The organism is Acetobacterium sp. UBA5834 (assembly GCF_002435675.1).
Lineage (GTDB): Bacteria > Bacillota > Clostridia > Eubacteriales > Eubacteriaceae > Acetobacterium > Acetobacterium wieringae.
This window is the reverse complement of record NZ_DJGY01000020.1, coordinates 1-51,213: the sequence shown is the minus strand read 5'-3', so window position 1 is coordinate 51,213 and position 51,213 is coordinate 1. Positions and strand designations below refer to the sequence as shown.

Here is a 51,213-nt window from a genome sequence, read left to right as displayed (position 1 = left end):
GTAGTTTATCGACAACCTCAAAGAGCGATAGCTCTTTTTTTAGTGGTTGATAATTTCATGGATGTAGAAAATAGTTATCATGGAGAGGGCAATATCCGGCGAAAATTTGCTCAAAAAGGTCGACATCCGCTCGGGACTGAGATCACCCCGGATGCTTAAAAAGACGATATAAAAGGTGATGAAATTGTAGCGGAGATAACTGCCATTAGAAGGGGTTAAAAAAGTTCCGATAATTTTGGGGTTATCCAATAGGGTGAGGTTTTCATCCAGAAGGCGATTCAATTCTTTGAGAATAGCCTGGATGAAAAAATCAATGGAATAATTTTCCAGACGGGGTACCCCCATGCTTTTTGCGGTAATTTCCAGCATCCCAAGGCTAAGCGGTTGATTTTTAAACGATGTTTTCTTTAACAAATTTTCCAGTGCGTCCAAAACGTCACGTTGGCTGGCGGCACCGGGTAAGTTAAGTAAGACCAGCATTTTTTGCAACTGTTTTTTATTTGAAAGCGGCTGTCCCAAAGTATCGATAAATTTTCTGAAAAAGGTATTGCTTTTCTGTGTATTCAGATAATAGTGCTTACCATTGAGTGCCCCAAACACTTTCATGGCATCCAGATAGCCGAGTTGGATATTCTGTTCAATCTGACGGGTATCAAAATTCAAGATCCCGCCAAGAAATTCGGAGTTATTAACCGTAATGATCTCAGCATTATTATCCCGCACCCATTTGCGCATCCCGGGAGCCGGGAATTCTACTGAAATTATCTGAGAAAAATTCTGTTCCAGCATAAAATTAATTGGGACATTATCAAAGAATCCCCCATCGAGATAGGTTTTACCATCGATTTCTTGTTTTTGAAAAATCGGCAGGGCAGCACTGGCCAGCAGGTAGTCAATCAGCTGGCCCTGGGGAATATCGTCAATCATCAACTGCCGTGGTTTCAGACTGGTAATGTCAACCGTGACCAGTCCGAAACGAATCGGTGAGTTTCGGATGGCATCTTCACAGATTAATCGGGTCAGATTGTGGCGCAGTGGCGAAATATCCAAACCGTCTGAAAATAGCGCTGTTAAAAAACCATTGCGAAAAACATCAAAGCTTTCTTTTGACCACTGATCAACGTAGGTATTGGTCATTTTTTCATTTAAATCAAGCACCTGGTTAATGGTGAGATTGGACCAGAATTCCATGGCAATGTCATAATCATCCTGGGCAATCATAGCAGCATTCAGGGCCCCGACCGAGGTTCCGATGACAGCCCCCAGAGAATAATCACATTCTTTAAGGGCTTTCCAGACGCCCATTTCAAAGGCGCCTTTGGCACCGCCACCACTGAGAACCAGACCATACTGTTGTTGCGACATTGAATATTCACCTCGCTGTAATAAAGAAATGAAAGTTAACGAACCGTTTTGATTAGTAATACATCCCGTTCATCAGACCACCCAGCATGCCCATGCCGCCGAGTCCCACACAGGCAATGCAGGCAAAGATCATCAGCACCGTAAAGGCCATACCGATGATGGAGCAAATCAAACCAGCCATCGCCATGCCGGTGGGCAGACCCTGCAGTTTTCGTTCTTTCATGGCGATCATTCCAAAAATCAGGCCCACAGCACCGGTGAGCAGACCGCTGCCCATCAGGGTGATAAAGCTGACAATTGAGAAGATCCCCAGGGTCAGAGCCAGGATTGACTTGGAATCGTAAGTTTCAGCAATAACTCCTTCGGGATGACGTTCATCGTAGGCATCCCGATTGCGGATAATAAAAACAAAAATCGGTCCCAGGAAAGGGAAAATGATGCTGAGAACCAGATAAAGCACCCGGTGATCCTTATCATAGATGCTGTAAAGCCAGAATTGAGCAGCATAATAGTAAAAACTCAAAGCCAGGGATAATAAAATCCCCATAAAGGCCCCTAAATAGGGAATAAATCCCAGAATGGTCATGACCACGGTTAGAGCCAACCCCATCAGCGGAAGAAAGAGCTTGGCATAAGGAATGTGCCAGGTACTGATGGAAACATCATCGTTGATCAATTCGCCCATCAGGTAGTTGCTGGCTAAGGGAATCCAGGCCAGCCAGGGGTTATCAAGATTTCGGTTTTTGGCCATGGTATAAAGACCAAGGGAATTAAAAACGTAGCAGATCAGGCCGATCACCAGACTGACGACTAAAATAATACCAAGAACGGACATAATAACTGGCATAATTGCCATAAAACTGTCAGGCTGGGAAGAAATATCTCCCAGATAATCGTCATACATATGCATAACAAAACCTCCTTAAAAATCTAATATCCTCATTATACCCTAAAGTCATTTAAATAACTATTGTTTGATCTGTTTTTCATAAAGTTGCTGGGGGATCTTCATTACAAATAAGAAGCCCAAACCAATAACGAGCAGGCTGATAAATTGAGAAGTTGAGAGAAATCCGATGGCCCCTCGGGGATCGGCCCGAAAAAATTCATTGATAAAACGAAACAGTCCTGAGGCGAGCAAGTAAACACCAGTGGTCAGACCAGGAACCTTGCTTTTCCACAGCACGGTGATAAGAACCAGCGTCAGAATAAATAGAAAGACTGATTCTGACAATTGGGCTGGGAACAGACCGATTCCCGATGGCGGATAAGCCCCCACTGGATAGTAAACGGCTCCGATCCCCTCGTAGGGAATCCCATAGCAGCAGCCATTGAAAAAACAGCCGATCCGGCCAAAGGCCTGGGCCAGCGCCAGGCAGGGAACGGCGATGTCGAAAAATTGAATGGTATGCAGATGATAAATACGGGTATAAAAATAGCCTCCCAGAATGCCGCCGATCAGTCCCCCATAAAACACCGCACCACCGGTAGCAAGGCGAATCAGGGCGGTTTCGGGGTTGGCGAGCAGGTTGGGTAAATCGACAATAATGTAGAGTATTTTGGCCCCGGAGATGCCGCCGATGATCCCAAAGAGACCGAAAAACATCGCATCCATGGTGGTGATGCCATATTTTCGGGCGGTGTAGACGCCCAATAAAAACGCAGCGCCGGTTCCCAGCAAAAATAAAACGCCAAAGGTAGGGATGGCAACGTTAAAGAAATGAATAATTGGATGCATAATCGTCCCTCATGATATAAAAAAAGGACGAATGCTCGTCCTTTTAGAAAATTAATGCTCAGGAATAAAGACCCGCCGTACCGATGATGCCGACACAGGCCACACAGGCAATAAAGGCCAGTGCACACAAGCCCAGACCGATGATGTTGAGGACTAAACCGGCAGTGGCCATGCCATTTGGTTTAAAACCTTCCAGCTCTCCGGCTTTGCGAATTTGGATGGCAAAGATCAAACCGATAATGGCACAGACAATACCAATAATGGTAAAGTAGCCCAAAAAGATACAAACCAGGGATACGATTCCCAAAACCATGGATGCGATGGCCTTATTATTATACTGTTCCATATAAGCCTCCTAAAGTAAAAATAGTACTCTCTTTAGGATACTCCTATTAGGAAGAAATGTCAAGAATTATGAATCTCTTTTAACTTATCCACCAGATCAAAGGCGACGTGATTGATGGTTTGGGAACCGGCCACCAGCACCAGATCATTCGGGCAGAGGTGGTCAGTCAGGTGCTTGACGATATCCTCAAAAGCCGAAATGGTAACAGTCGGAATGCCATATTTTGCTTCAATGGCTTTTTGCAGATCTTCGGAATAGATGTTCCAGTCATTGCCTTCCCGGTCGGAATAAATATCGTTGAGAATGACATAGTCGGCTTTGGCAAAAGCATCGACAAACTCATCAAAGAAAAAGAAGGTTCGTGAATAGGTATGCGGTTGAAAAACAACCCACAGTTTGTTGTGCTGATAATTGAGACAGGCATCCACAACCACCTTTAGTTCAGTTGGGTGATGGGCGTAGTCTTCATAAACGTTGATGCCGTTGACTTCCCCCCGGAATTCGAAACGGCGCTTGGCACCGCTGAATTTTGCCATAGCAGCAACAGATGTTTCCAACGGAATGGTGAGGAAATCCCCGCAAATAATGGCAGAAAGGGCGTTAAGAACATTATGCTCACCGGGAATAATGAGTTGATAGTGACCATAATATTCACCCTTTTTATAGACATCGAAACTGGGCTTACCGACCTTATCATAAACAATATTGGCAGGGTACCAGTCGTTGGTTTTATTTAAACCGTAGGTAACCACCGGACAGGCTAAATCAGCCACCACGTCCAGCACATCCTGAGAATCGCCGTAGGCAATCATCAGACCATCAGCTGGCAGGATTTTACCGAATTTAGTAAAGGACTCCTTGATTTGTTTGATGCCGTCCTTAAAGTAATCCAGATGGTCTTCTTCAATATTAGTAATGATGCCAATGGAATGAGACGTTGTCAGGAAGCTGTCCACATATTCACAGGCCTCCACTACAAAAAAATCTTTGCCATCAATGACGGCATTGCCGCCGAATTCATCAAGTTTGCCGCCAATGCTCAGGCTGGGCCGCAGACCGGCGTGATGGAGTAGACAGGCAACCATTGAGGAAGTTGTTGTTTTGCCATGGGTTCCGGAAACCGCAATGGTTTTATCAAAGATATGGGAAAAGAGTCCCAGGAAACTTGAACGTTCAATTTTGGGAAGATTCAAATCGGTGGCTTTGACCATATCCGGGTTGTCATCATGGATGGCCGCAGAATAAACAACACAGTCGGTGTCAGCGGGGATATTATCATAACTGTGTCCGATATGGACCTTGATGCCCAGACCTTCTAGTTTTTCAGTATAGGAGGAAGCAATCATATCCGAACCCTCAATGGAAAAACCTTGGGACAAAGCCATCGTAGCCAGGCCACTCATGCTGCTCCCGCCAATTCCAATGAAGAATAATTTATTGATGGGTCGGTTGAATTTGTTTTCTAGTTGTGATTTCAAATAATCAGCTCCTTTATTTGGTGATAAAATCTTAAACATTTCTTAATGAATTAGTTGTAAGTGTTCGCTTGTTGGTTAAGGACGGGAACGAAATAATCGAAATATCATCCAAAATCAGGAAAAACACTTTAAATCGAATTATAACATAGGTGTTTCCGCTGAGTAAAGATTAAAAAAAACTTGCACTTTTGCGGAAATATGAATAATATTATAGATATTGAGAATAATGTTCGGATTTTAATCGAATCCTTCATAGGTGGAAAATGAAAAAAAATGAAAGAATCAGTGTTATCACAAAAATATTGTCAGACCATCCCAACGAGGTATTCAGCTATAATTATTTTACCGACTTGCTGGAGGCTGGTAAATCCAGTGTTTGCGAAGATGTGGCGATTGTCAAAAATGCCATTGAACTGACTGGTACCGGTTATGTCGAAACCTATTCCGGAGCATCTGGCGGGGTGGTTTATCATCCTCAGGTCACCAGCGAAGAGGAGGTCAGCATCCTCAAAGAAATAGCTGACCAGCTTCAGTCGCCAGCCCGAAAAATTCAGGGGGGGTTTGTTTATTACAGCGACATTCTCTCAAATCCCCGCTATTCTAAAAATATTGGCCGGATCATTGCCTCAAAATATGGTCAAATGGGGATTGAGTATGTTGTCACCACCGAAACTAAAGGTATTCCGGCAGCCATGGAAACGGCCCATTATCTCAATGTGCCGATGGGGCTGATCCGTCGTTCCAACCGGGTAACTGAAGGGGCAACCACCAGTGTTAATTATATTTCCGGCTCCTCCAATAAAATCAAAACCATGTATCTCAGCCGCCGGATTGATCTGCAGGGTAAGAAAGTATTGGTTATTGACGATTTTATGAAAGGCGGCGGAACCGCCAAAGGGATGATGAACCTGATGGAAGAGGTGGGTGCTGAAGTAATGGGAATCTGTGTTATTTTTGTGACCCGATCCCCGGCGGAAAAACTGGTTGAACAGTTCACGCCACTGATTTGGATGGATGATGAAAACCTGGAATCGGGGTTGCGGGTTTCGCTGCATTTAGAAAGCTGAAAATTGAAATAAATATGATGTCACATTTTATAATTCAATCGATTGGCAGTACCTGAAATTAAAGAAATTATTTGTTTTTTTACCCTTTTAGAAAATAAGTAAGAATGGAAAAATTTCAAGGTTTTTGTTTTAATATAGTTGAATTTGTGTTAGTATATACCTAGACATGTGACTTTATTTCAAAGGGGAGGCTTACGAGATGGAAATAACAGACGTAAGAGTACGGAAAACGTATCCAGAGGGTAAAATGAGAGCGATTGTCTCAGTTACTTTTGATGACCAATTTGTTGTTCATGATATTAAGGTAATTGAGGGTCAAAGCGGATTTTTTATCGCAATGCCCAGTCGAAAAACGCCGGACGGCGAATTCAAGGATATTGCACATCCCATTAACATGGGTACCCGTCGTGAAATGCAGGAAAGTGTCCTGCGCGCTTACGAAAAGGCCATAGAAGAGGATAATCAAGTAACCAATGAAGAAGAAGCAGCAGTTGAATTAGAAGTAGATTACGAAGAAGAATAAAAATTAAACAAAAAAAGTTAAAAAGGGGGAAGCGTTTCCCTTTTTTTGTTGTTAATTATTATAAATGTTTGGAGAATAATATGAACCATTCACGAGTTATTATCTTGGCAGCCGGAGAAGGATCCCGGATGCGCTCCCAGAAGCCCAAGGTACTTCATCAGGTTTGTGGGGAGAATATTCTGGATTATGTGATAGCGGTCAGCAAGGCTTCAGGAATTTCAGAAATTGGCGTAATTATTGGGTTTCAAGCCGAACAGGTTAAAGCAAGCCTGTCACCGGAGATTGCCACCTATTTCCAGCAGGAACAATTGGGTACGGGACATGCAGTGATTCAGGCGTTGCCTTTTTTTGAAGAACTGCAGGGAAATCTGATTGTGCTGGTCGGCGATGCGCCACTGATTCAAGCAGAAACCCTGACCGGTCTGATTGCTGCCCATGAAAACGGTGGCTATGCCGCCACGGTGTTGACGGCAGAATTTGCAGAGCCCAGCGGCTATGGCCGGATGATCAAAAACAGTGCCGGGGAGCTGCTTAAAATTGTAGAAGAAAAAGATGCGACTCCGGTTGAAAAACAGATTAAAGAAATCAATTCCGGGATGTATTGTTTTGATGCCCAGAGTTTGATTCTGGCGCTTAAAGAACTAAAAACCGACAATGCTCAGGATGAGTATTATCTCACCGATGTTATTGAAATCCTGCGGAGAATGGGAAAAACCACCGGCACCTATGTGACGCCGGATCCCGAAGACATCCAGGCCATTAATTCCCGGGTACAGCTGGCTGAAGCCGAAGCAGTGATGCGAAAACGGATCAATAATAAACTGATGGAGACGGGCGTGACCTTTATCGATCCGGTCACCACCTATGTTGGCGCTCGGGTTATTGTTGATCAGGACACGGTGCTCTATCCCGGGGTCATACTGGAAGGTCAGACGAAAATTGGAAAAGATTGTGTTATTGGTGCAAATAGTCGGTTAGTTGACGCAAAAATTGGGAATAATGTTACTATTCAGAATTCCACAATACTGGATAGTAGCGTTGACGAGTACACCAGCGTTGGACCATATGCATATATTCGGCCGGGAAGCCAGATTGGTAAGCATTGCAAGGTTGGTGATTTTGTGGAAGTTAAGAATTCCACCATGGCAGATGGCGCCAAAGCCTCTCACCTGACCTATATTGGGGACGGGGATGTTGGTGAGAATGTCAACCTCGGCTGCGGGACGGTGTTTGTCAATTATGATGGCAAGAAAAAATACCGAACCGTTGTCGAAAAAGATGCCTTTGTTGGCTGTAACACGAATCTGATTGCCCCGGTTACGGTAAAAGAGGGGGCCTATATCGCCGCCGGATCGACCATCACTGACGATGTTCCGGAAGATAGTCTGGCGATTGCCAGAGCCCGACAGGTCAACAAGGTAGGCTATTTAAAAAAATAGCCGTTCACATCATTTATAATAGAAAAATTGAGAAAATTAAGAAGAGGTAAGAAACGCATGGATGGAAAGTATAGTGGAATTAAGATTATTGCTGGGAACTCAAATATTGCTTTGGCACAGGAAATTGCCGAATATTTAGAAGTTCAGCTGTGTAACGCTGAGGTGGTTTCCTTTAGTGACGGGGAAATCGGCGTTAATGTCTTTGAATCGGTTCGGGGGGCCGATGTTTTTGTGATTCAGTCGACTGGAACCCCAGTAAATGAAAATCTGATGGAATTACTGATTCTCATTGATTCCATGAAACGTGCTTCGGCCGGACGAATTAATGCTGTAATTCCTTATTATGGTTATGCCCGACAGGATCGGAAGGCTAAATCCCGGGATCCCATCACAGCTAAACTGGTGGCAAACCTGTTAACCACCGCTGGAGCCGACCGGGTTATCACCATGGATCTTCACTCCAACCAGATTCAGGGTTTCTTTGATATTCCCCTGGATCACTTGTCCGGTAGCGCTTTGATTACAGAGTATTACCGTGAAAAGAAACTGGAAAACATGGTTGTGGTTTCCCCGGATGTGGGCAGCGTCAAGCGTTCCAGAAAGCTGGCCAGAAGTTTGAATTGCCCGTTTGCGATCATCGACAAGGAACGTCCCCGTCCCAATGAAACCGCAGTTATGAATGTTATTGGGGATGTTAAAGGGAAAAACTGTATCATGATTGATGATATGATTGATACAGCGGGAACGATCACCTCCGGTGCTAATGCGCTGATTGATTTGGGCGCCAGTTCGGTCTTTGCGGCCTGCAGCCATGGGGTGTTTTCCGGTCCGGCGATTCAGCGGATTCAGGATTCGGCTATTGAAGAACTGGTTACCCTCAATACCCTGATTATTCCCAAGGAAAAACAGATCGACAAGATAAAGATTTTATCCACTGGAACTCTTTTTGGTCGGGCGATTGACTATGTCCATTTTGGTCGATCACTGAGTAAGCTTTTTGTGGGAAGATACGTTTAGGGTTTGCAATGCATCTGATTGTTGGATTGGGAAACATTGGCAAAGAGTACGATGGAACCCGGCATAATATCGGCTTTGAAACCCTTGATTATCTCAGTGATAAAAAAGGGATTGCCATCACCAAGAAAGAACAGCATGGCTTAACCGGGGTCTATCGTGAAGCAGGGCATAAAATTATGCTGGCCAAGCCGACTACCTACATGAATAACAGTGGACTTTGCGTGGCTGGGCTGATGAATTTTTATCAGATTCCGCTGGAGAATCTGCTGGTGATCTATGATGATATCGACCTGGCGATTGGGGATGTACGGATTCGCCAGCGGGGTAGCGCCGGAACCCATAACGGGATGCGATCGATTATCCAGCATCTGGGCAATCCCGATTTTCCCCGCATCCGGATTGGCATCGGCCGCCCCCGACTGGGTTCGGAGTTGGTGCACTATGTGTTGGGACGTTTTCCTAAAAGCGAATTTCCAGCCATGGAAAACGCCGTGTTGGAAGCGGCCAAAGGGGTGGATATTTTTGTCAAGCAGGGTGTTGATCTGGCGATGAACCAGATCAATGTGCGAAAAAAGACTGAAAGATCTAAAGAAGATAAGACTAAAGAATCCAATGTACCGGAAATATCAGAGTAAAAGACGATAAAAGAGCAGGACTTAGACGTGCGAAAAAGAATACAAAACAGGGGCCCGGGTTTAAAACCCGGGCTATCCGTGTTTTAAAATGAAAGAAGAGAGTATGGAATTACTTTATCAAAACCTGTTAAAGGGTGAAACGATCCAAACCATTTTGAATAACCTGACCCCGGGAGAAATCATTAATCTTTCTAATGTTAACAACAGCTTTAAAGAAGTGCTGACCGGGCTGATTGTAAGCCAGCAGTCAAGGCGAGTTCTTTATGTTACGGCAACCGATTATCAGGCCCAGAAGACAGCTGAGAATCTGGAGAGACTACTCGGGGATCAGGTGCTTTATTTCCCGGCCGAGCCAATTCATGATTATTTTGCTGATGTCCACAGTCAGGAAATTAATCATCAGCGTTTGCGGGTATTCGAAAAGTTATTATCTGATGACCATTTTGTGGTGGTGATGGGCGCAGAAACATTGTTAAAAAAACAAATGCCCCGAGAGAGATTTAAAGAGCTGAGTTTTTCCCTGGCAGTGGAGGACAGCTGGGATCCGGTTGAATTGACGAAGCGCCTCTATGAATTGGGGTATGAGTCAGTATCCCAGGTCGAGGCCCGGGGCCAGTTTGCTCGCCGGGGCGGGATCATTGATGTGTTCTCCACGACCGGTGGGGAAGCCTACCGGATTGATTTTTTTGGTGATACCATTGAATCGCTTAGAACCTTTGATCCCCAAACCCAGTTATCAACCGACTCGCGTAATCAGGTGACGATTTTTCCGGGGCGGGAAATTATTCTGGCGGATGATGAGCGCGTAAAAGCCCAAAAGCAGATTAAAAAAAATTATGGTGATATTCCCGGTTATCAGACGCTGGTTGAACGGCTCAACGAAGATCCGGGAAGCCACGACGAAACGCTCTTTGCCTTTATCAAGTCTGAGGGAATGCTCACCGATTATCTGGGAGCTGCGCTGGTGATCTGGGATGAGCCGCCCCGCATTAAGGAAGCCCAGACCGTTTTTGTCAATAAGTTGCACAGTGATTTTCAGACCCTGATGGACGAACAGTTGATGTTTTCGGAAGAAAAAAACAAATTTAATTCTTTTTCAAAAATTGAGAAAGTGCTGGAGATCCAGGCGCAGTTAAAGCTCCATTTATTTACGTCCCGGGGCAAAAAAGGAATAAGCCTGGATTTAGCGGTCAAAGAAAACGATGCGTTTTTAGGTCAAATGCCGCTATTTATTGAATTTGTTCAAAAAAAGCTCAAACAGGATGCGATCATTCATTTACGGGCCCAGGATGAAGCGGGTATCGAAAAGCTAAAAAAAATATTGACGGATGCGGATATTCACCGCTTTACCAATCAGGCCCTGCCGGGAGTTCAGCTGGTCACTGGCGAAATCAGTGGCGGGTTTGAATTGACAAATGAAAAGCTGATTTGTATCAATCAAAGTGAAATCATCAAAGAATCGACCCAGCGGAAAAAGCGCCGCCGTCAAAAGGGGCGTAAGATCGATTCCTTTACCCAATTGAATCAAGGGGACTTTGTAGTTCATGATACCCACGGCATCGGGGTCTACCGGGGGATTGAACAATTAAAAATCGATGAGACGATTAAAGATTTATTGGTCATTGAATATGCCAATGAAGCCAAATTTTACTGTCCGGTGGATCAGCTCGATGCCATCCAGGTTTATGTGGGAACCGGCGAGAAAAAGCCGAAGATCAACCAGTTGGGGACGAATGACTGGAGCAAGTCTAAATCCCGGGTCAAAGCGGCTGTTGAAGAAATGGCCGATGAGCTGATTGCATTATATGCCAAACGCCAGAATTTAAAGGGCTATGCCTTTGGTCCGGATTCCAGCTGGCAGCAGGAGTTTGAAGATTCATTTCCCCATGAGGAAACCAACGACCAGCTTCAGGCGGTGGATGAAATCAAGGAAGATATGGAATCTCCCCGACCGATGGATCGGCTGCTCTGCGGGGATGTCGGTTATGGTAAAACCGAGGTCGCTTTGCGGGCGATCTTTAAGGCGGTGATGGAGGGCAAGCAGGTAGCTTTTCTGGTGCCCACCACTATTTTAGCGCAGCAGCATTACCAGACGGCGCTGGAGCGCTTTAATAAATATCCAGTCAGCATTGGCCTGCTCAGCCGCTTCCGGTCAAAATCTGATCAGGATAAAACCTTAAAACAACTGGCTGCCGGTCAGGTGGATCTGATCATCGGTACACACCGGCTTTTATCAAAAGACGTGATCTTTAAAGATCTGGGCTTACTGGTTGTTGATGAGGAACAACGCTTTGGGGTTGGTCATAAGGAGCGGATCAAGCAACTCAAAGAAAATGTCGACGTCCTTACCCTCAGTGCCACCCCGATTCCCAGGACCCTGCACATGTCAATGATCGGGGTTCGGGATATGAGCGTTATCGACGAGCCCCCGGCGGGCCGTCGACCAGTTCTGACCTACGTGATGGAATACAACGAAGCCATTATCAAAGATGCGATTGAACGGGAACTGGCCAGGCGGGGTCAGGTCTATTTTGTTCACAACCGGATTCATGATATCTTTGAAGTGTCCAGAAAAATTCAAAAACTGGTTCCGGAAGCCCGAATTGTCGTGGCCCATGGTCGGATGACTGGTCAGGAACTGGAAGACATTATGGTTGATTTCTTAGAACAGGAATTTGATGTTCTGGTGACCACCACCATTATTGAATCGGGACTGGATATAAAAAATGCCAATACCCTGATTATTGACAATGGTGATTATATGGGGCTGTCCCAATTATATCAGCTCCGGGGACGGGTCGGGCGATCGGATGTTCAGGGTTATACCTATGTGACCCATCGGCCCAAGGTGCTCTCGGAAATTTCCCAGAAACGCTTAAAAGCCATCAAAGACTTTACCGCTTTTGGTTCGGGCTTTAAAATCGCCCTTCGGGATCTGGAAATCAGAGGCGCCGGCAATATTCTGGGAGCAGCCCAGTCCGGTAATCTGGCCACCATCGGTTATGAACTCTATTGTCGGATTTTGGATCAGGCCATCCACGAACGGTTGGGAAAAGAAATGGATTTCTCAGCCAGCGAACTGTTAATCAACCTCAATGTCAGCAGCTATATTCCTGAAAAATATATTGCGGATGAGGAATTAAAATATGATATCTACAAGAAGCTGTCATATGTCAAATCCCAGGCAGATTATGACGAACTGGAAGATGAACTGTTGGATCGCTTTGGGGAAATTCCGGATGGGGTTTATAACTTGATGTCACTGGCAATGATTAAACACCTGGGCCGAATGCTGGGAATGACTGAAATCCGGGAGCGCGGCAATTCAGTGTTATTCACCTTTGACAGTGCCAGAGAAATACCCATTCCTGATCCGGAACTGATGAAGGAACTGTTTAATCGCTATAATATTAAGTTTAATGCCGGTAAAGGCGATCAGATCCGTTGGCGGATCGTATTAAAACATGAGCGGGACCAGACCTATCTCAAAGCCCTGGGTGAATTTCTGGGCCAACTGGTTCCGGCAAAGAATTAAGGTAAAGTCCAGTTGTCGTGTGTTAAACTGGGCAAGGTCTTAATGATATGATATTAATAAAAGAAGAGGAGAACAACAAAAATGAAGAAATCTCGTATTCTGGCTTTGTTGCTGACTGGTGTTATCAGTGTCAGTCTTTTTGCCGGAGGTTGCAGTTTGGTTAAGGTAAATCCTGAACAGGATAAGAAGGTGGAGATCGCCGTTATTGATGGTACCCCCTTGTTAAAAGAGAATTTTAACAACTACATGGCATATTACCAGATGTATTTTGATGCCAGTGGTATGACATTCCCCACCGATAAAGAGCTGACCCAGTTGAAAAAAGATATCCTGGACGATTTGGTACGGGTTGAAACCCTCACCGCCAAAGCCAAAAAAGATGGGGTGACCGTCGATGAAACCGGGATCGCGGCCAATGCAACCAGTATGCTGGAATCACTAAAAACAACCCTGGGCGAAGAAAAATATGCCGCTGTTTTAGAAACGTATAACACGGATGCCGCTTCTTTCGAGGCATTTTTAAATAAATTCCTGTTGGATTACAGCTATGCCAACACCATGGAAACCAATTATAACAACACCTTAAAGGCGGACCCCAGTAAAGAGCTAAATACAGTTGTTGGAACCGTTGGTAAGGATGAAGTAAAAAAAGATGTTTATAATTATCGGTTGGCCAACGAGGAATTACTGACCTATTATCAGACGCAACAGGCCCTTAAAACTGATGATGAAACCATGAAAACAACCAATGAAACCATCTTTAACACCATTGCCGAACAAAAAGCGCTGGCTCAGTATGCCGAAGAAAAGAAACTGACAACGGATCAGACAAATATTGATAGCTATGTGACTACCCAGGAAGCGTTTATCAATTATCTGTTGCCAGGGGACGAAGCACTGCAACAGTTTCTCGATACAAAATTCTTGACCATTGCTCAATTTAAAGAATTTATGAAACAGGATGCCACGGCATCAGCCGTTTCTAAAGCAGTACAGGCAGATCTGGAAAGTACTGTAAAAGTGACGGATGGCGAAATCAAAAAATACTACGATGAAAACAAAGCTTCCTACGATACCAGCACCGTTTCCGCCAAACATATTTTAGCCAGCGAGCAAGCCTTGGCGGATCAGGTTTACGCTGAAGCCAAAAATGCTAAAACGGTCGAAGAATTTGATGCGATTATGGCTAAATACCAGACCACCGAGGGAATTCAGGAAGCTGCCGATCTGGGGGCGTTTACCAAGTCAACCATGGTATCTGAGTTCTCAGATGCCGCCTTTGGTATGGATGTCAATACCGTCAGCGAGCCAGTTAAAACCGACTATGGTTACCATGTCATTTATGTCTATGATAAAAAAGATGGAGAAACTCCGAGTCTGGAAGATAAAAAAGAAGAAATAACCGAAACATTAAAAAGCGAAAAAGTTACGGAAGAATTTGATAAGCTTAAAACCAAGTTGATGAACAAATTCAAAGTAAAAATTAACGACATTGTTACTCCGGCTGACGCTTATCTGGAAGAGTTAAAAACTGAATTAAATGTCAAAGTATATGAAAATAAAATCTAGTATCATCTAAGCATAACCCACAAAAAGCACTGAGTTTCAGTGCTTTTTGGTTGTGTATGAATAGTTGATAAGATATAATAAAAAACAATCTGCAAAACGCCATTGGGTGTTTGCAACACTGTAAAAAAAGAGGTTTATCTATGTCTGAGCGAACATCAAATTACTTAAAGGGTGCCAGTATCCTGGTTGCGGCAGGGATCTTATCGCGGCTGCTGGGCCTCTTTTTTAAGATTCCCCTGTACCAGATGGTAGGTAGCTATGGAAATGGGATTTACGGAAATGTCACCAGTATCTATAACCTGCTGTTGATGGTTTCGACGGTGGGCTTTCCGGTGGCCATCTCTAAAATGGTGTCTGAGAGCATTGCTCAAAATGAATATGCCACCGCCCATCGGGTATTTAAGCTGTCGATCCTGATTCTGACAGTTTTGGGGACGTTATCGAGTTTATTTTTATTTTTTGGAGCGGAATGGATTATCGAAACGGCAAACTGGACGGCAGAAAGCTATCCGGCTTTAGTGGCCATTGCTCTGGCGCCTTTGTTTATCGCTTTTGTATCGGCCTTTCGAGGCTTTTTTCAGGGATTCCAGATCATGACTCCGACCGCTGTTTCCCAGATTCTTGAGCAGATTGTCCGGGTTTTTCTGGGTGTTTTGCTATGTTGGGTTTTTGTGGGTCAATTTGGCATTGGCCTTGGCGTCGGTGGAGCGGTTTTTGGGGCGACTGCCGGTGGTCTGGTGGCGGCTATTTTTTTAGCGTATCTGTACTACAATTTTGCAACAAAAAATAAACGGCTGCTTAAAACAAGAACCAAAAAACGGCAGCGTTCCAACCGGGCCCTGCTGAAACGGCTGGTGATCATCTCGATTCCGGTGACCTTGACATCGGCCCTGGTCGCGATGTTTTCGACGGTTGATTCGTTTATCTACGTATCCCGCTTGGCGGTTGCTGGTATTGATGAGGTTACCGCCACAATGATGTTTGGTGATTTTACCAATGCTGAAATATTGATTACCATTCCGCTGATTATTAGCGGTAATCTGGCAGTAGCAATGATCCCGGCGATTTCGGAATCCTTTGCGATGCGGGACCGCAAAGCCATGAATCAAAAAATTGTGTTGGCGATCCGGGTCATTCTGTTGGTCGCTTTTCCCTCCTGTATTGGTTTGTCGGTGCTATCCTACGGCATTTTTGATCTGCTTTTTCCGGGATCACCTTATGGGGGCTTTATTTTATGCACCTTTTCCTATGCAACGATTTTTATGATGCTTTCCAATACCTTTCAGAGCATCCTTCAATCCATCGACCGGTTTCGCATTCCGCTGATCAATCTGGGGGTGGCCATTATTATCCGCTTTATCACCGGCTGGATATTTTTGTCGATTCCCTTTTTCAATATTCAGGGGATTGTCATCAGCAGCATGATTACCTTTATTTATCTGACAGCGGCCAACTACGCCTCGGTTAAGCGTTACACCCATATCAAGGTGGATTTTATCCACACTGCCTTAAAACCATTGGTTGCTGCCATCGTGATGGGAATTGCCGTGTTTTTTGTCTACAAGGGAATTGCAGCCCTGCTGGGTGGATTTATGGGGATTATCATTGCGGTATCCATTGGTGTCTTTATTTACTCCTTTGTGCTGGTTTTAATCAAAGGTATAACGGCAGACGAAATCAGTGTATTGCCGGGAAGTCGCACCCTGCTTCGCTTTTTTCATTGGCTCGAGCGATTGGTGCCCGGTCGTAAAAAAAGGCGGATCAGACATCAATAACCGATCAAGAAAGGAAACAAACACATGCATCATATTGATATTGTTGGATTAGGCCCGGGTAGTCCCGGCCAGATCACCCTGGAAACATTAACGTTATTAAAAGACGCAAGTCCTAATTTTTTTAGAACAACGATCCATCCGGTGATGGATTTTATTCGGCAGGAAGCCATCACTTACCAAAGTTTTGACTGTTATTATGAGCAGGAAAACTCGTTTGAAGCGGTTTATGATCAAATCGTTGCGACTCTGATTGAGACTGCCAAGACAAATGAAAAATTGGTTTATGCAGTTCCCGGAAACCCGCTGTTTGGTGAAAAAACCGTTGAGAAATTGATCGTTGCAGCCAAAGCTGCTGGCATTAGTTATCGGATTTATCCCGGGGTGAGTTTTGTCGACGTGACGCTCAACAGTCTGGAAGCGGATCCGATCAATGGGCTAAAAATCATTGATGCCTTTGATTTATTCAAAAATCCTCCTGATCCTCGAATTGGCACCTTAGTGACCCAGGTGTACGATCGACATATGGCTTCAGAGTTGAAACTTCAATTAATGGAAATCTATGACCCGGAAAAAAGGGTAGTTTTGTTGATTAACTCCGGGATTCCCGGGGCTGAAAAATCAATGGAAGTTTACCTTTATGAACTTGATCGCATCGATGACATCAATCATTTGACCAGCCTGTTCATTCCTGCCGAAATTGATGTCTATCAGGGATTTCAGGGCACCGTCGAGCTGATGAAAGCACTGCGGGCAAAGGAAGGCTGTTCATGGGATCGCAGCCAGACGCATGAAAGCTTGAGAAGCTATCTGCTGGAAGAGAGTTATGAGGTACTGGAAGCCATCGATAATCAGGACTGGGATAATCTGGCGGAAGAGTTGGGCGATGTTTTGTTTCAGATTGTCTTCCATGCTGAAATTGCCAGTGAGGCCGGTCGTTTTAACATCAACCAGGTGATTTCTGGAATCAATGAAAAAATGATCCGGCGCCATCCCCATGTTTTTATCGACAAGGCCAGCTTTAATCCGGATCAGGTCGAAACCAACTGGGATGCCATTAAACGGCTGGAAAAGGGCGAGTCGATAGCTGCGCAGGAAAATCCCGGACTGGCATCCGAAATGAAAAAAATTCCCAAAGCTCTGCCGGCTTTAATGGAGGCCTATAAGGTTCAGAAGAAGGCGGCTAAAGTCGGCTTCGATTGGCCGGAGCCAACGGCTGCCCTGGAAAAAATCGATGAGGAAACACTTGAACTAAGAGCAGCAATGGCGGAAAATGATCCCCAAAAGGTTGCTGAAGAACTGGGAGATCTGCTTTTTTCAGTGGTTAATGTATCCCGATTACTCAAATTACAGCCCGAACTGGTATTAAGAAAGGCGACAGAAAAATTCATTGCGCGCTTTGGAAAAATGGAAGAAGTTGCCAGTCAAGAGAATAAATCACTAAATGACTATACTTTTGAGGAATTAGATGAGGCCTGGAATCGGTCAAAAGGGCTTTAATAGTGGAAAAAGCCGAAAAAAGCAAAAAAAACTTGTAATTTGCTGGTGAACACGCTTATAATATTACAATAGAATACTGGAAACTATCAGATGGAGGAAAAAATGAACAAATCAGAATTAATTGCCCAAATGGCAGAAAAGTCGGGTTTATCAAAAAAAGATTCAGAAAAAGCATTAGGTGCTTTTTTGGACACAGTGGTAGATACCTTGAAAAATGGAGACAAGGTGTCATTAGTAGGTTTTGGAACCTTTGAGGTTAGAGAACGTGCAGCACGTACAGGTCTTAACCCACGAACAAAAGAGCCCATCGAAATAGCAGCCTCTAAAGCCCCTGGCTTTAAAGCGGGTAAAGGCTTTAAGGATGAAGTAAATAAGTAAGCAAAGTTACAGAAGCCGGGGCGATGCTCTGGCTTTTTGTTTTATCAGTGGTTTTAGTTTTAAGCTTTTTGATTTAGAATAATGAGGACTACATGAGAATTGATAAATATTTAAAAAACGCCAGAATTATTAAACGTCGAACCGTGGGAAAAGACGCCTGTGACGGCGGGCGGATATCCATTAACGACAAGGTGGCTAAACCGGGTGACCAGGTGAAACCCGGAGATATTATTACCATCCGTTATGGTGACGGAGAACAAAAGGTGGAGGTTCTTGAATGCCTGGAACATGCTCCTAAAGATAAAGCAGGAGATATGTATCGGGAATTGTAGGGCAGGCCTGCCGGAAATGAAGAAGCGAAGATGAATGAAAAAACGAGAAACCTGATCAGACGTCGAATCATCATTGCCCTGGCAATTATCGGGACAATTTTGTTTACCGTCTACATCTATCTGGCCAATGCCATAAAAATCTATGAGTTGGATCAGCAAAAGATCCAAATTAGCCAAGAAATCGAAAATGAAAAAATAAGAAGTAATCAATTAGATGAACAGGTTAAACAGATGGGCAGCAAGAATTATGTGGAGAATTTTGCACGGCGATATCTAGGTTTATATTATCCGGATGAAACCATCGTCATTGTGGAAACCCAGAAAGATGCTGCAGAAAGCGATGGGCAAACAGTTGAACAATAAATGCAACAGTAATTTAGATGGTAGTGAACTTGATTTGATTGAACGAAAAGAAAAAAAACGCCATCTGGCGGTGATTGATATAGGTACCAATTCCACCCGGATGTTGATTTTTCGAAATGACCAGGGAAAACTGGTGCGGGTCAACAAATCGGTTCGTTATACCCGGATGGGCCAGGGAGTCAATCAAACCGGACGGCTTCATCCCGATGCCGAAAAAAGAAATATGGAAGCCCTGGAAGAGTACAAAAATATCGCCGCCGATTATGGGGTGGAAGCGTTTTATTTGTTTGGTACCAGTGCCATGCGGGACGCCGATAATACAGCGGCCTATCTTGAGGCAGTTAAAGAAAAACTGGGATTCGAAATTGAGGTGATTTCTGGTGAAGCTGAAGCAGAGCTTGGTTTTGTTGGGGTGTCTCAGTGCTTTGAAGAAAAAATTCTGATTTTTGACATTGGTGGCGGTAGTACCGAATTTATTTATGGCGAAGATAATGAAATAAAAAGAATGATGAGTATTAATCTGGGCTGTGTTCGCTGTACCGAAGAATTTATTTTTTCTGATCCACCAACCTTTCAGGAATTGGAGCGGATGAATGAGAAAATTTATGCCGAGTTTGAAAAAAAGACACATGGATTTTTGCCGACCAAACCCTATAAACTCATTGGTATTGGTGGAACGGCCACCAGTTTATCAACGATCAAACAGGAACTGAAGACCTATTGCAGTGAAATGGTTCATCAGAGTACCATTACTAAAGATGAGCTGGAACGTATGATTGATAGTTTAGCCAGTAAAACCATCAAGGAGCGACAAAATATGGTGGGGCTGGAAGCCAAACGGGCTGATATTATTTTAGCCGGGGCTTTTTTACTTTTGAATATTTTTAAAATCACTGGGGAAACTGTTTTTACCGTCTGTGATTATGATAACCTCGAAGGCGCAGCATACCGCCATTTTGTCATGGAAAATAAATAGAAATATTTTTTTTAAAAAAGCTTGACATTGTCTATGGATGGGCGTATAATAACACTTGTCCCTTGAGCAAGGGGACGGACGAAAAAGTGCCGGGGTGGCGGAACTGGCAGACGCACAGGACTTAAAATCCTGCGGTCCTTTCGACCGTACCGGTTCGATTCCGGTCCTCGGCACCACTTTTTAAAATGGTCACTTGATAAACTTGCTCAATTACTCACATCGCGGGATGGAGCAGCTTGGTAGCTCGTCGGGCTCATAACCCGGAGGTCGTAGGTTCAAATCCTGCTCCCGCAACCAAATATACAAATCCTTTTTTTCATGGCGGCGTAGCTCAGTTGGCTAGAGCATACGGTTCATACCCGTAGTGTCAGCGGTTCGACTCCGTTCGCCGCTACCATAAAAAAAATAAATCAGTGGCCCCTTGGTCAAGCGGTTAAGACACCGCCCTTTCACGGCGGTAACAGGGGTTCGAGTCCCCTAGGGGTCACCAATTAATTTGTATCATCACAACCGAATAGTTTCCAGATTATTTCGTGGTCGCATAGCTCAGCTGGGAGAGCACCTGCCTTACAAGCAGGGGGTCACAGGTTCGAGCCCTGTTGCGACCACCATTTTTTTTATCTATTTTTGTTAAAAAATTAGAAACGAGAATTTTATTGAAGTGGTGAAACCATGGAGAAAAAAGTAATTCAATACATTGAAGAACAGGGAATTTTAGAGGCTGGCGATCATGTTCTCATCGGCGTATCCGGTGGAGCAGATTCGCTGGCTTTATTGTATTTTTTGGACAAATATGCCAACCAATTTGAAATAACCCTCGGTGTGGCGCATCTTCACCACGGTCTTCGGGGAGCCGCCGCTGATGCCGACGAGGAGTTTGTAAAAGAATTTTGTCGAGCGCGGAACATCCCCTTCTTTTCGCGACAACGAAATATCCGGCAAATATCCCAGATCGAGAAAATATCAGTAGAAGAAGCGGGGCGGAAAGAACGTTACGGCTTTTTTAGTGTCATCGCTGCAGAGCATGGTTATAATCGGATCGCGATGGGCCATCATATCAACGATCAGGCGGAAACAATGCTGATGCGGTTGATTCGCGGTACTGGAGTCAAGGGCGTTTCAGGCATAAAGTCCAGTCGGGACAATTTATATATCCGGCCATTTCTGTGTCTGGAGAAAAAAGAAATTCTGGAGTATTGCAAAACCCATAAACTGGCTTTTCGAACTGATGCCACTAACTTTCAGCGTGACTATACCCGCAATAAAATCCGTTTGGATATTATGCCGATGGTTTTAGAAATCAATCCCCGGGCGGAAGTCCATTTTAATGAATTTACAAAAATTGCCTATGAATATGAAGCGTTTTTTGAGAAATATGTGGATCTGATTGAAGATCGGATTTTGGGTTCTGAAATAAACCGGGTAGTTATTAATCGTGACGTGTGGTTGGGTGAGGAACCGGTGGTTCAGAAAGAAATTTTACGGCGGGCTATTTTTAGATTTAAGGGTAGTTTAAAGGAAATTGAGTACAATCATATCACTGCATTTTATAGTTTATTAAAGAGCGACAAAACGATCTGGGAAATCCACTTCCCGCATGACATTCACGTTAGCCGCCGTTATGATCGAGTAATGGTGTCTGAAAAAGAAGTGCAATTAGATGTCATGATAACACCCAAACGGATTCTGGTAAACAAAACCTACCTCTTTGCTAAAGAGCATCTGATCGTCGAGACGAAACTGGTTACTCCGGCTGAATTTAAAAATAAAAGGTGTTTTTTTTCGAAAGAAGTGGAAAATCATTGTGAAAAATATTTTGATTATGATAAAATAAAAGGCATATTGGTTTTGCGTAGCCGTCAGTCAGGAGACTATTTTTATCCTCCCGGTTTACTGGGGAAAAAATCCATTAAGAAGTATTTTATTGACAAAAAAATCGATCGCAATCGCAGAAATGAGATTCCGCTATTGGTGGTAGATAACGAGGTCTTATGGATTTTGGGCTATGCCATCAATCAACGATTTTTGGCCAATGATGATACAAAAAAAATAATTAGGGTAACATACCTTATGTTAGGAGAAAAATGTGATAGCCGATATTCAGGAAATTTTGGTTGATGAAAAGGCATTGGAAAAGCGTGTCGCAGAACTTGGAGAAAAGATTACCGCAGATTACCGGGGGAAGTATCCCATCTTGATTGGCATTTTAAAAGGATCATCGGTTTTTATGGCCGATTTGATTAGAAAGATCCCGATTCCATTGGAGATTGATTTTTTAAAGGCCTCCAGCTATGGCGCTGAAGCCCGGAGCTCTGGAGTCGTTGAACTGGAAGCGGACCTATCGATGGATGTCAAAGGCCGGAGTATTTTGTTGGTTGAAGATATCGTTGATACCGGCAATACCCTGAAATATTTATTAAATCGCTTTGAAAGTCTGGGGGCCGCGGATGTGAAGGTCTGTTCGCTACTGGATAAGCCGGAGCGTCGGGAACAGCGGGTTATTGCTGATTATATCGGCTTTGAAATACCCAACGAATTTGTAGTTGGATACGGATTGGATTATGCTCAAAAATACCGGAATCTTCCCTTTATCGGGATTTTAAAACGAGAAGTATATGAATAAGCATAGCGGAAAAAAGTACAATTTGAACGTGAGAGGAGTGATGTTTTTTGAATAAATACCTTAAGATGATTGGGTTTTATTTAGTAATTCTATTGATCATTATTGTCGCTGTAACCTTTTTAAACCCCATGAAAGAAGAGGTTAAAACGATTGTTTATAGTGAACTGCTGACTGAATTGGAGAATAATCAGGTAGCAGAACTGGAAATAAACAACTCAAATGTCACCGGCATTCTAAGAAGTGGCGAAGAATTTGAGGCAGTGGTACCGCAATATGTAATAGACGAACAGGTAACACCGTATATTTTAGAAAACGATGTGAAGGTAACCATTACCAAGCAGCAGGATTCCTGGTGGATTTCGTTAATTCCATCAGTGGTGTTGATTGTTTTAATGGTGGTATTTTTTCTTGTCTTCAGCCAACAGGCTGGTGGTGGTGGCGGGAAGGTAATGTCCTTTGGTAAAAGTCGGGCAAAACTTCACGTTGAAGGGGAAACCAAGGTGACCTTTAAAAACGTCGCCGGTGCCGATGAGGAAAAAGAAGAGTTGGAAGAAGTTGTTGATTTCTTGAAAGCTCCGGATCGCTACCGGAAATTGGGCGCCCGGATTCCCAAAGGGATTTTATTAGTTGGACCTCCGGGTACCGGGAAAACCCTTCTGGCCAGAGCGGTGGCCGGTGAAGCGGCAGTGCCGTTTTTCACCATCAGTGGTTCGGATTTTGTCGAGATGTTTGTTGGGGTCGGAGCGTCCCGAGTTCGGGATCTTTTTGAAAATGCCAAGAAAAACGCCCCCTGTATCATTTTTATTGATGAAATTGATGCGGTTGGTCGACATCGTGGCGCTGGTCTGGGTGGCGGACATGACGAACGGGAGCAAACCCTGAACCAATTGCTGGTCGAAATGGATGGTTTTGGTATCAACGAAGGCATTATCATTATTGCCGCTACAAACCGTCCGGATATTCTTGACCCAGCCTTACTGAGACCAGGGCGTTTTGACCGCCAGGTAACTGTTGGTGTACCGGATGTAAAAGGTCGGGAAGAAATTCTCAATGTCCATAAAAAAGATAAACCCCTGGCACCTGAGGTCGATCTGGCTACCATTGCCAAAGGGACACCGGGCTTCACCGGGGCAGATCTGGAAAACCTGATGAATGAGGCTGCTCTTCTGACAGCCAGACATAGTGGTAAATTGATTACCATGGTCGAGTTGGAAGAAGCCATCAAACGGGTGATCGCCGGTCCTGAAAAGAAAAGCAAAGTGATCAACGAGGATGATTTACACATCACAGCTTATCACGAAGCCGGACATGCGATCGTGATGCATCTTTTACCCAATTGTGACTCGGTACATGAAATATCGATTATTCCCCGGGGTATGGCAGCTGGTTATACCTTGTCACTGCCGGATGATGATCGACAGCATATGAGTAAAAGTAAGTTGCTGGAAAATATCTGCGGTCTGCTGGGTGGACGGGCGGCTGAAAAAATCGCTCTGGATGATATTTGCACCGGCGCCAGCAATGATATTGAACGAGCGACCAAGATTGCCAGAAGCATGGTAACAGAATGGGGAATGAGTGAGCATCTGGGGCCAATGACTTTTGGACATTCTGACAGCGGCGAAGTCTTTCTGGGTCGGGATCTGGGACGTTCCCGCAATTACAGCGAGGAAGTTGCGGCGGTCATTGATAAGGAAATCCGTACGATTGTGGAAAATGCTTTTGAACGGGCCTGCTCGATTCTGGAAACACATCAGGAAAAGCTCGAAGAGATTGCCACTCGCCTGCTGAGAGATAAAACCGTCACTGGTGAAGAATTCAAAGCGCTGTTTGAAGAACAGCCGGAATCAGAAAAAATGGTAGAAGTTGAGATCGAAGCTGAAATTGAATAATTAACACGTAGAAAAGCCGTTCATATGACGGCTTTTTTTAAGATAAGATGCTTAAAATATGAACGATGAAATCAGTTGAATTTGACAAAAAGACATGGAGGATGAAATGGAAGAACTGAAAGTTGGAACCAGTTTTGAAAAGAAATTTTTTGTAAATAAAGAAGATACTGCCCTGGCCTTAGGCAGCGGCGGTGAAGCGGTGCTGGCTACGCCCCGACTGGTAGCCTGGATGGAAAATACGGCCTTTGAAGGGGTGGAAGCAAGTCAACCCGATAACAGCACCACCGTGGGAACCCTCATCGAATTAAAACATCTGGCAGCTTCACCAGTGGGAGTCGAAATTCGGATTAAGGCGACGCTGGTATCGGTTGAAAAACGGGCCTTGAATTTTGATATCGATGCATGGGATAACGTGGAAAAAATTGGAGAAGCGATTCATCAGCGTTTTATTGTCGATAAAGCCCGCTTCAACGAGAAGGTTGCAAAAAAACTGGAAACCAATCTTTAGGAGGAAACATGATTTTAGGTATTGATGTCGGAAATACAAATACAGAACTGGCGGTTCTGATCGGCGATGAAATCCCCTATTCCTGGCGCTTTGTCACCAAAACACCGCGAACCTCGGATGAGTATGGAGTGCTGATCAAATCCTTCTTCAGAAATTCAGAAATATCGGTGGACAAAATTAGCAGTGTCATTATTGCGTCAGTAGTGCCAAACATCATGTACTCACTGATCAATGGCATAAAAAAATATATCGGGGTGGAACCGATGGTGGTGGGGCCGGGTATCAAAACCGGAATGCCCATTAATACCTCGGATCCATCGGAAGTTGGAGCTGACCGGATTGTCGATGCGGTAGCTGCCTATAGCATTTATGGCGGACCATTAATCGTCACCGACTTTGGAACGGCCACTACCTTTGATTATGTTACCAGGGAAGGGGCTTTTGCGGCGGCGGTGACCACCCCGGGGATTCAGATTTCCATTGATGCGCTGTGGAAAAATGCCGCCAAGCTGCCCAATATCGAAATTAAAAAACCGTCGTCAATATTGGCCCGAGATACGGTAACCAGTATGCAGGCGGGTTTAGTTTATGGTTATATCGGTCAGGTAGAGTATATCATTGAACAGATTAAAAAAGAGACTGGCGTTAAGGATATGAAGGTGGTGGCAACCGGCGGGTATGGCCGTCTGTTTTACCAGGAAACAAAATCCATCAATGTTTATGATCCGCAATTGTCCCTTAAAGGGCTAAAGATTATCCATGATAAGAATTTCCGGTAAACAGGATTAACGATGAAAACAAAATCTGCATGTGAACAAAAAAATAGCGTTCTGAAAATTGGGGATGTTTCAATTGAAACCCCTCTTTTTTTGGGGCCAATGGCTGGCTACACCAACCTGCCGTTTCGGCTGATGGCCAAAGAGTTTGGGGCTGGAGTGGTATTTTCAGAAATGATCAGCGGCAAGGGTCTATACTATAAGGATCACAAGACGGCTGATTTAATGCTGACCTGTGAGCAGGAAGCACCGGCGGGAATCCAACTGTTTGGCTCCGATCCGGATATTCTGGCACAGGTCGTCAGGGATTATATTAATGCCACCGATTATGCCTTTTTGGATTTTAACGCCGGTTGCCCGGCCCCCAAGATTACCAAAAATGGCGAAGGCTCAGCCCTGTTAAAAACACCGGAGTTGTTTTTTGCGGTAGTTAGTGCATTGGCAGAGGCCTCCCAGAAGCCGCTGATTGTCAAAACCCGTATTGGCTGGGATGATCAGAGCATCAATATCCGGGCAATCGCCGAGGGGGTGGAAGCTGCTGGGGCGGCGGCCCTAACGATCCATGGCCGCACCCGGGAAGCCTATTACTCCGGTTTGGCCAATTGGGAGATTATTGCTGAGGTCAAAAAAAATGCCGGGATTCCGATCATCTTAAACGGCGATATCAACAGTGGTGAAGCGGCCCAAAAGGCCATTGAATTAACCGGGGTCGATGGGCTGATGGTTGGTCGGGCAGCCATTGGTAACCCCTTTGTTTTTCGGGAAATTAAGCATTATTTAGATACCGGCGAAGTGCTCGCCAAACCGACGCCTGAAGAACGGGTCCAGGTCGCCATTAAACACATTGATTTGTTGGGGCTGCTAAAAAACGAGGAGGCTGGACTCCGGGAAATGCGTAAACATCTGGCGGCCTATACCAAAGGTCTTCCCCATGCCACGGTGATTCGCAATGAGCTCTTTCATGCTCCCGATAAAGCAGCGGTGATTCGATTGCTAACTTGCGCACTGAAATAATAAAATAAGAGTGACCGTATAAAAAATTGTAGGGGCGATCCGTGATCGCCAGTTACGTATGGCATAACCACCCACGTTTACTGGCGATCTCGGATCGCCCCTACTTTTTAATTAATGTTGTGAAAATTTTAAACTTAGTTTGATAGTAAATTTTTCCGGATCAGGGTGCGGGCTTCACCAATCATATAAAGGGAACCCACAAATACATTGACTTCGTTTGTTTTGGTCAGGTTAATGCTGTTAACGGCGTCATCCATATTGTCGTAGAAATCGACGCTTTTGCCATAGCTAGTGCTGATTAATGCGGCCATTTTATCGGCTGGCATGGCCCGGTCACTGTTAGGCGTCAGGGTGTGAATGGTGCTGGCGATGGGCACCAGATAAGATAAGGATTCTTCGATGTCCTTATCTTCCAGCATTCCGAAAAACAGGTTGATCGTACGGTTGGGAAAATATTGCTTCATATTATTGACAAAGGCCTGGATCCCATTACTGTTGTGGGCACCATCGATGAGGATCACCGGATTTTCCCGAAAAATTTCAAAACGCCCCGGAAAAACAACATTAGCCAGCGCTTTTTTTATCTGACTGGAGTTGATTGAATAGCCTTTGCGAATCAGTAGGGCAATGACTTCCAGCGCGGTCAGGCAGTTCAGGGATTGATGATCACCCAGCAGTTTTAAGGAGAAGCCATCCAGATAGAGATGATCACCCCGATATTTCAGGGTCTGATTGTGGGTGGTATGGCTTAGAATTGAAATGTCATCGGGGTTAACCAAAACCGTATTGGCATTTTTGGACTCCGCAAAGTCAAGAATGACTTTTAGGGCTTCGGGATCCTGAGGATAGACAACGACATCAGAGCCCTCTTTGATAATGGCAGCTTTTTCATAGGCAATTTCAGCCAGGGTGTTTCCCAGGTAGTCGGTGTGATCATTGCTGATCCCCATGATCACTACCGCCAATGGATCTTTGATGATGTTGGTGGCATCAAGCCTTCCACCCATTCCAACTTCAAGCACAACAAAGTCCACCTGTTTTTCATAAAAGTATTGAAGACCAACGGCGGTCACCATTTCAAATTCGGTCGGGTGGGGTTCGCCTTGCTCCAGTAGCACTTCGATCCGTTCCTTGACAAAGGTAGTGGCGGCGACCAGACTGTCATCATCAATCGGTTCATTGTTTAACTGGATCCGTTCATTAAAGGCTTCCAGAAAGGGAGAGGTAAACAGACCGGTAGTGTATCCGGCGGTTTTTAAGACGGTGGCGATCATGGTGGAAGTGGATCCTTTGCCGTTGGTACCGGCAATGTGTATAAATTTAAGTTTATCCTGGGGGTTGTCCATGGCATTCAGTAGGAGTCTCATGCTGTCCAGCCCTAACCGGGTGCCAAACTTATGGGTTGCTTCAATGTAGCTGATGGCTTCGGTAACGTTCATGTTAAATTAGGCCTCCTGAATTGGACAACAATTGACACATTTTTCGGTAACCATGAATTGAACGCTTTTGTCATGTTCTTCCATGGGAATTTTGTCAAAAATAAAGTCTTCACGAATCAGCGCAACGGTGATACAATCGTCACTGACAGTTTCCAGAAAACGGTCATAATAGCCGCCGCCAAAGCCCATCCGGTGGCCAGAAGGTGAGAAGGCACAACCGGGAACCATCACCAGATCAATTTTTTTAGGATCGACAATTCGCATACATTCGGCACGAACTTCGAGGATTCCATAGTGGCCCTCTTCCAGATCTTCGGGAAAATTAATCAACTCTGACAGGGTAACGGTATGATCTTCGATGTTACAGATGGGAACCACGATGTGCTTACCATCGGCCAGGGCTTTTTTGATAAAATCATGGGTATAGATTTCGGTGCCGAAGCTGACATAGGCCATAATCCAGTCGGCGTTTTTATAAAGATCACTATCCAGGAATTGTTCGATAATTTTTGCATCGGTATCGGCACAATAAATTTCTTTGCGGCGTGCCAGAACTTCTTTTCGGAACATACTTTTATCCATTTTCTTCTCCTAATATTAAGATTAATTAACGATGCTATTATAACATAAAGTCGGTTGTCGACAAAAAATTATCGAGGGGAAATTTTATCTGAATTTTTTCTTGAAAAACAGGGATTCTTGGTTATACTGGAAATAGTGCAGAAAAATAGTCCATAAATAATACGCTTGAAAGCGTGAACAGAAAAAAGGTGTAAAAAATAAATGAAGCGATTATTAATTGCCTGTGAAACCATCAAGGATGAGGTTGAACTGGCATTGAAAAAAAACGGCGTAGAATTGGAGACTGTCTGGATGTCCAATCTGCTCCATGACTCTCCGGAACGATTGAAAAATGCCCTTCAGGAAGAAATAGACAAAGCTGAAGAGGAATATGATCAGCTCTTGTTTGCCTATGGCAATTGCGGCAATGGCTTGTTGGGGTTAAAAAGCAACACGGCCACGTTGATTATTCCCCGTTATGGGGATTGCATTGATATCCTGCTTTCAGAAAAAGATAATCTGGAGCGGATTCGAACATCGACTTACTTTCTGACTGAGGGCTGGTTGCGGGGGGAAAAGTCCCTGGATAAAGAGTTTGCCCATAACCGGGAAAAATACGGCGAAAGTCGGGCCAGGAAAGTTATGGACATTATGTTTCGGAACTATAAAAACCTGATGCTGATCGATACCGGCGCCTACTCAGTCGATAATTCGCTGCCCCGGGTGAATGATATTGGTGAACTCATCGGACTGGAAGTGGTGGTCGATCAGGGGAGCATATCACCACTGGAAAAGTTGGTAACCGGCCAGTGGCAGGAGGGCTTTTGTATTATTCCGCCCGGTCAAATGACCACTCACGATGACTTTGATGAGGTAACGGTTCGAAACAGGTAGGATAATAGTATTTTGGTTGGATAAACACCTGTTTTGATCTTTGCATGATTGAAATAGGTGTTTTTGTGGTGTGAGACCTGATTTCACAAAGTTTTAAAAGTATGGTATAGTGATAAAAGCGAATGATTGAGTAACAGAAAGGACAAAATATGAATCAGTTTAGAGAACCGATGAATGCATTAACCCATTTAATTGGTGCAATATTATCCGTCTTTGGCATTATTGCGATGTTGATTTTAATTGTTGCAAAGGATAATCTGACCCCATTGACACTCATTTCGGTACTGGCTTTTGGAGTGGGACTGATCTGCCTCTATGGCACCAGCTTTAGATACCATGCATCATATGGCAGTAAGGAAGAAATTCTGCATCTGAAAAAACTGGATCATGCCATGATCTTTATTCTGATTGCGGGAACCTATACCCCATTTTGTCTGCTTTGCTTAACGGGAACCATGCGGGTAGCGATGATGGTGGCAATCTGGGGGGTGGCTCTAGTCGGGATTATTCTTAAAGTGGCCTGGATCAATATGCCCCGGTGGCTGGGCACCGGTCTCTATATTTTTCTGGGGTGGTTTGCGCTATTTGTGTTAGGGCCGCTGTATCAGGCTTTGCCTCGGCCGGGTTTTGTGCTGCTGGTTGGCGGTGGGGTCATGTATACCATCGGCGGGGTGATTTACGCCGTCAAAAAGCCAAACTTCGGCAAAAACTTCGGCTTTCACGAATTATTTCACATTTTTGTAATATTGGGTTCGCTGTGTCATTTTATTTGTGTTTTTTTCTTTATTCTTTAAGAAAAAAATGGTATCATAAAAAAATTGATAGTTAAAACAAAATTATTATTGTATTTTATAAAAAAACTGTTAAACTAGTAGTATTGTTAATTGCATCACTGCAAAAAAAAAACTCATTTTTTGCAGTGATTTTTTTGTTGAAATAATACGAAAATGTAAAAGAAAAAGGAGTCGGTAAATTAATGCAAACAAAGTATATTTTTGTCACTGGTGGTGTAGTATCTTCTTTAGGAAAGGGCATTACGAGTGCTTCATTGGGACGGCTGCTTAAGTCCAGAGGGCTTAAAGTGTCGATTCAGAAATTTGATCCTTATTTAAATTTTGATCCTGGAACGATGAGTCCTTATCAGCATGGGGAAGTTTTTGTGACTGATGATGGCGCCGAAACCGATTTGGATCTGGGTCACTACGAGCGATTCACCGACGAAAACCTGTCCAAGTACAGCAATGTCACCACCGGAAAAGTATATTGGAATGTTATCTCAAAAGAACGTCGCGGCGATTACCTGGGCGGAACGGTTCAGGTTATTCCCCACATTACCGACGAAATTAAAGATGGTATCCTGCGGGTCACGGAGTATAGCCATCCCGATGTCGTCATTACTGAAATCGGCGGAACCGTGGGGGATATTGAAAGTCTGCCCTATCTGGAAGCGATCAGACAATTCAAGGGCGATCTGGGGGCTGAAAATGTTTTGTACATCCATGTAACCCTGCTGCCTTTTTTGGGAAAAGCTGGTGAACTGAAAACAAAACCAACCCAGCATTCGGTAAAAGAACTCCGCAGTATCGGGATTCAGCCGGATATTATTGTGCTTCGTTCCGAAAAAGAGGTGGAAGAAGGCCTTAAGGGGAAAATTTCACTGTTCTGTAATGTCGATAAAAAAGCGGTGGTTGTTAATATGGATGCCGCTGAACTTTATGAAGTACCCTTAATGCTGGAAAAAGAAGGCCTGGCCGAATTAGTTTGCGAAAAACTCCATATCGAGTGCAAAGAACCGGATTTGACCGAATGGAAAGACCTGGTCAAAAAGGCTAAAAGTCTGGAAAACAAGGTAACCATCGGCTTAGTTGGAAAATATGTGGAACTTCACGACGCCTATTTATCGGTAGCCGAAGCCCTGCGGCACGGTGGGATCGGTAATAATTCTGAAGTTGTCATCAAGTGGATTCACTCCGAAGACATCAATGAAGAAAATGTTGACCGGGTGCTCAAAGATCTGGATGGCATCATTGTTCCTGGCGGTTTTGGTCACCGCGGGGTGGAAGGCAAGATCCACGCCATTCAGTATGCCCGGGAAAATAAGGTGCCTTTTTTAGGGCTATGTTTGGGTCTGCAGTTAGCCGTCATCGAGTTTGCCCGTAATGTAGCCGGACTTACCGGAGCTCACAGCATTGAACTGGATCCGGAAACGCCTTATCCGGTGATTAACCTGATGGAAGAGCAGAAAAAAATTATTGATATGGGCGGCACCATGCGTTTGGGATTATACCCCTGCGAATTGTTGGAAGGCTCCAAAGCTATGGAAGCCTATGGCGAGAAAAATATCAGTGAACGGCATCGTCATCGCTATGAAGTGAATGATGATTTCATTTCCCAACTTGAAGAAAAAGGGCTGGTTTTCTCAGGGATGTCACCTGACCGGGTGCTTGTTGAGATGATTGAAATCAAGGATCATCCCTGGTTTGTGGCCACTCAGGCTCATCCAGAGTTTAAATCCCGACCAAACAAACCGCATCCCCTGTTTCAGAGTTTCGTCAAAGCTGCTTTAGCCACAAAAAAATAGTGGATAAAAAAATCAAGATCCCAGATCTTGATTTTTTTTATGGGTGAAGACACAAGATATATTAACAGAAAAACTGTGGATAACTTACAAAATGTGGATAGGATTCGGATAAAGCTGTGGAGAACATTGGTTTTACCTGTGGACAATGTGGATAACCTTGTTGACTATTGGGAGAACCCCCCAATAGCGCCAATGTAATGGGAAAACAATGAACAGGTCAATTGTTAATAAAAAATAGTTGATTAGACACAGGCTGTGGAAAATAAAATATGATTGTTTTGGAGCTGAAATGGGGATATAATGAAGGTCATTCAAACAGTTACGTTGAAAATTAAAAAGATACAAGGTGAATTAAATGCATAAATATGGTTTTTTTAGAACAGCCTGCGCTGTTCCCAAACTTAAATTGGCAGACTGCCAATATAACCTCAGGCAAATGATTAGTCTGGCAGAAAAGGCCTGGGATCAGGGCGTGGAAGTGCTGTTGTTTCCGGAGTTAGGGATTACCGGCTATACCTGCGGTGATCTGTTTTTTCAGCGGGAGCTACAGAAAAACGCCGTCAAGGCTCTGGACAGCCTGTGCCAATGGTCAGACGGAAAAAAAATGCTGCTGGTGGTGGGTCTGCCCCTGGCCATTAATGGCAGTTTGTACAATTGTTCAGCGCTGCTAAACGATGGTAAAATTCTGGGGATTGTGCCCAAAACCTATATTCCCAATCATCAGGAGTTTTATGAAAAACGTTGGTTTGCTTCGGCAAAATCATTGAATCAGACAGAAATTCCAATCGGTTCCCAAGCGGTTCCGATTGGGACGGATTTGCTGTTTAAGCATGTTCATCGGGAAGAATTTGTGGTGGCCGTCGAAATTTGTGAAGACCTATGGGTGCCGATCTCACCGGGCAGCTTTCACGCTCTGGCTGGTGCCACGGTGATTCTTAATCCCTCTGCCAGCAATGAGGTGGTGGGCAAAAGTGATTATCGCAGGGAACTGATCCGCTCCCAATCCGGACGCTGCAATGCAGCTTATCTCTATGCCTCAGCAGGGTTTGGGGAATCCACCAGTGATCTGGTTTTCGGTGGTAATGCGATGATCTGTGAACGGGGGATACTACTTAAAGAACTGCCCAAATTTAACCTGGGTAATGAATTGCTGATTTGCGATATTGATGTGGAATCACTCAATCATGACCGCCAAATGCAGCATGGCTTTGGCGATTCGGTGGATCTGCTTAATAACCGTTTTTACCGAACCATTACCTTTGAAACTTCGGGCACCAATGATTTTGATCGGGAGGTCAACCCGCAGCCCTTTGTTCCGGCAGATCCCAACCGTCGCAGTGAACGATGTGAAGAAATCTTTAATATTCAAACCATTGGTTTGGCGACCCGCCTGGCTCATATCGGTAACGCCCCGATGGTGGTGGGGATCTCCGGGGGACTGGACTCCACCATGGCGCTGCTGGTCTGTGTCTCTGTTTGTGACCGCTTTGGTATTCCCCGGGAAAAAATTCATGCCGTCACCATGCCGGGCTTTGGCACCACTGACCGCACCTACGACAATGCCGTAGCCCTGATTAAGGGTCTCGGTGCCAGTTTCCATGAAATTTCGATTGTGGCGGCCTGTACCGCTCACTTTAAGGATATCGGCCACCCCATTGATCTTCACAACGTCACCTACGAAAATTCCCAGGCTCGGGAACGCACCCAGATTCTGATGGATCTTTCCAATAAACTGGGGGGAATTGTTATTGGGACCGGGGATCTTTCGGAACTGGCACTGGGTTGGGCCACCTATAATGGCGACCATATGTCGATGTACAGTGTCAATGCCAGTGTGCCAAAAACCCTGATCCGCTACCTGGTGGAGTGGGTGGCCGACCATTCGCCCGAAGCAGACATTCGCAAAATTCTTTATGATGTTCTGGCGACCCCGGTTTCTCCGGAACTGCTGCCGCCGGATGCTGATGGAAAAATTGCCCAGAAAACTGAAGAAACCGTGGGACCATACGAACTTCACGATTTCTTCATGTATCAAATGGTGCGTCATGGTTTTTCACCGGAAAAAGTCTATTTTCTGGCCTGCAAGGCCTTTGACGGCGTCTATCAAAAGGCAGTCATTTTTAAGTGGCTGAAAAACTTTTATCACCGTTTCTTTGGCCAGCAGTTTAAACGAAACTGTCTCCCCGATGGACCCAAGGTCGGGTCGGTCTCCTTTTCGCCACGGGGTGACTGGCGGATGCCCTCGGATGCTCATGCAACCCAATGGCTTAAGAGCCTGGAAAAAATGGAACCAATCGGTTAAGTTGATAAAAAAAGAAGCTGTCCGAAAACAGCTTCTTTTTTAGGATTCTTTTTTGGCGTAATGTTGGAGCAAAACTTCGTGTTTGAAGTTAATAAAATCGAGAATTTCCCGCTTGCCTTCTTCGCTGGTCATGGCGTATCCGAACAGCCCCAGCAGGTCTTTCATATCCAATGGTTTAACTAATTGTTCAGCTGAGTTTAATGAACCCTCAGATTTGAGTTTAGCATCATTGAGAGATGTGGCATTGTCAGTCCGACAAAGCAGATAATCAACCGATACATCAAAATAATCGGCAATTTCAACCAGCAACTGGTTTTCAGGAAGGTTTTTATCCTTCTCATACTTGGAAATTGAGCTCTTGTTTAAATCAAAATGCTCAGCAAAATCTTGCTGGGTCATGTCCTTATTAATGCGTAGTCGTTTTAATCGGGTACCAAAAGTAGACATCGTGTTTCCTCCAAAAAATATTCATAAACTCAGTATGAACGAATAAGATAAACACATGATATGTGTATGACCATATTATACACTATTCGTATACTTGATGGCCAGAAATTTTATACAAAGGTGCAAAACCGGAAATAATTCAAATACCACATGAAACAGAAGCATCATTTCTTAATTGATCTAAAACAAACTTGCTTTATTCTTTCGTTTGGTTTAAAATAAGATGTTATATATTCGAGAAAGGATACTAAATGAAATTTACAGAATTAGAAATTAATGAACAACTACTGCAAGGCATCGAAGAAATGGGCTTTGTAGAAATGACCGAAATCCAGGAGCGAGCGATACCACAATTGATGATGGGAGGAGACCTCATTGGAAAATCGCAAACCGGAACAGGAAAAACTGTTGCCTTTGCAATTCCAGCCATTACAAAGCTTGACCCTTCCATAAAGAAAGTACAAGTTTTAGTTCTATGCCCAACCCGTGAGTTGGCAGTACAGGTCTCAGACGAGTTTAGAAAAGTAATAAAATACCAGAAAGGCGTAAAAGTTCTGCCGATTTTCGGCGGGGCGTCCATTGAAGGTCAAATCAGAGACCTTAAATCCGGGGTTCAGATCGTTGTTGGCACCCCCGGCCGGGTAATGGATCATATGCGTCGAAAAACACTGAAACTGAGTGATGTTTCGATGGTGGTACTGGACGAAGCGGATGAAATGTTAAACATGGGATTCCGGGAAGATATCGAACTGATTCTCGATGAAATTGACCATGATATTCAGACGGTGTTATTCTCAGCAACGATGCCAAAACCGATTTTAAAAATTGCTGAAACTTACCAGAAAGATCCGGTAATGATCGAAATTTCGCCGAAAACCATGGTCGCAACCAGCATTGAGCAGAAATACTTCAATATCAGCGATCACCATAAGTTTGAAGCGTTAACCCGTTTACTGGATGTTTACAAACCTCAGCGTTCACTTATTTTTTGTAACACCAAAAAATATGTCGATGAAATCACCGATGATCTGAAAAAATTGGGTTATTCAGTCGACAAGATTCATGGTGACATGCGCCAGATGTCCCGAATGGCGGTATTAAAAGATTTCAGTCGCGGTAAACTAAATATCCTGGTGGCAACCGATGTGGCGGCCCGGGGTATTGATGTGGATGACGTTGATATCGTCTTTAATTACGATGTACCGGATAATGAAGAATACTATGTGCACCGAATTGGTCGAACCGGCCGGGCTGGAAAAAGCGGAATTTCCCTGACCCTGGCACGATCAAGAGATCAGTTCAGACTCAAGAAGATTACCGATTACACTAAAAAAAGTATCGAACGGGATCTGATTCCTACCAGTGAAGTCATCAATGATATTAAAATTGCCCATTTCCACGAACGTTTTAAGATTCGGGCCGATAAAGGTACTGAAAAGGGCAGTCTGGATACCTATTTAAAAATTATTGACGAACTGGTTGAAAAAGGATATACGGCCGAAACCATTGCTGCTGTGTTGTTGCAGGCCCAGTTACCGCTGTCAGAAGCTGAAGATCTTAATACTGTCGAACGACGTCCCAGACGGAATGATGGTGGTCCTCGCCGGGATGGTCGGGATGGACGCAGCCGTCGTGATGGCGGATCCAGAGATGGTGGTTCTCGTCGGGCTGGCCCAGAAAAAACCAAACGGTTGTTTATCAGTGTCGGTGAAAAGGATCATGCCCAAAAACGGGATATTCTGGGAGCGATCTGCGGTGAATGCGGAATTCCATCGTCAGCAGTGGGTAACATTGACATGTATGACAAGTTTACCTTTGTCGATGTGGATGAAGAGCAAGCTAAAAAAGTCGAAAAGAAACTAAACGGCAAAATAATCAAAGAACGTAAAGTAAAAGTAGAAATTTCTAAAAAGAAGAAGTAATTAGATCTTAAATGGAACCTGGGTGTGAGGCTGACATTGTCCTTGGATCCGGGTTTTTTGATACAATAGTTAGAAAAAATCAGAGGAGGTGCCCTATGAAAGACACAAAAACAGAAAAAAGGAACAAATTGGGCGTCGTTCCCATTCCCAAGCTACTTTTTTCAATGTCCATACCAGCAATTATTTCGATGATGATTCAGGCTTTATATAATATTGTCGACAGTATCTTTGTGGCACAAATCGGGGAAGAAGCGCTAACGGCGGTTTCTCTGGCGTTTCCGATTCAGATGATTATTATCTCCTGCTTTGTGGGCCTGGGAGTTGGGATTAATTCAGCCATATCCAGGCGGCTGGGTCAAAATAAAAACAGCGAGGCGGCCAACGTGGCTGAGCATGGTTTCCTATTGGCGGTTTCAATCGCCGCCGTGTTGGGAATCCTGGGATTCTTTACGGCGGAAGCGTTTATCAGTCTGTTCACCGATAACGCCAACATCATTGCTCAGGGTCGCGCTTATTTGATGATTGTTACGGTGTTTTGTTTTGGTAGTTTTATTACTCAGGCTGCTTTTTCAACCTTACAGGGAACCGGTGAAATGATCCAACCGATGGTGGGCCAGATTATTGGTGCGGTGACCAATATTATTCTGGATCCGATTATGATTTTCGGGTGGTTTGGTTTCCCTGCCCTGGGGGTAGCCGGTGCGGCCATTGCCACGGTCATCGGTCAGCTTTTGGGGATGGTTTATATGCTGTTGATTGTCTTTAAAAGCGGAAAGTCATATCTCAAACTGGACTATCAGGTGTTTCACTATGAAACAGAAATCGTCAAGGACATCTTTAAAGTCGGCTTGCCAGCGGCGATTATGCAGGGATTGGCCTCGTTGATGATTACCGGATACAATCTGATCCTGGCCGGATTTGGGATGTCAGCGGTGGCAGTTTTCGGTGTTTACTTTAAAATTCAATCGATCATCTTTATGCCCATCTTTGGATTGGGACAGGGGGCCATGCCCATCTTCGGCTTTAATTTTGGGGCCAGAAACCGGGAACGGTTCAATGAAACCCTAAAGGTCGCAATTACTGCTGCCCTCTCGATCATGATCATAGGCACAGTACTGTTCTGGATTTTCCCGGCTCAGATTATGATGGCTTTTAATCCGTCATCCGAAATGATGGAAATCGGGGTGAACTGTCTGCGCAGCATCAGTCTGGCTTTTCCGTTGGCGGGAATTTCGATTATGCTCAGTGTCAGTTTTCAGGCTATCGGGAAAGCTTATGTCAGTATGATTGCTTCCTTTATCCGCCAGATGGTGGTGCTCTTGCCGGTTACTTACCTGCTGGCTCAGGCTGGCGGTCTGGACTGGCTCTGGTATGGATTCTTCATCTCGGAAATCGTTTGTCTGGCTTACGAACTGTTTATGTTCCGGTGGTATCAGCGAACCATCTTTGATACCTGGGAGGCGGCTCCGGTCACCGTACAAAACTAATCCAGGTAAAAACGAAAAGATCTGCATCAGGCATTGGCCTGATGCAGATCTTTTGTTAGTTGAGGCTTTGATTGATGATCGCAATGCTCTGAACAATCAGGGCATTCATCCGCTCCGTCTCACCGCAAAGAAAAAGGTAGCCAATCAGGGTTTCAAACCCGGTGGCATAGCGGTAGTCAGACGGGTTGGCATTCTTGGGAACCTGAGAGGCGGTATTACGGCCCCGTTTAAAGATCCGCTGCTCGGCTTCGGTAAGCTCTGGCAGCAGTTCCCGGATGATTTGGGCCTGGGCACTGGCCCGGACATAGTGGATGGAGGTTTTGGTCATGAAGTTGGCGTTCTGGTGACCACAGCCAAGCAGATATTTTCGAATCATATCGGAATATATCCCATCGCCGAGATAGGCCAAAGCCAGGGGATTCATGGCAGCGGCCTGTTCGATGGTATAGCTTTTTTCGATGGTGGCCTTTATAGTTTTGAGATTTTCGGTGGGTTCGGGGGTAAGGGTCAGGCTTTTTTCCATTTAACACCTTCCCGGGTATCCTCCAATACAATGCCTTTTGCCAGCAGTTCATCGCGGATTTCGTCAGCCCGCTTAAAATCCTTGGCTTTACGGGCGGCCTGGCGCTGGGCGATCAGATCTTCTACCGCCTCATCCAGATTGGTTTCTTTTTCTTTTACCGCCAGCCCTAAAACACCGGTGAGTTCGGCAAAAGTATTCTGGCCAGCCATGATTGCCGGTTGGGAAGAAGTGGCATCAAGGTTGGAATTTAAATCCCGAACCAGCTCAAAAATTACGGCAATGGCATCGGCGGTGTTGATATCGTCGTCCATGGCAGCAATAAAATCGTTTTTGTATTTGGCCAGGGAATCAATCCAAACCTGCTCGGCTTCGGTGGCTGCCTTAGCAGTGGCATTTTCAAGCAGGAAGTCCATCTGGAATTTGGCGGTATATAAACGCTCCAGGGCACTGGCGGCCTGTTTTAGCAGCGGTTCGCTGAAGTTGACCGGGCTGCGGTAATGGGCCATCAGTAAAAACATCCGAACCGCTTCCAGATCGAAGGTTTTGGCAATATCCCGGACGGTGAAGAAGTTGCCCTTGGACTTGGACATTTTCTCGTTGTCGATATTAATGTAGCCATTGTGGACCCAATAGTTGGCAAAGGGTTTGCCGCAGCAGCCTTCCGATTGGGCAATTTCATTTTCGTGGTGGGGGAAGATCAGATCCTGGCCGCCGCCGTGAATATCAATGGTTTCACCGAGATGTTTTTTGGACATCGCCGAACATTCAATGTGCCAGCCTGGTCGTCCCTGACCCCAGGGACTTTCCCAATAGGGTTCGCCGTCTTTTTTCTTTTTCCAGAGGGCAAAATCAAGAGGACTTTCTTTTTCGTCATTGACGTCAATTCGGGCACCGGATTTTAAATCATCAATGGATTGTTTGGACAATTTACCATAATCGTTAAAGGCATCGACACGGTAGTAGACATTGCCATCGACGTTATAGGCCAGTCCCTTTTCTTCCAGGGTTTTGATCATGTCAATGATTTCCGGCATGTGCTCGCTAACCTTGGGATGGACCGAGGCCCGTTTGATGCCCAGGGCATCGGCATCGGTGAAGTATTCCTGGATGTATTTTTCAGAAACATCGCCCGGCGAAATCCCTTCTTCGTGGCTGCGATTGATGATTTTGTCATCGACGTCGGTAAAATTCTGGATAAAGGTGACCTCATAGCCGGTATATTCCAAAAATCGGCGGAGCACGTCAAAAACAATGAAGGGACGGGCGTTGCCGATATGAAAATAGTTGTAAACAGTCGGTCCGCAGGAATACATACGCACCTTGCCCGCTTCAATCGGGACAAAGGTTTCTTTCTGCTGGGTCAAGGTATTATATAATTTCATAAAGTTCAACCTTTCAATTTATTTATTTACAGCAATGTGTTATGATAACATATTATACACTAAAGATAAGATTAAGTGTCAATGGATAAAATTTTTTAGGAAGAAAATTTCTTTATCATCCCAGATGAATAACAAGAAATGAAAGAGGAATCTCCATGGAAGCAAATGCAAAAAGAAAAGTCCTGGCCCAGGCGATTTTAGCCCTTGAAACCGAAGAGGATTGTAATCTGTTACTGGAAGACCTGTGTACCATCAAAGAAATCGAAGACATGGCTCACCGCTTTGAAATTGCCTACTTGCTGTCCCAGGGAAAAACCTTTATTGATGTCGAAAAACTGACCGGAGCCAGTTCGGCCACCATCAGCCGGGTCAACCGCTGCCTCAAACACGGCAAAGGCTACCGCAACATCATCGAAAAAATGAAAAAGGACCATACATTGGAATAGTCTTGAGACTGTAAACAAACTCAGAAGCAGTACCGACAATTTTATATCATGTTGTACGCATCGGAGCGGACACGGCGATAGCCTGTCCGATTCCGCAGCGAACAACAGATTAACAATTGGTCGGTACGGTAGTCTGCAGGATCCTGAATCTTATCTAAAATTTAATATTAAAGGAGTTGAGTGTAGTGATGAAAGCTGTGAAAAAGTCGAAGAAGTTGGACAACGTTTGTTATGATATTAGAGGACCGGTGGTCGAAGAGGCGGATCGCATGGAGCGGGACGGCATTGACATTATTATGCTCAATACGGGCAATACAGCCCCCTTTAATTTAAATGCCCCGGATGAAATTATTCAGGATATTAAATATAACATGAAAACCGCTGAAGGATACTGTAATTCCCAGGGCATTTTTTCGGCCCGAAAGGCCGTGGTTCAGCATTATCAGACCAAGGGACTGATGGATCTGAAGGTCGATGATGTTTTTCTGGGTAATGGGGTCAGCGAACTGATTCTTTTTTGTATGCAGGCGCTCTTGGACAACGGGGACGAAATTCTGGTGCCAGCACCGGATTACCCGCTGTGGTCGGCTGCCGTCAACCTGTCGGGTGGCAATGCGGTCTATTATACTTGTGATGAAGAAGACGACTGGAATCCCAACCTTTCGGATATTGCCAGTAAGATTACCCCCAATACCAAGGGGATTGTCGTCATCAATCCCAATAATCCCACTGGCGCCCTTTATCCCCGGGAAATTTTAGAGGGAATCGTTGATCTGGCGGTGGAAAATGATCTGATTATCTTTGCCGATGAAATTTATGACCGGATTCTCTATGATGATAATGTTCATATCCCGATGTCAACGCTCACCGAAGATGTATTGGTGGTAACCCTCAACGGCTTGTCCAAATCCCATCGGATTCCTGGCTATCGGGTCGGTTGGATGATTTTAACCGGCAATAAGGAGGGGGCAAAGGACTATATCGAAGGCATCAAGATGCTTTCCAATATGCGAATGTGCTCCAATGTTCCGGGACAGCATGCGATCCAGACCTCACTCGGTGGCTATCAGAGCATGAATGACCTGCTCAAGCCCGGCGGACGGCTCTATGAACAGCGGGAGATTGTCTGTAAGCGGATCAATGCGATTCCGGGCTTGTCCTGTGTCAAACCCAAGGCCGGATTTTATGTCTTTCCTAAAATTGATACCGAAATGTTTAATATCACCAGTGATGTCCAGTTTGCCCTGGATTTTCTAAAAGAAGAACATGTCCTGATGGTTCAGGGTACCGGTTTTAACTGGCCTCACCCGGATCATTTCAGAATCGTCTTTTTACCACACCCTGAAGATCTGATTGAAACCATGGATCGGCTGGAACGGTTTATGGCAACCTACCGTCAAGAGTAACGTTTAAGAATGGAATAATAATGAAAAAACAATTAGTGAAAAGTAAAAAAAGGGCCATTCTGGCCGGTGTCTGTGCTGGTCTTGGCGAATACTGCAACATTTCACCCTGGGTCTTCAGAGGGCTTTTCCTGTTGCCCTTTGTGCTCCGATTCGTGCCGGGAATCCTCAGCATCATTGTCTATATTCTCCTGGCAGTGGTTCTCCCCGGGAATAAGCGGATTGAGAATCAGGATGTCGTTGAAGTGGATTATGAAATTATTGATGACAACAGCGACGAAGAGATCATTGATTTTAGCAACGAAAAGACGGGATCCGAAGAAAAGGTTGATTAAGATGTTGGAGAAACGAATTATTTCAAAATCAAGTCAGGATACGTATGATTTTGCTAAACAGTTGGGGGAAGCGATACGCTTCCCCCTGATTATTTTTTTACAGGGTGGAATGGGCGCTGGAAAAACCCTGTTTTCAAAAGGTTTTGTAGCTGGTATGGGTCTTTTGGATGAGGTGACCAGTCCTACCTATACCATTGTCAATGAATACGGCAACCCGCCCCGGGTTTTTCATTTTGATTTATACCGGCTTCAGGATCCCGATGAGCTTTATGAGATGGGCTTTGATGACTATCTCAGTCAGGGGTGTACGCTGTTGCTGGAGTGGCCGGATCTGGTCTTGGACGAAGCGTTTGAACCCAGGTTGGAAATCAGCCTGGAATCAAGTCTGGAGACGCCTGAGCAACGGGAAATAATTTTGAGAACCGATAATCAGAAAGTGGCGCAGGTATTAAATGCACTGTAGAAAAATTACAAAGCATCAGTCGGCAAAAACGCAGGCATAACCGGGAGGTTGTCAGTGACTAAACGTGTTAAGTGAATAATGAATGATAAGGTGGCAAATATGGAAAACGTGTTAACCAGTGTGATCATCCCTGCTGCTGGATTGGGTCGGCGGATGAAGGCATCTGTCAGCAAACAGTATCTGCAGTTAAACGGAAAACCGGTTTTAGCCCATACCCTGGATGTTTTTGAAAAATGTTCGCTGATCGACGAAATTGTGCTGGTCATCAATCCCGAAGAACAGCAGCTGTGTCAGGATCAGGTCATCGGGGTTTATTCCTATAGCAAGATCAAATTAGTGGCTGGCGGCGAGACCCGGCAGGAGTCGGTTTATGCCGGACTAAAGGCGGTGAATCAGCAGACCCGGATTGTCCTGATCCACGATGGCGCCAGGCCACTGATCAGCGAGTCGGTCATTTGCAAGAGCATTGAAGAAACTATTAAGTATCGAGCGACGGTGGTGGGGGTGCCAGCCAAAAACACCATCAAGGTGATAAGTGACGATGGCTTTGTCGAAGCGACCCCGGATCGAAATTATCTGGTGGAAATCCAAACCCCCCAAACCTTTGACTACGATCTGATCAAAGAGGCCCATCAAAAAGCGCTTGAATCGGGCGTATCCGGGACAGATGATGCCTTTCTGGTGGAATGGCTGAAGGTTCCGGTTAAAATCGTGGTTGGTGACTATACCAATATCAAAATCACCACCCCGGAGGATTTAACCATCGCTGAATCGATCATTAAACGAATGGCCGAAAACCAATGATCAGGCAAAAAAATTAAAAGTTTATTAATAGAAATAAAGAATGAGGTGAAAAATGCTGTTATTTTATGCAGTTTTTCGCTTCATTCTTTATTTATTGGGGAATAAAAGATATAATGGAAAAGTATGAAACAAAATGCTAAGGGTTATTCACCTTTTTAAAAATAAATAGTGAAAATGTGGAGGAAACCATGATTGAATTATCAGAAGAACTTCTATTAAGAATGTATTATAAAATGAATCAGGCCCGATTTTTTGAAGAAAAGCTGGGGGAACTGGAGGAAAAAGGTCAGGTTCATGGTACGGTTCATCTGGCTATGGGTCAGGAAGCTGCTGGGGTGATGGCCTGTCTGGCGTTGGAAGAAGGCGATCTGGTGTCGCTGAGTCATCGGGGTCACGCTCAGGCGATTGGCTTTGGCCTGGATGTCAATCTGATGATGGCAGAATGTCTGGGGAAAGAAACCGGCTATTGCAAGGGCAAAGGCGGTTCAATGCACATCGCTGATGTCGAAAATGGCAATCTGGGGGCCAATGGTGTGGTTGGTGGCGGTTTTGGCCTGTCCTGTGGGGCGGCACTGACGCAGAAATACCAGAAGACTGGGAAGGTTGTATTGTGCTTTGCCGGGGACGGTGCCACCGATACGGGCAGTTTTCATGAATCCCTGAATCTGGCCTCGATCTGGAAGCTGCCGGTGGTTTTTTTCATCGAGAATAATCAATACGGGATGTCAAATCCGGTTGAAAACCACATGAATGTTGAGAATATTTCTGACCGCAGTGAAGCCTATAACATTCCGGGTCTCACCATTGACGGTAACGATTTTCTCGATGTTTATAATACCGTTACGAAAGCGTTGCGCTATGCCAGAGCCGGGAAGGGGCCGGTGCTGATTGAAGCTAAAACCTATCGCTTCAGTGGCCATTCCAAAAGTGATAAACAGCTTTATCGGGAAGAACAGGAAGTAAAGGAATGGCGAAAAAAAGATCCGCTGTTGAAGATGAAAGAGTACCTCCGGGAAAATCGGATCTTTACCGAAAAGCAGATTCAAAAAATGGAAAATGAAGCCATTATTTCCATTGAACAGGCGGTGGAGTTTGCTAAAAAAAGTCCATCACCGCAGCTTGATACAATTTTAGCAGATGTATATGCGTGAGAGGTTGAAGAATGAAAACAAATGATATGACAAAAATGACCTACCGCGATGCCATCCGTCTGGGGATAACCGAAGAAATGCGTTTGGATCGGGATGTCATTTTTTTAGGTGAAGATATTGGTGTTTATGGTGGCGCCTTTGGAGTCTCGAAAGGTTTATTGGAAGAGTTTGGTGAAGAGCGAATTCTGGATACCCCGATTTCTGAAGGGGCGATTGTCGGAACCGCCGTGGGGGCGGCAACCACCGGCTTGCGCCCGGTTTGCGAGATTATGTTTATGGACTTTATCACCCTGGGTTTGGATGCTCTGGTGAATCAGGGCGCTAAAATGCGCTACATGTTTGGCGGCCAGTCCCAGGTGCCGATGGTATTGCGATTGCCAGCCGGTTCCGGCGCTGGTGGTGCGGCTCAGCACAGTCAGAGCCTGGAAGCCTGGTTATGCCATGTACCGGGACTGAAGGTGGTGACCCCATCAACCCCGGCTCAGGCCAAAGGGCTGATCAAAGCGGCCATCCGGGATAACAATCCGGTCTGTTTTATTGAACATAAGATGCTCTACGATTCGGTGGGTCTGGTTCCCCTTGACGAGGAGTATACCCTGGAAATCGGAAAAACCATCGTTGAACGGCCCGGGAAAGATGTCACCATCGTCGCCTATGGAACCACTCTGGCCAAAGCCATTGAAGCCGCTGATTTTTTAGAAGAGGAAGGAATTCGGGTGGAGATTCTCAATCCCCTGACCTTATATCCCATGGATATGAAACCGATCATCGAATCGGTTATTAAAACCGGTTGTCTGATTGTGGCCCATGAGGCCGCTAAAACCGGTGGGGTCGGTGGCGAAATTGTCGCGCGAGTCGTTGAGAGTGAAGCCTTCGACTATCTCACAGCGCCGATTGTCCGTCTGGGTGGCCTGGATGTTCCGATTCCCTTTAATCAGGAATTAGAGTCAGCTGCGGTGCCCCAGCGCAATGATTTCGTTCATAGCGTCTATCGTCTTCTGAATCGGGAATAGGGAGCGGACTCAATGATGGAAAATGAAATAATCTTACCGAAAGAGACGTTGGATATGACTATAGAAAACTCGACAAATGCCGAAACGATTAAAGAAGCGACCCTGGAACATGATCAAAAAAGTGAGGAAGCGTTGTCAGAAGTAAATGCTGATAACGAAGAAACCGGCCAAACAGACGTAGTGGCAGGTAAAAAAATGGTAGATCAAGAAGCAGAGCGTTGTGACGATAGTCAACAGGAAGAAAATCTGGAAGAAAAACTAACGGCCGCCATTGAAGAACTGGAACGAAATCTGGAAGAAACCATTAAAGAAGGGATAAAGCAGCAACCAACTGTAGCCATTCAAGGCATCATCAATGATGAAATGATTGAAGATCCGCAGGAAGTAATGACGGAATCTGATCCCCGGGTGGGGAAGGTCAGGGCGACCCCGGCGGCCAGACGGATTGCCCGGGAATTTAAGGTGGACATTGAAAAGGCCACTGGAACCGGACCAAACGGTCGAGTTGAAGTTGATGATGTGAAAAAACTGGTGGTTATTCAACCGGGAACCTTTGACTACAAGTCAAAAGAACCGGTGGTGATCGGTACCAGTCTGGATAAAATAGCCGGAAATCCCAAAAATCTGTTTACAACACCCGGAAAGCTGGAAGAAATCCCGGTCAAGAAAACCAAATCCCGAAAAAAACTGAGCGAGATGAATCAGAAAGTTGAAAGGGTACCGAATCCGGAGCTGGACTTTGTTCCCTTTGTGGATGCCAATGATACAGGTCTGGAAGAAAAAGATACGGATGTGGTCACAAAAATTTCAGAACTGGATTTTGTCCCTTTTGTTGATCTTAAGGCAGAACCGCTCCGGGAAGAAATCATTGTCAAGCCTACGCCAATGCACCTTCTTCGTGAAAATGAGCAGGAAGCGCTGGGTAAAAAAAATAAAAAAACCCGGGGGTTATCAAGAAAAAAACAGGAACCGGAGAAAAAGACTGAGATTAAGTCCGAAAAAGTCGCGCTTCCAATTGCTTCGGAAACAGCAGACCCAGAGATTAGAATGGATAAATCGATAGCCGTTGACACGCAAAATCCGGGATCAGAATCGGCGGTTGTTGCAACGGAACAAAGCATTGCAAGCAACGAAGTGCTTCAAGCACCAGCAGAGCAAGTTAGTGAAGTAGCAAAAGAACTGCCTGGGGAAGCGGAAGAGCTTGTCAGTAATGAAGTCAGTCGGGCAAAGAATAATCGGATTCGATCCAGGATCGTTAGAAAATATCGGATTAAGTGCGAGGAAGAAACAGCGGTCATCAGTTTAACGACAGAAATTGATATGACTGAAATCAAGGATCTCCGCAAGAAGATTACCAAAAAAATTGAGGAGCAGGCTAAATACCGCTGTACCTATACCGATTTTCTGCTTCTGGCAACAACCCGGGCTTTGGTGAAACATCCGCTTCTTAACGCCCGGCGGGAAGACGCAATTGTTGTGCCTCAGGATTATGTAAATATGGGTTTAACAGTGGAATCCGATGAGGGTTTGATTGTTCCGGTGATCAAAGACGCTCAGACGATGAGCTTTGTGGAAATCGTTAAAAGTCGGGGTGATCTTTTAAAAGCTGTTAAAAACAAACATCTCTCGCATGAGCAACGGGAAGGCAGCACCTTTACGATCTCCAACCTGGGGATGTATGGGATCCGGGAATTTACCGCCATCATCAACCCGACGAACAGTGCGATTCTCAGTGTTGGCGAAGTGGTTCAACGAATCCGGATTTTCCAGGGTGAACCAGTTGTTCGTTCAGTGATGAAAATCAGTCTGAATCTGGATCAACGGGTGGCCAATGGGGTCGACGGTGCGAAATTCCTCCAGGCGATTAAGGCTGATATGGAGAATCCCTCACTATTATTGTTTTAGTCTTAAAAATTGTCAGAATCAAGAAAAGATAACGTTACCAAAAAAATAATCATTGTCACATTTAAGCAAATTGTGTTAGACTAAACAGCATAATATAAGATTACAGAACATACATGAAGCAGATGAAAAGCAATGGCCAATTGTCTGCTTTTTTTGTATCTAAGCGAATGTTAAATTTGAAAGGAGTACAAGGTTGGAGAAGATATTAAAGGAAGGCATTACCTTTGATGATGTATTGTTAATCCCAGGGAAGTCCGAAGTGTTGCCAGGAGACGTTAACACCGGCACCCGTCTGACAAAGAAAATTGCTCTGAATATTCCCATTATGAGCGCTGGCATGGATACCGTCACCGAAGGACGATTGGCCATTGCCATGGCCAGAGAAGGTGGTATCGGGATTATTCATAAGAATATGACCATTGAAGAACAGGCGTTTGAAATTGATAAGGTAAAGCGTTCAGAAAACGGGGTTATCGTTGATCCGTTTTTCTTGTCGCCGGAACATAACATTGGCGATGCGCTGGAACTGATGTCCCGTTACCGAATTTCTGGTGTTCCGATTACCATCGAAGGAAAATTAGTGGGAATCATCACCAACCGTGACCTACGTTTTGAAAGTGACCCGAAAAAGAAAATCAAAGACGCCATGACAAAAAATAACTTGGTGACAGCGGAAGAGGGCACCACCCTGGAAAAAGCTGAAGCCATTTTAAAACAATACAAAATCGAAAAGCTTCCGATTGTGGATTCCGAAAATAATCTTAAGGGTTTGATCACCATTAAAGATATTGAAAAAAGCATTAAATACCCGAATGCCGCTAAAGACTATCGAGGTCGACTGATTGTTGGTGGTGCCGTTGGCATTAGCAGCAACACCTTTGAACGGGTCGATGCTCTGGTAGCAGCTCAGGCTGATGTCATCGTTGTGGATACCGCCCATGGTCACTCCATTGGGGTTGTCAAAACCGTTAAAGCGATCAAGGAAAAATACCCCGATGTACAGCTGATTGTTGGAAACATTGCGACTGGTGCTGCTGCTAAAGATTTAATCGAGGCTGGCGTGGATGCCCTTAAAGTCGGGATTGGCCCCGGCTCCATTTGTACTACCCGGGTTGTCGCCGGGATTGGGGTTCCGCAAATCACGGCCATCCTGGACGTGGTTGAAGTTGCCAAAGAATATGATATTCCGGTAATTGCCGATGGTGGGATCAAATATTCCGGGGATGTCGTAAAAGCCATTGGTGCTGGCGCTGATGTGGTGATGATTGGTAGTCTCTTTGCCGGTACCGACGAAAGTCCGGGCGAAACCATTATCTACCAGGGCCGCAGCTTTAAAACCTACCGTGGCATGGGCTCTTTAGGGGCTATGAAAGATGGCAGTTCGGATCGTTACTTCCAGGAAGGCCAGAAAAAACTGGTGCCGGAAGGGGTTGAAGGAAAGGTTCCCTACAAAGGACCATTGGCCGATACCGTCTACCAGTTAGTTGGTGGTCTTCGTTCCGGGATGGGTTATTGTGGTACCCCGACCATCAAGGATCTACGAGAAAAATCGCAGTTCATGAAAATAACCAGTGCCGGTCTGATTGAAAGTCACCCGCACGATATTTCCATCACCAAAGAATCACCCAACTACAATAGCGCTCAATTTTAGGAGAATTTATGATAAAAAAGCATTATCAAGATGAGATCATTCTCATTGTGGATTTCGGAGCACAATACAATCAGCTCATTGCCCGACGGGTTCGTGAAGCTAAAGTGTATTCAGAAGTTGTTCCTTATGACATCACCCCCGATGAGATTCGCCAGAAAAATCCCAAAGGGATTATCTTTACCGGCGGACCTTCCAGTGTTCATGAAGCAGGAGCTCCCCAATGTGATCCCGAAATTTATAACATGGGCATTCCCATTTTAGGGATCTGTTACGGCGCTCAGCTGATGGCGGAGCAGTTAAAAGGGGTTACCGACTCAGCCGATATTCGGGAGTACGGTAAAAAGGCCTTGAATTTTTCACAAGTCTCGGTGCTCTTTAAAAATATTCCGGACGGATCGACCTGCTGGATGAGTCATACTAACTATATCCAGACCATTCCGGAAGGATTCTGTATCACTGCCACCACCGACTCGTGTCCGACCGGTGCGATGGAATGTCACGAACGTAAGCTCTATGCGGTTCAATTCCATCCTGAGGTGGAACACACCCAATACGGTAAAGAAGTTTTAAATAACTTTATATATGATGTCTGTGGCTGCGAAGGGTTATGGACCATGCATAATTTTGCCCAGGAACAGATTGAAGCCATCAAAGAACAAGTCGGTGACCGGCGAGTGCTGTGTGCCCTTAGCGGCGGCGTTGATTCGTCAGTGGCAGCGACCCTTGTTCACCAGGCCATTGGTGACAAGCTGACCTGTATTTTTGTTGATCATGGCCTGCTTCGAAAAGATGAAGGCGATCAGGTTGAAGCGATCTTTAAAAACCGCTTTCATATGAACTTTATCCGGGTGAACTGCGAAGATCGTTTCCTTGGTAAATTAGCGGGTGTCAGTGATCCGGAACAAAAACGAAAAATTATTGGAACGGAATTTATCCGTGTCTTTGAGGAAGAATCCGGGAAACTGAACGACATCGACTTCCTGCTTCAGGGAACCATTTACCCGGATGTCATTGAAAGCGGCACCAAAAACGCGGCCGTGATCAAAAGTCATCACAACGTTGGCGGACTGCCGGATGATGTCAATTTTGAACTGATTGAACCACTTAGAAACCTGTTTAAAGACGAGGTTCGGGCCGTTGGTGAAGAAATTGGACTGGATCACGATCTGGTCTGGCGGCAACCCTTCCCAGGACCAGGACTGGCCATTCGGGTGATGGGTGAAGTCACCAAAGAAAAACTGGACATCTTAAAAGAAGCCGATTTTGTCTTTAGAGATGAGATTGCCAAAGCCGGTCTGGATCAAGAAATCTGGCAATATTTTGCCGTACTGCCGGGAAACCGCAGTGTTGGTGTTATGGGTGATGAACGAACCTATGACTATACCATTGGCCTGCGAGCCGTTACCTCGGTTGATGGTATGACTTCAGACTGGGCCAGGATTCCCTTTGATGTTTTAGAAAACATCTCCACCCGAATTGTTAATGAAGTGAAGCATGTCAGCCGGATTGTCTACGACATTACCAGCAAGCCGCCTTCTACAATTGAGTGGGAATAGTAGTAAAAAACCCTGAGACCATTGATATAACGTGGTTTCAGGGTTTGCTTTTTGCTGACCGTACTAAAAGCGTACTACGGGTCCTTTTGTAATTATTCAATT

The 51,213-nt window shown here is 44.9% G+C and carries 45 protein-coding genes and 5 tRNA genes; 40 read left to right on the top strand and 10 right to left on the bottom strand.

Annotated features, from left to right (window positions below):
• Nucleotides 1-39 precede the first annotated feature (39 nt).
• From B3F51_RS04520 to murC, 5 genes are read right to left on the bottom strand one after another with little or no spacing between them, the layout of a single operon-like run.
• Nucleotides 40-1,365 (bottom strand): patatin-like phospholipase family protein, encoded by a 1,326-nt coding sequence (locus tag B3F51_RS04520; RefSeq protein WP_286945686.1) that lies wholly within the window; start codon nucleotides 1,363-1,365, stop codon nucleotides 40-42.
• 52 nt (nucleotides 1,366-1,417) lie between these two features.
• Nucleotides 1,418-2,275, bottom strand: coding sequence for a DUF4190 domain-containing protein (locus B3F51_RS04515; RefSeq protein ID WP_286945684.1), 858 nt, complete (start codon nucleotides 2,273-2,275; stop codon nucleotides 1,418-1,420).
• A gap of 57 nt (nucleotides 2,276-2,332) precedes the next feature.
• Nucleotides 2,333-3,103, bottom strand: coding sequence for a prolipoprotein diacylglyceryl transferase (locus B3F51_RS04510; RefSeq protein ID WP_250934537.1), 771 nt, complete (start codon nucleotides 3,101-3,103; stop codon nucleotides 2,333-2,335).
• A 58-nt stretch (nucleotides 3,104-3,161) separates the two neighbouring features.
• Nucleotides 3,162-3,449 carry a DUF4190 domain-containing protein gene (locus B3F51_RS04505; protein ID WP_070369526.1) on the bottom strand — a complete coding sequence of 96 codons (288 nt, stop codon included), beginning with the start codon at nucleotides 3,447-3,449 and terminating at the stop codon, nucleotides 3,162-3,164.
• 59 nt (nucleotides 3,450-3,508) lie between these two features.
• Nucleotides 3,509-4,927 (bottom strand): UDP-N-acetylmuramate--L-alanine ligase, encoded by a 1,419-nt coding sequence (gene murC / locus B3F51_RS04500; protein ID WP_228879181.1) that lies wholly within the window; start codon nucleotides 4,925-4,927, stop codon nucleotides 3,509-3,511.
• A 263-nt stretch (nucleotides 4,928-5,190) separates the two neighbouring features.
• Here murC and purR point away from each other — a divergent pair, with 263 nt between their 5' ends.
• The 24 genes from purR to dusB all read left to right on the top strand — a co-directional run bounded on the left by purR (nucleotide 5,191) and on the right by dusB (nucleotide 26,846).
• Complete coding sequence (gene purR, locus B3F51_RS04495; RefSeq protein WP_286945683.1) at nucleotides 5,191-5,994, top strand: pur operon repressor; 804 nt, start codon at nucleotides 5,191-5,193, stop codon at nucleotides 5,992-5,994.
• 199 nt (nucleotides 5,995-6,193) lie between these two features.
• Nucleotides 6,194-6,517, top strand: a complete 324-nt coding sequence (gene spoVG / locus B3F51_RS04490) for a septation regulator SpoVG (protein ID WP_026394661.1) — start codon at nucleotides 6,194-6,196, stop codon at nucleotides 6,515-6,517.
• 80 nt (nucleotides 6,518-6,597) lie between these two features.
• Entirely contained in the window at nucleotides 6,598-7,956 is a 1,359-nt protein-coding gene (gene glmU, locus B3F51_RS04485) for a bifunctional UDP-N-acetylglucosamine diphosphorylase/glucosamine-1-phosphate N-acetyltransferase GlmU (protein WP_286945682.1), read from the top strand.
• 57 nt (nucleotides 7,957-8,013) lie between these two features.
• Nucleotides 8,014-8,973 carry a ribose-phosphate diphosphokinase gene (locus B3F51_RS04480; protein ID WP_070369522.1) on the top strand — a complete coding sequence of 320 codons (960 nt, stop codon included), beginning with the start codon at nucleotides 8,014-8,016 and terminating at the stop codon, nucleotides 8,971-8,973.
• A gap of 8 nt (nucleotides 8,974-8,981) precedes the next feature.
• Nucleotides 8,982-9,608 (top strand): aminoacyl-tRNA hydrolase, encoded by a 627-nt coding sequence (gene pth, locus B3F51_RS04475; RefSeq protein ID WP_070369521.1) that lies wholly within the window; start codon nucleotides 8,982-8,984, stop codon nucleotides 9,606-9,608.
• 103 nt (nucleotides 9,609-9,711) lie between these two features.
• Nucleotides 9,712-13,143, top strand: coding sequence for a transcription-repair coupling factor (gene mfd / locus B3F51_RS04470; protein WP_070369520.1), 3,432 nt, complete (start codon nucleotides 9,712-9,714; stop codon nucleotides 13,141-13,143).
• A gap of 81 nt (nucleotides 13,144-13,224) precedes the next feature.
• Nucleotides 13,225-14,712: a peptidyl-prolyl cis-trans isomerase gene (locus B3F51_RS04465; RefSeq protein WP_148637904.1), complete on the top strand. Its 1,488-nt coding sequence runs from the start codon at nucleotides 13,225-13,227 to the stop codon at nucleotides 14,710-14,712.
• Between the two features lie 140 nt (nucleotides 14,713-14,852).
• Nucleotides 14,853-16,487, top strand: coding sequence for a putative polysaccharide biosynthesis protein (locus B3F51_RS04460; protein WP_286945678.1), 1,635 nt, complete (start codon nucleotides 14,853-14,855; stop codon nucleotides 16,485-16,487).
• A 24-nt stretch (nucleotides 16,488-16,511) separates the two neighbouring features.
• Complete coding sequence (gene mazG / locus B3F51_RS04455; RefSeq protein ID WP_148637903.1) at nucleotides 16,512-17,984, top strand: nucleoside triphosphate pyrophosphohydrolase; 1,473 nt, start codon at nucleotides 16,512-16,514, stop codon at nucleotides 17,982-17,984.
• 90 nt (nucleotides 17,985-18,074) lie between these two features.
• A complete protein-coding gene (locus tag B3F51_RS04450) occupies nucleotides 18,075-18,362 on the top strand; it encodes an HU family DNA-binding protein (protein ID WP_014357319.1) in 288 nt (95 codons plus the stop codon).
• A 92-nt stretch (nucleotides 18,363-18,454) separates the two neighbouring features.
• Entirely contained in the window at nucleotides 18,455-18,694 is a 240-nt protein-coding gene (locus B3F51_RS04445) for an RNA-binding S4 domain-containing protein (RefSeq protein ID WP_070369516.1), read from the top strand.
• A 30-nt stretch (nucleotides 18,695-18,724) separates the two neighbouring features.
• A complete protein-coding gene (locus B3F51_RS04440) occupies nucleotides 18,725-19,057 on the top strand; it encodes an FtsB family cell division protein (protein ID WP_070369515.1) in 333 nt (110 codons plus the stop codon).
• Nucleotides 19,020-20,033: a Ppx/GppA phosphatase family protein gene (locus B3F51_RS04435; protein WP_250934542.1), complete on the top strand. Its 1,014-nt coding sequence runs from the start codon at nucleotides 19,020-19,022 to the stop codon at nucleotides 20,031-20,033. The genes B3F51_RS04440 and B3F51_RS04435 overlap by 38 nt, the downstream gene beginning before the upstream one ends.
• Before the next feature lie 88 nt (nucleotides 20,034-20,121).
• Nucleotides 20,122-20,209: transfer RNA gene (locus B3F51_RS04430), tRNA-Leu, on the top strand.
• Nucleotides 20,210-20,253: 44 nt separating this feature from the next.
• A tRNA-Met gene (locus B3F51_RS04425) sits at nucleotides 20,254-20,330 on the top strand.
• Between the two features lie 23 nt (nucleotides 20,331-20,353).
• Nucleotides 20,354-20,430 (top strand) — tRNA-Met (locus tag B3F51_RS04420).
• An 18-nt stretch (nucleotides 20,431-20,448) separates the two neighbouring features.
• A tRNA-Glu gene (locus B3F51_RS04415) sits at nucleotides 20,449-20,523 on the top strand.
• Nucleotides 20,524-20,568: 45 nt separating this feature from the next.
• Nucleotides 20,569-20,644 (top strand) — tRNA-Val (locus tag B3F51_RS04410).
• A 61-nt stretch (nucleotides 20,645-20,705) separates the two neighbouring features.
• Nucleotides 20,706-22,151, top strand: a complete 1,446-nt coding sequence (tilS, locus tag B3F51_RS04405; protein WP_286945674.1) for a tRNA lysidine(34) synthetase TilS — start codon at nucleotides 20,706-20,708, stop codon at nucleotides 22,149-22,151.
• Nucleotides 22,120-22,656, top strand: a complete 537-nt coding sequence (gene hpt / locus B3F51_RS04400) for a hypoxanthine phosphoribosyltransferase (protein WP_286945672.1) — start codon at nucleotides 22,120-22,122, stop codon at nucleotides 22,654-22,656. The genes tilS and hpt overlap by 32 nt, the downstream gene beginning before the upstream one ends.
• Nucleotides 22,657-22,721: 65 nt before the next feature.
• Nucleotides 22,722-24,548: an ATP-dependent zinc metalloprotease FtsH gene (gene ftsH, locus B3F51_RS04395; RefSeq protein WP_414632361.1), complete on the top strand. Its 1,827-nt coding sequence runs from the start codon at nucleotides 22,722-22,724 to the stop codon at nucleotides 24,546-24,548.
• Between the two features lie 106 nt (nucleotides 24,549-24,654).
• Entirely contained in the window at nucleotides 24,655-25,056 is a 402-nt protein-coding gene (locus B3F51_RS04390) for a thioesterase family protein (RefSeq protein WP_286945668.1), read from the top strand.
• Between the two features lie 8 nt (nucleotides 25,057-25,064).
• Entirely contained in the window at nucleotides 25,065-25,835 is a 771-nt protein-coding gene (locus tag B3F51_RS04385) for a type III pantothenate kinase (protein ID WP_148637899.1), read from the top strand.
• A 12-nt stretch (nucleotides 25,836-25,847) separates the two neighbouring features.
• Nucleotides 25,848-26,846: a tRNA dihydrouridine synthase DusB gene (dusB, locus tag B3F51_RS04380; RefSeq protein ID WP_286805259.1), complete on the top strand. Its 999-nt coding sequence runs from the start codon at nucleotides 25,848-25,850 to the stop codon at nucleotides 26,844-26,846.
• Nucleotides 26,847-26,980: 134 nt separating this feature from the next.
• Here the strand turns inward: dusB and B3F51_RS04375 are convergent, their stop codons facing one another.
• Both B3F51_RS04375 and B3F51_RS04370 read right to left on the bottom strand, forming a co-directional pair.
• On the bottom strand, nucleotides 26,981-28,285 hold the full coding sequence (locus B3F51_RS04375; RefSeq protein WP_286945666.1) for a bifunctional folylpolyglutamate synthase/dihydrofolate synthase: 1,305 nt from the start codon (nucleotides 28,283-28,285) through the stop codon (nucleotides 26,981-26,983).
• 6 nt (nucleotides 28,286-28,291) lie between these two features.
• Nucleotides 28,292-28,867: a 5-formyltetrahydrofolate cyclo-ligase gene (locus tag B3F51_RS04370; RefSeq protein WP_070369510.1), complete on the bottom strand. Its 576-nt coding sequence runs from the start codon at nucleotides 28,865-28,867 to the stop codon at nucleotides 28,292-28,294.
• A gap of 201 nt (nucleotides 28,868-29,068) precedes the next feature.
• On the opposite strand from B3F51_RS04370, the gene B3F51_RS04365 reads away from it, so the two are divergent.
• The 4 genes from B3F51_RS04365 to B3F51_RS04350 all read left to right on the top strand — a co-directional run bounded on the left by B3F51_RS04365 (nucleotide 29,069) and on the right by B3F51_RS04350 (nucleotide 34,623).
• Complete coding sequence (locus tag B3F51_RS04365) at nucleotides 29,069-29,740, top strand: DUF1638 domain-containing protein (RefSeq protein WP_286945664.1); 672 nt, start codon at nucleotides 29,069-29,071, stop codon at nucleotides 29,738-29,740.
• A 149-nt stretch (nucleotides 29,741-29,889) separates the two neighbouring features.
• Entirely contained in the window at nucleotides 29,890-30,534 is a 645-nt protein-coding gene (trhA, locus tag B3F51_RS04360; protein WP_286945661.1) for a PAQR family membrane homeostasis protein TrhA, read from the top strand.
• Nucleotides 30,535-30,716: 182 nt separating this feature from the next.
• On the top strand, nucleotides 30,717-32,321 hold the full coding sequence (locus B3F51_RS04355) for a CTP synthase (protein ID WP_286945660.1): 1,605 nt from the start codon (nucleotides 30,717-30,719) through the stop codon (nucleotides 32,319-32,321).
• Between the two features lie 355 nt (nucleotides 32,322-32,676).
• Nucleotides 32,677-34,623, top strand: a complete 1,947-nt coding sequence (locus tag B3F51_RS04350; protein ID WP_070369506.1) for an NAD(+) synthase — start codon at nucleotides 32,677-32,679, stop codon at nucleotides 34,621-34,623.
• A gap of 39 nt (nucleotides 34,624-34,662) precedes the next feature.
• On the opposite strand, the gene B3F51_RS04345 is transcribed toward B3F51_RS04350, so the two are convergent.
• Nucleotides 34,663-35,070: a helix-turn-helix domain-containing protein gene (locus B3F51_RS04345; RefSeq protein WP_084633417.1), complete on the bottom strand. Its 408-nt coding sequence runs from the start codon at nucleotides 35,068-35,070 to the stop codon at nucleotides 34,663-34,665.
• Between the two features lie 251 nt (nucleotides 35,071-35,321).
• On the opposite strand from B3F51_RS04345, the gene B3F51_RS04340 reads away from it, so the two are divergent.
• Complete coding sequence (locus B3F51_RS04340; RefSeq protein ID WP_070369505.1) at nucleotides 35,322-36,992, top strand: DEAD/DEAH box helicase; 1,671 nt, start codon at nucleotides 35,322-35,324, stop codon at nucleotides 36,990-36,992.
• 95 nt (nucleotides 36,993-37,087) lie between these two features.
• Nucleotides 37,088-38,479, top strand: a complete 1,392-nt coding sequence (locus B3F51_RS04335; RefSeq protein ID WP_148637895.1) for an MATE family efflux transporter — start codon at nucleotides 37,088-37,090, stop codon at nucleotides 38,477-38,479.
• 55 nt (nucleotides 38,480-38,534) lie between these two features.
• On the opposite strand, the gene B3F51_RS04330 is transcribed toward B3F51_RS04335, so the two are convergent.
• Together B3F51_RS04330 and cysS are read right to left on the bottom strand one after the other, a co-directional pair.
• Nucleotides 38,535-39,002: a Mini-ribonuclease 3 gene (locus B3F51_RS04330; RefSeq protein ID WP_286945657.1), complete on the bottom strand. Its 468-nt coding sequence runs from the start codon at nucleotides 39,000-39,002 to the stop codon at nucleotides 38,535-38,537.
• Entirely contained in the window at nucleotides 38,987-40,384 is a 1,398-nt protein-coding gene (gene cysS, locus B3F51_RS04325; RefSeq protein ID WP_286805274.1) for a cysteine--tRNA ligase, read from the bottom strand. Before cysS ends, B3F51_RS04330 begins: the two co-directional genes overlap by 16 nt.
• A 155-nt stretch (nucleotides 40,385-40,539) precedes the next feature.
• Between cysS and B3F51_RS04320 the strand changes: the two genes are divergently transcribed.
• The 10 genes from B3F51_RS04320 (at nucleotide 40,540) to guaA (ending at nucleotide 51,111) form a co-directional block, all read left to right on the top strand.
• Nucleotides 40,540-40,830 (top strand): YerC/YecD family TrpR-related protein, encoded by a 291-nt coding sequence (locus B3F51_RS04320; protein ID WP_228879140.1) that lies wholly within the window; start codon nucleotides 40,540-40,542, stop codon nucleotides 40,828-40,830.
• Nucleotides 40,831-41,018: 188 nt separating this feature from the next.
• Nucleotides 41,019-42,236, top strand: a complete 1,218-nt coding sequence (locus tag B3F51_RS04315) for a pyridoxal phosphate-dependent aminotransferase (RefSeq protein WP_070369501.1) — start codon at nucleotides 41,019-41,021, stop codon at nucleotides 42,234-42,236.
• 20 nt (nucleotides 42,237-42,256) lie between these two features.
• Nucleotides 42,257-42,568 carry a PspC domain-containing protein gene (locus B3F51_RS04310; protein WP_070369500.1) on the top strand — a complete coding sequence of 104 codons (312 nt, stop codon included), beginning with the start codon at nucleotides 42,257-42,259 and terminating at the stop codon, nucleotides 42,566-42,568.
• A 1-nt stretch (nucleotide 42,569) separates the two neighbouring features.
• On the top strand, nucleotides 42,570-43,031 hold the full coding sequence (tsaE, locus tag B3F51_RS04305; protein WP_286945654.1) for a tRNA (adenosine(37)-N6)-threonylcarbamoyltransferase complex ATPase subunit type 1 TsaE: 462 nt from the start codon (nucleotides 42,570-42,572) through the stop codon (nucleotides 43,029-43,031).
• 99 nt (nucleotides 43,032-43,130) lie between these two features.
• A complete protein-coding gene (gene ispD / locus B3F51_RS04300; protein WP_187389284.1) occupies nucleotides 43,131-43,835 on the top strand; it encodes a 2-C-methyl-D-erythritol 4-phosphate cytidylyltransferase in 705 nt (234 codons plus the stop codon).
• A gap of 188 nt (nucleotides 43,836-44,023) precedes the next feature.
• A complete protein-coding gene (locus tag B3F51_RS04295) occupies nucleotides 44,024-44,986 on the top strand; it encodes a thiamine pyrophosphate-dependent dehydrogenase E1 component subunit alpha (protein WP_286805284.1) in 963 nt (320 codons plus the stop codon).
• A gap of 26 nt (nucleotides 44,987-45,012) precedes the next feature.
• Nucleotides 45,013-45,999, top strand: a complete 987-nt coding sequence (locus tag B3F51_RS04290; protein WP_338076085.1) for an alpha-ketoacid dehydrogenase subunit beta — start codon at nucleotides 45,013-45,015, stop codon at nucleotides 45,997-45,999.
• Between the two features lie 12 nt (nucleotides 46,000-46,011).
• Nucleotides 46,012-47,904, top strand: a complete 1,893-nt coding sequence (locus B3F51_RS04285) for a 2-oxo acid dehydrogenase subunit E2 (RefSeq protein ID WP_286945652.1) — start codon at nucleotides 46,012-46,014, stop codon at nucleotides 47,902-47,904.
• Nucleotides 47,905-48,097: 193 nt separating this feature from the next.
• Nucleotides 48,098-49,555 (top strand): IMP dehydrogenase, encoded by a 1,458-nt coding sequence (guaB, locus tag B3F51_RS04280; RefSeq protein ID WP_148637890.1) that lies wholly within the window; start codon nucleotides 48,098-48,100, stop codon nucleotides 49,553-49,555.
• A gap of 8 nt (nucleotides 49,556-49,563) precedes the next feature.
• On the top strand, nucleotides 49,564-51,111 hold the full coding sequence (gene guaA, locus B3F51_RS04275; protein ID WP_286945651.1) for a glutamine-hydrolyzing GMP synthase: 1,548 nt from the start codon (nucleotides 49,564-49,566) through the stop codon (nucleotides 51,109-51,111).
• Nucleotides 51,112-51,213 lie beyond the last annotated feature (102 nt).

Coding starts and splice junctions, on each gene's coding strand:
- ftsH (WP_414632361.1), top strand. CDS start 22,722: ATGATTGGGTTTTATTTAGTAATTCTATTGATCATTATTGTCGCTGTA.
- B3F51_RS04505 (WP_070369526.1), bottom strand. CDS start 3,449: ATGGAACAGTATAATAATAAGGCCATCGCATCCATGGTTTTGGGAATC.
- B3F51_RS04445 (WP_070369516.1), top strand. CDS start 18,455: ATGAGAATTGATAAATATTTAAAAAACGCCAGAATTATTAAACGTCGA.
- B3F51_RS04335 (WP_148637895.1), top strand. CDS start 37,088: ATGAAAGACACAAAAACAGAAAAAAGGAACAAATTGGGCGTCGTTCCC.
- B3F51_RS04520 (WP_286945686.1), bottom strand. CDS start 1,365: ATGTCGCAACAACAGTATGGTCTGGTTCTCAGTGGTGGCGGTGCCAAA.
- dusB (WP_286805259.1), top strand. CDS start 25,848: ATGAAAACAAAATCTGCATGTGAACAAAAAAATAGCGTTCTGAAAATT.
- B3F51_RS04390 (WP_286945668.1), top strand. CDS start 24,655: ATGGAAGAACTGAAAGTTGGAACCAGTTTTGAAAAGAAATTTTTTGTA.
- B3F51_RS04465 (WP_148637904.1), top strand. CDS start 13,225: ATGAAGAAATCTCGTATTCTGGCTTTGTTGCTGACTGGTGTTATCAGT.
- mfd (WP_070369520.1), top strand. CDS start 9,712: ATGGAATTACTTTATCAAAACCTGTTAAAGGGTGAAACGATCCAAACC.
- B3F51_RS04515 (WP_286945684.1), bottom strand. CDS start 2,275: ATGCATATGTATGACGATTATCTGGGAGATATTTCTTCCCAGCCTGAC.
- B3F51_RS04480 (WP_070369522.1), top strand. CDS start 8,014: ATGGATGGAAAGTATAGTGGAATTAAGATTATTGCTGGGAACTCAAAT.
- guaA (WP_286945651.1), top strand. CDS start 49,564: ATGATAAAAAAGCATTATCAAGATGAGATCATTCTCATTGTGGATTTC.
- pth (WP_070369521.1), top strand. CDS start 8,982: ATGCATCTGATTGTTGGATTGGGAAACATTGGCAAAGAGTACGATGGA.
- B3F51_RS04320 (WP_228879140.1), top strand. CDS start 40,540: ATGGAAGCAAATGCAAAAAGAAAAGTCCTGGCCCAGGCGATTTTAGCC.
- ispD (WP_187389284.1), top strand. CDS start 43,131: ATGGAAAACGTGTTAACCAGTGTGATCATCCCTGCTGCTGGATTGGGT.
- tsaE (WP_286945654.1), top strand. CDS start 42,570: ATGTTGGAGAAACGAATTATTTCAAAATCAAGTCAGGATACGTATGAT.
- cysS (WP_286805274.1), bottom strand. CDS start 40,384: ATGAAATTATATAATACCTTGACCCAGCAGAAAGAAACCTTTGTCCCG.
- B3F51_RS04290 (WP_338076085.1), top strand. CDS start 45,013: ATGACAAAAATGACCTACCGCGATGCCATCCGTCTGGGGATAACCGAA.
- B3F51_RS04330 (WP_286945657.1), bottom strand. CDS start 39,002: ATGGAAAAAAGCCTGACCCTTACCCCCGAACCCACCGAAAATCTCAAA.
- glmU (WP_286945682.1), top strand. CDS start 6,598: ATGAACCATTCACGAGTTATTATCTTGGCAGCCGGAGAAGGATCCCGG.
- B3F51_RS04365 (WP_286945664.1), top strand. CDS start 29,069: ATGAAGCGATTATTAATTGCCTGTGAAACCATCAAGGATGAGGTTGAA.
- mazG (WP_148637903.1), top strand. CDS start 16,512: ATGCATCATATTGATATTGTTGGATTAGGCCCGGGTAGTCCCGGCCAG.
- purR (WP_286945683.1), top strand. CDS start 5,191: ATGAAAAAAAATGAAAGAATCAGTGTTATCACAAAAATATTGTCAGAC.
- B3F51_RS04340 (WP_070369505.1), top strand. CDS start 35,322: ATGAAATTTACAGAATTAGAAATTAATGAACAACTACTGCAAGGCATC.
- B3F51_RS04295 (WP_286805284.1), top strand. CDS start 44,024: ATGATTGAATTATCAGAAGAACTTCTATTAAGAATGTATTATAAAATG.
- B3F51_RS04350 (WP_070369506.1), top strand. CDS start 32,677: ATGCATAAATATGGTTTTTTTAGAACAGCCTGCGCTGTTCCCAAACTT.
- B3F51_RS04440 (WP_070369515.1), top strand. CDS start 18,725: ATGAATGAAAAAACGAGAAACCTGATCAGACGTCGAATCATCATTGCC.
- B3F51_RS04450 (WP_014357319.1), top strand. CDS start 18,075: ATGGAGGAAAAAATGAACAAATCAGAATTAATTGCCCAAATGGCAGAA.
- B3F51_RS04370 (WP_070369510.1), bottom strand. CDS start 28,867: ATGGATAAAAGTATGTTCCGAAAAGAAGTTCTGGCACGCCGCAAAGAA.
- B3F51_RS04315 (WP_070369501.1), top strand. CDS start 41,019: ATGAAAGCTGTGAAAAAGTCGAAGAAGTTGGACAACGTTTGTTATGAT.
- B3F51_RS04460 (WP_286945678.1), top strand. CDS start 14,853: ATGTCTGAGCGAACATCAAATTACTTAAAGGGTGCCAGTATCCTGGTT.
- B3F51_RS04285 (WP_286945652.1), top strand. CDS start 46,012: ATGATGGAAAATGAAATAATCTTACCGAAAGAGACGTTGGATATGACT.
- tilS (WP_286945674.1), top strand. CDS start 20,706: ATGGAGAAAAAAGTAATTCAATACATTGAAGAACAGGGAATTTTAGAG.
- trhA (WP_286945661.1), top strand. CDS start 29,890: ATGAATCAGTTTAGAGAACCGATGAATGCATTAACCCATTTAATTGGT.
- B3F51_RS04345 (WP_084633417.1), bottom strand. CDS start 35,070: ATGTCTACTTTTGGTACCCGATTAAAACGACTACGCATTAATAAGGAC.
- B3F51_RS04310 (WP_070369500.1), top strand. CDS start 42,257: ATGAAAAAACAATTAGTGAAAAGTAAAAAAAGGGCCATTCTGGCCGGT.
- B3F51_RS04510 (WP_250934537.1), bottom strand. CDS start 3,103: ATGCATCCAATTATTCATTTCTTTAACGTTGCCATCCCTACCTTTGGC.
- B3F51_RS04385 (WP_148637899.1), top strand. CDS start 25,065: ATGATTTTAGGTATTGATGTCGGAAATACAAATACAGAACTGGCGGTT.
- B3F51_RS04375 (WP_286945666.1), bottom strand. CDS start 28,285: ATGAACGTTACCGAAGCCATCAGCTACATTGAAGCAACCCATAAGTTT.
- spoVG (WP_026394661.1), top strand. CDS start 6,194: ATGGAAATAACAGACGTAAGAGTACGGAAAACGTATCCAGAGGGTAAA.
- B3F51_RS04435 (WP_250934542.1), top strand. CDS start 19,020: ATGCTGCAGAAAGCGATGGGCAAACAGTTGAACAATAAATGCAACAGT.
- B3F51_RS04355 (WP_286945660.1), top strand. CDS start 30,717: ATGCAAACAAAGTATATTTTTGTCACTGGTGGTGTAGTATCTTCTTTA.